The following is a 56,321-nucleotide window of genomic DNA, read 5'->3' as shown; positions in this document are numbered from 1 at the left end:
GCGCGCCGCCTCCTCGATCTGCTCCTGGGTGCGGCCCTCGGAGCCGTAGGCGATGTTCTCCGCGATGGTGCCGCCGAACAGCCAGGTGTCCTGCAGCACCATGCCGATCCCCGAGCGCAGGTCCTCGCGGGACATGGCGGCGATGTCGACCCCGTCCAGGGTGATCCGGCCCGACGTCACCTCGTAGAACCGCATCAGCAGGTTGACCAGCGTGGTCTTGCCCGCGCCGGTCGGGCCGACGATCGCGACGGTGTGGCCCGGCTCCACGGACAGCGACAGGTCCTCGATCAGCGGCTTGTCGGGCTCGTAGCGGAAGGCGACCTTCTCCAGCGCGACCCGGCCGAGCTGCTCCCGCGGCCGGACGGCGTCCACCGGGTCCGCCCCCTGCTCGGGAGCGTCGAGCAGCTCGAAGACCCGCTCGGCCGAAGCGACCCCGGACTGCACCAGGTTGGACATGCTCGCCACCTGGGTGAGCGGCTGGCTGAACTGCCGGGAGTACTGGATGAACGCCTGCACGTCGCCGATGGACAGCGCTCCGCTCGCGACCCGCAGCCCGCCGACGACCGCCACCAGCACGTAGTTGACGTTCCCGATGAACATCATCGCGGGCTGGATGATCCCGCTGATGAACTGGGCCTTGAAGCCCGTCCGGTAGAGCGCCTCGTTCTGCTCGCGGAACGCCTCGGCCGACTCGTCCTGCCGCCCGAACACCTTCACCAGCGAGTGGCCGGTGTACATCTCCTCGATGTGCGCGTTGAGTTTGCCGGTCGTCTTCCACTGCCGCACGAACTGCGGCTGGGCGCGCTTGCCGACCGCGGTCGCCACGAACACCGACACCGGCACCGTCACCAGCGCGACCAGCGCCAGCAGCGGCGAGATCCAGAACATCATCACCAGCACGCCGACGATCGTCAGCAGCGAGTTCACGATCTGGCCCATGGTCTGCTGCAGGGTCTGCGCGATGTTGTCGATGTCGTTGGTGGCCCGGCTGAGCACCTCGCCGCGCGGCTGCTGGTCGAAGTACGACAGCGGCAGCCGCGACAGCTTCGCCTCGATGTCCTCGCGCAGCCGGTAGACGGTGCGCTGGATGACGCCGGTGGCGGTGCGCATCTGCACCAGGCTGAACAGCCCGGCGGCCAGGTAGATCCCGAGGACGGTCAGCAGCACGCTGCCCACCGCCCCGAAGTCGATGGTCTGGCCGGGGGTGAAGTCCACCGCGGACACCAGGTCGGCGACCTGGCCCTCGCCGTGCTGCCGCAGGTCCTCGACCGCCTGCGCCTTGGTGGTGCCGTCCTCGAACCGCCGGCCGATCACCCCGGCGAAGATCAGGTCGGTGGCGTGGCCCAGGATCTTGGGGCCGAGCACGGAGAGCGCCACGCTCGCCGCGCCCAGCAGCAGCACCAGGGCGAGGAAGAGCCGGTCGGGGTGCATCAGGCGGAGCAGCCGCCGGAACGAGCCCTTGAAGTCCATCGACCGTTCGACCGGCCCGCCGCCCATGAAGCGCGCGGGCCCGGCCATCGGCGCGGGCCCGCGGCGGGGCGCGGATTTCGCCGGGGTGGTCATGCTGCCTCCTGCTCGGTGAGCTGGGAGAGCACGATCTCCCGGTAGGTCGGGTTCTGCGACATGAGTTCGCTGTGCGTCCCGGTGCCCACGACCTGGCCCTCGTCGAGGACGATGATGCGGTCGGCGTCCCGGATGGTGCTCACCCGCTGCGCGACGATCACGACGGTGGCCTCGGCGGTCTCCCGGCCGAGTGCCGCGCGCAGGGCGGCGTCCGTCGCGTAGTCGAGCGCGGAGAAGGAATCGTCGAAGAGGTAGATCTCGGGCCGGCGCACCAGCACCCGCGCGATGGCGAGCCGCTGCCGCTGCCCGCCGGAGACGTTGGTGCCGCCCTGCGCGATGGGCGCGTCCAGGCCGCCTTCGAGCTCCTCCACGAAGCCGCGCGCCTGCGCGACCTCCAGCGCGTGCCACAGCTCCTCGTCGGTCGCGTCGGGCTTGCCGTAGCGCAGGTTGCTCGCGACCGTCCCGGAGAACAGGTACGGCTTCTGCGGTACGAGGCCGACGGTCTCGGCGAGCAGCGCGGGCGCCAGGTCCCGCACGGACGTCCCGTCGACGAGCACGTCGCCGCCGGTCGCGTCGTAGAGCCGCGGGACGAGCCCCAGCAGGGTGCTCTTGCCGCTGCCCGTCGACCCGATCACCGCGGTCGTCTCCCCCGGTCTGGCGACCAGGTCGACCCCGCGCAGCACGGCCGCCTCGGCGCCCGGGTAGCTGAAGTCGGCGCCGCGCAGCTCCAGATGGCCGTGCCGGAGCAGCTTCGTCACGGGACTCGCCGGCGGCACGACGCTGGAGTCGGTCGCGAGGACCTCCTGGATGCGCTCGGCGCAGACCTCGGCGCGCGGCACCATCATGAACATGAAGGTGGCCATCATCACGGACATCAGGATCTGCATCAGATAGCTGAGGAACGCGGTCAGGGCGCCGATCTCCATGCCTTCGCTGTCGATGCGCTGCGCGCCGAACCACATCACCGCGACGCTGGAGACGTTCACCACCGTCATGACGACGGGGAACATCAGTGCCATCAGCCGTCCGGTCTGCAGCGACACCTCCGTCAGCTCGTCGTTCGCGCCCGCGAAGCGCCGCCGCTCGTAGTCGTCCTTCACGAACGCCCTGATCACCCGGATGCCGGTGATCTGCTCGCGCAGTACGCGGTTCACCGTGTCGACGCGCACCTGCATGGTGCGGAAGAGCGGCCGCATGCGGCGGACGATCAGGCCGATGAGGACGCCGAGCACCGGGACCACGGCCAGCAGCAGCGAGGAGAGCGGCACGTCCAGGCCGAGCGCCAGGACGATCCCGCCGACGCACATGATCGGCGCCGACACCATCAGGGTGAACGTCATCAGCACCAGCATCTGGACCTGCTGGACGTCATTGGTGGTGCGGGTGATCAGCGAGGGGGCGCCGAACTGGCCGACCTCGCGGGCGGAGAAGCTCTGCACCCGGTCGAAGATCGACGTCCGCAGGTCCCGCCCGACGGCCATGGCCGTCCTGGCGCCGTAGAACACGGCGCCGATCGCGCACACCACCTGCAGCACGGTCACCGCGATCATGACGCCGCCGAGCCGCAGGATGTATCCGGTGTCGCCCTTGACGACACCGTTGTCAATGATGTCGGCGTTCAGGGTGGGGAGGAAGAGCGTGGCGATGGTCTGCACGAGCTGGAGGAGCACGAGCAACGTGATGGGCCGCTGGTACGGGCGCAGGTGGGTGCGCAGGATTCGGATCAGCACACGGAATCTCTCAGAGTCGGCTTGATCGGCGAGCGATCCTATCTTCCGACATCCGCCGTCCGCATTCGTTTAAACCTCGGCAAAGGCCCCGGGATGGGTCTGCTCCCGAACGGTTGTGTACTGCCGGCGGATCGCCTGCCCCACCGGCAGGTCGTCGCCCGGCTCCAGCACCTGCAGCGCGCCGCCGCGCCAGGCCGGCGGCTCCTGCGCCGACCCGGAGCCGAGCACCACGCCCAGCGACCAGGCGGCCTGCCGGGCCGCGCCCACGGCCGCGTAGTCCCCCGGTTCCGGCACCACCACCTGCGCCTCGAAGAGCGCCGGGGCGATCGCCCGCACGGCGGGCAGCTCGGCGGCGGCCCCCAGCAGGAAGATCCGCCGCACGGCGACCCCGCGCCCGCGCAGCACGTCCAGCGCGTCCGCGAGCCCGCACAGCATGCCCTCGAACGCGGCCCGCGCCAGGTGCTCGGGCTTCATGCTCTCGCGCCGCAGCCCGGTCAGCGTGCCCGCGCTGTGCGGGAGGTCAGGGGTGCTCTCGCCCTCCAGGTACGGCAGCAGCACCAGGCCGTACGCGCCCGGGGAGGAGGTCAGGGCCAGCTCCGACAGGCCGGCGAGGTCCGTGCCGAGCAGCTCCGCGGTCGCGCGCAGCACGCGCACCGCGTTGCGGGTCTTCAGCAGCGGCAGGTGGTGCCCGGTGGCGTCCGCGAAGGAGGTGATCATCCCCGAGGGGTCCGTCAGCGGTTCGCCGTGCACCGCGAAGACGGTGCTGGAGGCGCCCAGCGAGACCACCGCGTCACCGGGGCCGATGCCCAGGCCCAGCGCGGCCGCCATCGTGTCGCCGGTCCCGGCCGAGATCAGCAGCCCCTCGGGGGTCTGCCCGGCCGGCTCCGCGGGACCGAGCACGTGCGGCAGCGCCACCTGGTGCCCGAGCGCCAGCTCCACCAGGTCGGGGCGGTACTCCCCCGTGGCGGCCGACCAGTAGCCCGTGCCGGACGCGTCGCCGCGGTCGGTCGTGCGCCGCTGCGGCCGGCCCAGCAGCTGCCAGACCAGCCAGTCGTGCGGCAGCAGCACCTCGGCGGTGCGCTGCGCCGCCGCCGGTTCGTGCCGGGCCAGCCAGCGCAGCTTCGCCACCGGGTACGCGGCCTGCGGCACCGCCTGCACGGCCTGCGCCCACTTCGCCGGGCCGCCGAGCTCCGCGGTCAGGTCGGCGGCCTGCGGCTGCGCCCGCTTGTCGGTGCGCAGCACCGCCGGGCGCACCAGCACCCCGCCGGCGTCGAGCGCCAGCAGGCCCTGCTGCTGCCCGGACACCCCGATCGCCTGGACGCCCTCCAGCAGGCCGTCCTTGGCCGCCTCGCCGAGCGACAGCAGCCAGGACTGGGGGTCGCTCTCCGTCGCCTTGCCCGACCGCGCGGCCTCGCCCTCGACCGGGTGCGGCGCGTACCCCTGCCGGAGCACCTCGCCGGTGTCCGTGTCGCACACGACGACGGTGGTCCCTGCGGTCGAGCTGTCGATGCCCGCGACTATCCCCATAGGGGGAGATGATGCCGCACCGGGGGGTCAGGTGTTCGACGTACCCCAGTCGTCCTCGGACTGGCCCCGCTCGCGCAGCGCCTTCACCCGCGCGGAGACCGATTCCGGCAGCTTGTCGCCGACCTTGGAGCCGACGGCGTCGGCGGCCTTGACCGCGACCCCGCGCCCGGTCTGCGCGGCGCTCTCGGCGGCGTTGCGCACCGCCGGGTTCTGCGCGATGCGCTGGGCACTCTTGCGCAACTGCTCGTACCGCTCCCGCCCGGCCCGCGCTCCCAGCACGTACCCGACGACGGCTCCGGTGATGAACGACAGCCGGTAGCGCATGGGCTCCACCCTTCCTCGTACTCGTGACGGGTCCGGCCCCGCGGGCCGTCCTGCGGACTGTGCTTCGCGCCTACCCGCTGTAGCCGGACGACAACCCCGGCGATAGGGGTTGGCGGAGCACCCCCCCACTTGCGCTAATGTATGTCTCGCAGCGAGCACGCGCCGCCCGGTTGGTCCGGACGTGGTGTTGCCCGATGCGCGCAGCACAATCCCCTGTAGCTCAATTGGCAGAGCAGCCGGCTGTTAACCGGCAGGTTACTGGTTCGAGTCCAGTCGGGGGAGCGCGGTCCCCTGTAGCTCAATTGGCAGAGCATTCGGCTGTTAACCGGAGGGTTACTGGTTCGAGTCCAGTCGGGGGAGCCAACGACAAGAGGACCCCGTTGGGGTCCTTTTTCGTTTTCCGGGAACCACCCGCCCCCTGATCGAAGTCCACTCAGTGATGCGTCTGTGACCCGCGAGGGCGACAGATCGTATGAGCGGCTATGCTGCGGCAGACGGCGCGTAAGACTGTCGTACGGGGCGGTAGCTCAGCCGGTTAGAGCAGCGGACTCATAATCCGTCGGTCGTGGGTTCGAGTCCCACCCGCCCCACATTGGCCTGCTGGCGCAGAAACGTTGCGCCCCCTGGTGTGCCCACCCCGGCTCGGAATATCCGGCCGGGGTTCCGTCCGTCCGGTGCCGTCCGCCGGTGCTCCGGCGGCGTCCGGCGGGTGCGGTTCGGTCAGCGGGTGCGGTCAGCGGGTGCGGTTGGCGACGAGGTCGCAGAGCACGGTCAGTCCCGCGACGGCCTCCCGGTCCACCGCCGCCTCGTCGATGATCCGCAGGGCGAGGTCGAGCTGGCGCTCGGCCAGGTCGGTCGTGAACGACCGGCCGCCCGCCTCGTCGATGAGGGCGGCGGCCCTGCGGAAGCCCGACTCGCTGCTGCCCGTACCCGAACGGCGCGGATCGAGCAGATCGAGCAACTCCGCGCGTACGGCGGGTCCGGCGGACAGCGCGGCGATGACGGGCAGGGTCTTCTTGCCACGGCGCAGATCGCTGAAGACCGGTTTGCCGGTGACGGCCGGGTCGCCCCAGATGCCCAGCAGGTCGTCCACGGCCTGGAAGGCCAGACCGAGGTGACGCCCCATGCGGGTCAGGGCGTTGACGACGTCGGCGGGCGCGCCGCCCAGCAGCGCGCCCAGTCCGGCGGCGCAGCCGAGCAGGGCGCCGGTCTTGCAGCCCGCCATCGCGCTGTACTCGTCGACGGTGACGGCGCCGAGGCCGCTCCACGGGCGGCGCTCGAAGGAGATGTCCTCGGCCTGGCCGTTGACGAGGTCGACGAGCGCGTGCGACAGGGCGCGCACGGCCGCCGGCCGCACCTGCGGGGCCGTCTCCGCGAGCGCGCCGACGGCCAGCGCGAACAGCGCGTCGCCGGCCAGCACCGCGGGGCCGACGCCGAAGCTCTTCCAGACGGTGTCGCGGTGCCGCCGCCGCTCGTCGCCGTCCATGATGTCGTCGTGCACCAGCGAGAAGGTGTGCACCAGTTCCACGGCGGCCGCCCCCGCGACGGCCGCCTCGGCGGGCCCGCCGACCGCCTCGGCGCACAGGACGGCGAGCGCCGGACGGACGCCCTTGGCCGCGTTGTCGTGCCGCGGGGTGCCGTCCGCGTCGCACCAGCCGAGGGTGAACTCGGCCATCCTGGCCACGTCGGGATGGAGCCGGGAGGTGGCGTCCCGCAGGGCGGGCCGCACCAGCCACTGGCCGCGTTCGAGTATCTCGGTGGCGCTCGGCGCGAAGAGCACCGGGCTGACGTGCTGGGTCATCGTTCCCCTCCATCGGATGCGTCAAGTCGGGCTGGGCGCGGTGCTATCGGCGGCACTGCGTGCGGGCACGGCGCGGCGTACGCCGGTAGCGCGGCGTACGTCATTCGGCGTCCACCAGGGCGAGCCGGCGGCCGGCCGTGGCGCGCGCCCAGGCGTACCGCGGTTCGGGCAGCATCGGCAGCGGGCCGGTGCCCAGCGACGCGCGCGGCACCGCGGTGCCGGCGCGGACGCCGGGGACCGGGCGCAGCCGCCATCCGGCGGCGATCCCGGCGAGGGTGATGGCGGTCTCGGCGGCGCCCAGGGTGTCGCCGATGCACTTGCGGCTGCCGCCGCCGAAGGGGAGGTTGGCGCCGCGCGGCAGCCCGGCGGCCCGCTCGGGGAGCCAGCGGTCGGGGTCGAAGCGCTCGGGGTCCTCGTACACCGCGGCGTTGTGGCCCAGCGCGTAGGGGCTGTAGAGGACGATGGTGCCGGGGGCGAGGCGGCGGCCGGCGAGTTCGGTCTCCCGGGTCGTCGTCCGGGTGAGCAGCCAGGCGGGCGGGTACATGCGCAGCGTCTCGGTGATGATCCGCGAGGTGTAGTCGAGCCGGTGCAGGTCCGCGAACGTGGGCGGGCGGCCGTCGAGGACGCGGTCGAGCTCCTCGTGCAGCCGCCGCTCGACCTCGGGGTGGGTGGCCAGCGTGTGGAAGGCCCACGCCATGGTGTTGCCCGTGGTCTCGGTGCCGCCGATGAGCAGCGTCATGACCTGCTCGTGGATCTCCTCCACGGACAGCCCCTCGCCGGTCTCCTCGTCACGGGTGTTGACCAGGATGGACATCAGGTCGCCGCTGTCGGCCGCGCCCGCCCCGCGGTACTCGGCGACGGTCTCGGCGATCAGCTCGCGCATCCGGACCCGCACCCGCTCGAAGTCGCGGTTGTGCGCGGTGGGCAGCTTCTCCTGGAGGCCGGTCGGCGCGACCATGCGCTTGTAGACGCCGCGCATGATGACGGGCATGCAGTACGCGACCTCGTTGATCGCCTTGGCACCGGCGGTGGTCGCGAACATCGTCCGGGCGGTGATCTTGAGGGTGAGGCCGTGCATGGCCTCGCTGACGTCGAGCGCCTCCCCCGGCCGCCAGGAGTCCAGCTCCGCGGCGATCTCCTCGCCCATCAGGTCGAGGTAGCGGGGGAACCGGCTCGCGTGGAAGGCGGGTTGCAGCAGCCGGCGCTGCCGCCGGTGCGGTTCCCACTCGGAGCTGACCAGGCCGTTGCCGACGAGCAGCCGCGCCTTCTCGAAGAGCGGGCCGCCCTTGTCGAACGTCCGGGAGTCCGTGAGGACCTGCTGCACGACGTCGGGGTGGTGGGCGAGGTACGCGCGCTTGGGGCCGAACCGGATCTCGACGAGGTCGGCGTCGGAGGGCAGCCCCGACAGGAACTCCAGCGGCCTGCGCCACAGCGGGAGCGCGTGGCCGAGCAGCGGCAGGGCGCCCTCGGCGGTCACCACCTTCCACCGCCGGCCCTGCCGCTGCCGCTCCCGGCGCGACGGGGTGGCGGGCGCAGCGGCAGGGTCCTCGATCCGCTGCCGCGGGACGGCCGCCAGCTTCGCCACCACGGCCGCGTCCACGAGCGGAGCAGGAGCCGCGTCCACGAGCGGAGCCGGGGCAGGGGCCGGAGCCGGGGCAGGGGCCGGAGCCGGGTAGGGCTCGTCGCGGAAGCGGGTGACGGCCTCGTCGAGGTCGAGCCAGCCGGAGGTGGTGCCGTCCCAGACCGAGCCGTCCCCGTAGTAGCGCGGGGTCAGGTACTCGAACTCCTGGCTGCCGCCGATCATGTGGCTGAGCGCCGTGAGGTACGTGCGCACGTCCTCCCGCTCCCCCAGTGGTCCGCCCAGCACGTCCTCGCAGGCGGCGAGGTACGCCCTCTCGTGGTGCTCCACCAGCGCGCAGAGCCGGTCCACGGCCTCCTGGAGGCCGAGCCCCTCGTTCTCGACCAGGACCCGGACGGCCGTCATCTTGTCGTCCTGGGCGTGCTCCTTGCGCCAGGAGAGCAGGTCGTTGATGACGATCATCTGGCGGCGGCAGTGCAGATGCACTGCGGCGAGCTGCGGAATGCAGTCCGTCATGTCGACGGCCACGCCGTACTCGGTCATCAGCTCGATGAAGTCGCAGCCGAAACTCTCCGAGCGGACGGCCATGCAGGTCTCGTAGTCCGGCACCTCATTGCTCAGCTTGGCCTGGATCTCGGTGGCGCAGCCCCGCAGGAACGCCTGCAGACTCGCGGCGAATCGGCTGGCCTGGGCGGAACTCAGTCCCGGGCTGATACGCCGCCACAGGTCCTGGCCCGCCTTTCCGTACGGAAAGTCCGCATGCGTGGGCACGTCACCGTGGAAATCGGAAAGGATCTGCGCGAAGACCTCACGGGCCGCGCCCGCACTGGCGCCCAGCGCGGAACGGTCGGAGACGAAGCTGTCGATGACGGTGACGTACTGGTACCAGTCGGCAATGTCCTGGGCGCGCTGTTCGTCCGCGGTCGGTACCGTCAGCGGCCCGTAGATCCCGTTCCGCTGCCGCAGGAAGAACAGCAGATCCGCCTCGGAGGCGAAGGTTCCGGCGAGAAAGCGGCGTATCCAGCCGTTCGACGCGATCTCGATCTGCGCCGCTTTCGGGTGATAGGCGAACGGAAGCAATCGCGGCAACTCGGGCAGATAGAACTCCCGTCGGGCCTCCGTACCGGCCTTCGCCGCACCAACTGCACCCATGAGAACCTCCGGTTATGGGAATCGCATATCAAGCTAGCGACGACTTTAATTCCATTCAAGATCCATAAAATGAACGCCTTTATGACAGGGGCGCCGACCTGCCGTTGCAGGGGATGGTCAGGGGGACCCATTCTTGGTGGTGCGAATTAATCTCCTCCCAGGGAGCGGATCCATCCGACCGACCGGAAGAGGCGAATCCGACCATGCCGGAAACCCAGCCGTCAGCAGCCCGATGGGCGGTGGAGGAGGTCTTCGACCCGCAGTCCCCGCAGTTCATCGCGTGCCCTTTCGCGGCCTACGACGTGAGCCGCCGCGAACTGCCCGTCGCCCACCACCCGGTGCTCGACGAATGGATCGTGACCGGCCGTGAGGAACTGCAGAGCGTCCTGCGCGACGGGGAGAACCTGACGAGCCGCCACAACCTGGACGGCCACGTGCCACTGGCCCCCGAGGCCAGGAGCGCGCTGGACGACACGCTCTTCTTCCAGCCGGCGCTCTACAACGTCTCGGGCCCGGAGCACACCCGCTTCCGCACGTTCATCAGCGAGTACTTCGCTCCGCGCCGGCTGCGCGTCCTGGAGCCGGCGATCCGCGCGACGGCCCGCCGGCTGGTGGCGGAACTCACCGAGGCCGGACCCGAAGCCGGTGCCGCATCCGGAGCGGGCGCCGATCTGCTGGCGCGGTTCGCCCAGCCCCTCCCCTACACCGTGATCTGCGACGTGATCGGCATACCCGAGCAGGACCGGGCCGCCGTCAAGGGGTGGAACGACGCCTGGCTCGCCCTGCAGGTCGTGCCGCTGCCCGCCGAGCAGCAGGTGCGGTGCGCGCGGGCGCTGCGCGCGTACGAGGACTTCCTGCGGCAGCTGCTGGCCGACCGGGCCGAGCACCCGGCCGAGGACCTGATCACCGGACTGCTGCACGCCTCCCGGGGCGACGACCCGCTCTGCACGGTCGACCAGGCCGTGGTGGCGCTGCGCTTCATGATCGCCGCAGGGCACGAGACGACGACCAACCTGATCAGCAACGCCGTCCACCAGCTCCTGACCGAGCGCGAGCGCTGGGACGCGGTCGTGGCCGACCCGGCGCTGGTGGCCGCCGCCGTCGAGGAGACGCTGCGCTTCGACTCCTCCGTGCAGGGCGCGCTGCGCGTGGCCACCGGCAAGGTGCGCATCGGCGACACGACCGTGCCGCCCGGCGCCCGGGTGCGGGTGATGTTCGCGGCGGCCGGGCGGGACCCGGAGTGGGTCGAGGACGCCGGCACGTTCCGGCTGGACCGCGAGGGACCGCCGCGCCACCTCGGCTTCGGCCTCGGCATCCACTTCTGCGTCGGCGCCCCGATCGCCCGGCTGGAGGCGCGCATCGCGCTGGAGACCCTCGCCGCCGCCCTGCCAGGGCTGCGCCTCGCGGACGGGTTCGCCCCGCAGTACCTGCCGGGCGGCTTCATCTTCCACGGACTCGCCGCGCTGCCGGTGAGCTGGGACTGACGCCAGCCCCGCCGCGGGCTGCCGCCCGCCCCATGACCGGCCACCTCTCCCGGAGTTGAGAATCCCATGACCGTCTCCTCGGCATCACCCAAGGCGCCGGCGCCGCCGGCGCGGAAACCGCGCGCCACGGCCGCCGGGACGCGGCCCGGCATCGTCCTCGCGATCATCGTGGCCTGCCAGATGATGGTGGTCGTCGACGCCACCGCGATGTCCGTGGCACTGCCCGACATCCAGGCCGGCCTGGGCTTCTCCCCCACCGGCCTGTCCTGGGTGCTGAACGCCTACATCCTGGCGTACGGCGGGCTGCTCCTGCTCGGCGGCCGCACCGGCGACGTCTTCGGCCGGCGGCGGACCTTCACCGCCGGCGTCCTGCTCTTCACCGTCTGCTCGCTGCTCGGCGGACTGGCCGCCGAGCCCTGGCAGTTGCTGGCCGCGCGGGCGCTGCAGGGGGTCGGTGCCGCGTTCGCCGCGCCCGGCGCGATGTCACTGCTGATGACGAACTTTCCCGAGGGCGCGGCCCGCCACCGCGCGCTCGCCGCCTACTCGACGCTCGCCGGGCTCGGGATGGCGATCGGGATGATCCTCAGCGGGGTCCTGACCGATGTGGCCTCCTGGCGCTGGGTGCTGCTCGTCAACGTGCCGGTGGGCATCGCCATCGTGCTGCTGACGCCGAAGTACGTCGCCGACCCCGAGCGGAACCCCGGACGGCTCGACCTGGTGGGCGCCTTCACCGCGACCGCCGGGATGATCGCGCTGGCCTGGGGCTTCATCCGGGTCGCCGGGGACGGCTGGGGCGGCGCCGTGACCCCCGCGGCGTTCGCGGCCGCGGTCGTCCTGCTCGCCGTCTTCGTCGTCCGCCAGCTGCGGACGGACCACCCGATGGTGCCGGTGCGGCTGTTCGCGGACCGCGCCAGGACCGCCGGCTACCTGGCGATGGCGCTGACCATGGCCTGCAACTTCAGCGTCTCCCTCTTCGTGCCGATGCTGCTGCAGAACGTGCTCGACCACAGCGCCCTGACCACCGGGCTGTCCTTCCTGCCGATGGCGCTGGTGATGTTCGCGATGTCGCGCGCGACCCCGAAACTGCTGCCGAGGTTCGGCGCCTTCCCGCTGATCGTGACCGGTCTCGCCCTGGTCGCCGCCGGGGTCGGCTGGCTCGGCCGGGTCGGGGCCGACGCGAGCTACGTCCCCGCGCTGCTGCTCCCGCTGATCCTGATCGGGACCGGCATCGGCACCTTCCTCATGCCGCTGACCGGCCTGATCCTCGGCGGCGTGCCGCCCCGCGACTCCGGTGCGGCCTCCGGCCTGCTGCAGACGTTCCAGCAGACCGGCGGGGCGCTCGGCATCGCGGTCCTGATCACCGTCTACGGCACGACGCTGCGCGGCGCCGCCCCGGGCACCCCGGAGCGGGTGGCGGTGACACGGGGCATCGCGCACGCGTTCACCGGTGGCGCCGCCTTCGTCGGCTGCGCCGTGCTGCTGATGACCGTGACGGCGCTGCTCGCGCGGGCGCGCGGCCGGGCGGCGGCCCGGAAGGACGGGGAGCCGGCTCAGTCCAGGTAGCCGCGGAGCTGGTCCGCGAAGGCGTGGTCGCGCAGCTTGTTGAGGGTCTTGGACTCGATCTGGCGGATGCGTTCGCGGGTGACGCCGAAGATGCGGCCGATCTCCTCCAGCGTGCGGGGGCGGCCGTCGGCGAGCCCGTAGCGGAGCTGGACGACCTTGCGCTCGCGCTCGCCGAGGGTGGAGAGCACCGCCTCCAGGTGTTCGCGCAGCAGCAGGAAGGCGGCGGACTCGACGGGGGACGTGGCGTCGCCGTCCTCGATGAGGTCGCCGAGGGCGACGTCGTCCTCCTCGCCGACGGGGGCGTGCAGCGAGACCGGTTCCTGGGCCAGCCGCAGGACCTCCGTGACGCGCTCCTCGGTCAGCTCCAGGTGGGCGGCGACCTCTTCGGTGGTCGGCTCGTAGCCGTGCTCCTGCAGCAGGCGGCGCTGGACGCGGACGACGCGGTTGATGAGTTCGACGACGTGCACGGGGACGCGGATGGTCCGGGCCTGGTCGGCGAGGGCCCGGCTCATGGCCTGGCGGATCCACCAGGTCGCGTACGTGGAGAACTTGTAGCCGCGGGCGTAGTCGAACTTCTCGACGGCGCGGATCAGGCCCAGGTTGCCCTCCTGGACGAGGTCGAGCATGGTCAGGCCGCGCCCGACGTAGCGCTTGGCGACGGAGACGACGAGCCGCAGGTTGGCCTCGATCAGCCGCCGTTTGGCCATCCGCCCGTTGACCACCAGCCGGTCCAGGTCGACGGCGAGCTGGGAGTCCAGGTCCGGGAAATTGTTCAGCTTCTCCTCGGCGAACAGGCCGGCCTCGACGCGGCGGGCGAGTTCGACCTCCTCGACGGCGGTGAGCAGCGGTATGCGGCCGATCTCGCGCAGGTACTGCCGGAAGAGGTCGGCGGACGGTCCCGCCGCCTCCTCGCGCGACCGGCGCTCCCGGTGGTCGGCCTCGTCGTCGGGGACCTTGCCGCGGGACTCCGCGGCGGGGGACGCGCGGCGCTCGCGGGGACGGGCGGCACCGGGGCCGGGATCCGCGGTGTCGGGAGGCTCGGCGAACGCCGCCGGCTCCGACAGTTCCGGTTCGGCTTCCGGCTCCGGGACGTCCTCCGCCTCCGGGTGGGTGACGGCGTGGTTCTGCTCCGGGACCCTGTCCCGTTCCCTCGGCTCGACCCTCGGTTCCGTCAGGACCACCTCGGCCACGGTCGTCAGGGTGTGGGTCTGCACGGGCGCGACCTCCATGGTGAGCACAGTCAGGGGCTCGGAGGCACGCGGCATCGGGACGGTCGCGGCCTGGCCGCTGTCCGCCCGGGAGTTCGCCGTATGCGGATCACCGGTCGCATCTCTGTTTGCAGAATCCGGTATTCCGCGCTCCGAGGACTCAGGCACCGCCCTCAGTGTGTCGCACGACACAGCCCCGCTACGAGGGGCGTGCGGTGGATTTTTCGGGCCAATGTCACGGCATGCGATCGTTCCGTCACCGGATCGCAGGCGGTTCGCGGTCACGTCGCGGGCGGGTCGCGGACGGAGCCCGGAGCAAGCGATTACAGGGCCGCGGTGCCCTGTTCCCTGAGGCGTTGGCCGTACTGCTGCAGGGCCCACAGCTCGCTCTGGACGGCGCCGAGCTCCTCGGCCGTCGCGCGCGGGCCGAGGCGGGTGAGGTTGGCGCGGACCTCGCCGATGCGCCGCTCGACGGCCTGCAGCCGGACGGCGACGAGCTGCACCCCCGCGTAGACCTCGTCGGGGGCCCGCCGGGTGTGGGCGGCCTCGACGGCCAGCTCGGTGACGAGGATCCGGACGGTGTCGTCCGGGGCCACCTCGCGGACGGCGGCGAGGTAGCCCTCGTCCGCGTTCTCGGTGCCGCCGGCCTCCGCGATGGCGCGCCGGACCGCGGCGTACGGCGGGGCGGTGAACTCGTCCTCGCCGTAGGCGTCGAAGGCCGGGGAGACCAGGTGCGGGTGCTGGAGCGCGAGCTTCAGCAGTTCGCGCTCCACCCGGTGGGCGGGGCTGCGCAGGTCCAGCCGGGGCCCGCGCGGCGCCTGCGGGCGGGCGGGCTGCTGCGCCCGCGAGGGCGCCTCGCGGCGTGCGTCCGGGCCGCGCTGGCCCCGGTCGCGGGCCCAGCGGGCGAGCTGGGAGACCCGGCGGACGACGAACTGCTCGTCCAGGATGCCGAGCTTGGAGGCGAGCGAGACCGCGTACTCGTGCTGGATCGAGCCGTCCTTGATCCCGGCGACGATCGGCGCGGCCTCCTCCAGGGCCGCGGCGCGGCCCTCGGCGGTCTCCGTGTTGTGCCGGGCGACGGCGCTGTGGATGGCGAACTCGAAGAGCGGCGAGGAGTTCTCCACGAGGTTGCGCACGGCCGCGTCACCGTCGGCGAGCCGCAGCTCGCACGGGTCCATGCCGCCGGGGCTGATCGCGATGGAGGTGCGGGCGGCGAACTTCTGGTCGTCCTCGAAGGCGCGCAGCGCGGCCCGCTGGCCGGCCGCGTCGCCGTCGAAGGTGAAGACGACGTGCGAGCCGGAGTTGTCCATCAGCAGCCGGCGGAGGATCTTGATGTGGTCCTCGGCGAAGGCGGTGCCGCAGGTGGCGATGGCGGTCGTGACGCCCGCCAGGTGGCAGGCCATGACGTCGGTGTACCCCTCGACGACGACGGCCTTGCCGGTCTTGGCGATCTCCTTCTTGGCGAGGTCGATGCCGTAGAGGACGTGGGACTTCTTGTAGAGCGGCGTCTCGGGGGTGTTCAGGTACTTGGGCCCGTTGTCGTCCTCGCGGAGCTTGCGGGCGCCGAAGCCGATCACGTCCCCGGTGATGTCGCGGATGGGCCAGATCAGCCGGCCGCGGAAGCGGTCGATCGCCCCGCGGCGGCCCTCGCTGGCCAGCCCGGACGTGAGCAGCTCCTTGTCCGTGAAGCCCTTGCCGCGCAGGAAGCGGATCAGATGGTCCCAGCCCGCGGGCGCGTAGCCGACGCCGAAGTGCTCGGCGGCGGCCTGGTCGAAGCCGCGCTCCCTCAGGAACGTGCGGCCGATCTCGGCCTCGGGGCTGCCGAGCTGCTCGACGAAGAACTGCGCGGCGACCTTGTGCGCCTCGATGAGGCGGATCTTCTCGCCCTGCTGGCGGCCGGGGTTGTACCCGCCCTCGTCGTACCGGAGCACGATGCCGGTCTTGGCGGCCAGCCGCTCGACGGCCTCGGAGAAGGAGAGGTGGTCGAGCTTCATGACGAAGTCGAGCGTGTCGCCGCCCTCTTGGCAGCCGAAGCAGTAGAAGAGCCCCTTCGAGGGACTCACCTGGAACGACGGGGACTTTTCGTCATGAAAGGGGCAGAGCCCTTTCAGGTTTCCCCCACCCGCGCTCTTGAGCTGCAGGTACTCCGAGATGACGGCGTCGATCGGGACCGCGTCCCGGACCGCCTTGACGTCCTCATCCTTGATCCTGCCTGCCACCCGTGAAGTCTAAGGCCCAGGTACGACAGACCCTTGACCTCCGCCGCGGCCACCCGTTAGCTTCCCCAATTGTAAAGAATCTTTACTAATGGAGCTCGGTACCGACGGAGAGGTGGGCGCATGCCCCACAAGCACAGTCGACGACGCGGACCCGTTCTGGCAGCGGGTGCCGCCGCGGCCACCGCGGCCGTCGTCGCCACCCTTCTCAGCGGCGGCGCGGGTACCGCGGGCGCCGCCACCACCGGGCAGGTCAGGGTCAACCAGGTGGGCTACGACGGCAGCGGCGCCAAGGAGGCGTTCCTGCTGGCGAAGGGTGCCGTCTCGGGTGCCACCTGGAAGCTGCTCGACAGCGCCGGCGCGACCGCCGCCACCGGGAAGACCGGGACCAGCGCCGGCAGCTGGAACACCGCCTACCCGGCCGTGTACCTGATCGACTTCAGCTCCGTGAAGACCGCGGGGACGTACCACCTGGAGGTCAGCGGCGCGGCCACCGGCGCCTCGCCCACTTTCACCATCGGCAGCGCGAAGGACGTCTTCGGCAAGCCCGCCGCCGACGCCACCACGTTCTTCCAGGCGCAGCGCGACGGCCGCAACGTGATCCCCGGGTCGCTGAAGCGCCAGCCGTCCCACCTCAACGACGCGCACGCGGCCGTCTACGACTGGCCGAAGTTCACCAGCAGCGACGGCGACACCATCTCCAAGGCGCCGGCCAAGCTCGGCGGCACCGTCGACGCCGAGGGCGGCTGGTTCGACGCGGGCGACTACCTGAAGTTCACCGAGACCACGTCCTACGCCGCCGCCACCCTGCAGATCGCGGCCCGCGAGACCGGCGCCTCCCCCACGACCGCGCTCGGCGCCGAGGCGCAGCACGGCCTGGACTGGCTCGACAAGATGTGGGACGGCGACACCAGGACGCTCTACATCCAGGTCGGACTCGGTTCCGGCACCGACAGCGGCAGCGTCGTCGGCGACCACGACACCTGGCGGCTGCCGCAGAAGGACGACGCGGACACCGCCAACGCGTTCCTGCGCAACCGCCCGGTCTTCCGGGCCGGTGCCCCCGGCTCCAAGCTCAGCCCCAACCAGGCCGGCCGGCTCGCCGCCGACTTCGCGCTCGGCGCGCAGCGCTACGCCGCCTCGGACCCCGCGAAGGCCAAGGGGTACCTGGAGACGGCGGCGCAGGTCTACGCCCTCGCGAACACCAGCCCCGGCAAGCTCGTCACGACCGTCCCGTACGCGTACTACCCCGAGACCAGCTGGCAGGACGACCTGGCCTTCGGCGGCGCCGAGCTGGCGCTGGCCGCGCAGAAGCTGGGCGACTCCCGCGCCGCCGGCTGGCTCCAGCAGTCGGCCACGTGGGCGAAGGCGTACGGCACCACCGGTGACACGCTGAACATGTACGACACCAGCGCGCTGGCGTACATCGACCTGGCCCGTGCCATCAAGGCCGCGGGGAACCCGTCCGGGCTGCCGGTCTCGTACGACACGCTGGTCGCCAACGTGAAGGCGCAGATCGCTTCCGGGCAGACCCGCGCCGCCAAGGACCCGTTCCACGCCGGAGCGGTCTACAACGACTTCGACGCCGACTCGCACACCCTCGGCCTCGCGGCCACCGCCCGCCTCTACAAGGGCCTGACCGGCGACGCCTCCGTCGACCGGTTCGCCGTGCAGCAGCTCGGCTGGCTGCTGGGCGCCAACGCCTGGGGCACGTCCTTCATGATCGGCTCGGGCACCACGTACCCCAAGTGCACCGGCGGGCAGCTCGGCAACCTCGCCGGGAGCCTGGACGGCACGGGGGCCGTGGACACCGGAGCGATCGTCAACGGGCCCAACGGGACCGCGCAGTTCGCCGACGGCCTCGGCGACTACCTGGACGGCATGCGCAAGTGCCCGCCCGCCGGAGCGGACCCGTTCGGGGCCTTCACCGGCCACGGAAGTCGCTATGTCGACGACGTCCGGTCCTGGCAGAGCTCCGAGCCCGCCCTCGACATGGACGCCTCCGGCCTGCTGGCCTTCTACCTGTCGAGCTGACCCGGCCGGACGGGCCACCGGTCCCGGGAGCGCCTCGCGCGCTCCCGGGATCAGCCGACCGACGTCTTGATCGCGAAGACGAAGTGCGGCCCGCTCGGCTCGACGACGAACTCCTCGCCCGTCGCGGTGAAACCGAGGTGCTCGTAGAAGCCCTGGGCGGACGTCCGGCCGTTGCACCACACCAGCTCGGCGCCGCGGACCGTGGCCTCACGGAGCCCGGCCCTCAGCACCGCCGCGCCGTACCCCTCACCGCGCACCTCGGGGGCGCTGCCCATGCCGCGGAAGCGGTAGGCGGCGACGTCCTCGCCCGGCATCGTGTCCGGGAAGAACGTGACGCACGCCCGGACGACGCCCGCGTCGTCGTAGGCAGCCACGTGGAAGGTGGACTCGCGGGAGTCCTCCGGGTAGATCGCGGTCTCGCGGGGCAGGCCGGTGCGCAGCACCGCCCAGCGCAACTCGAAGATCTCCTCGACGGGTACGACGGCCGTCCGCATGGCGTGTTCCTCCGCTGGTCTTTCCCGGTCCCTCGGTCAATCCAGGAAGGAGGTTAGCGGCACGGTGGGGTCGGAGAGCCGGTCGGGGTCCACCGTGCGGCCGGAGCGGATCAGCTGCTGGATCGGGTCGGTGACGTCCCAGACGTTGACGTTCATCCCGGCCAGCACGCGCCCCTCGCTGAGCCAGAACGCGATGAACTCCCGCTTGCCGATGTCGCCCCTGCACACCACCTGGTCGTAGCTGCCGGGAGCGGCGTGGCCGGAGAACTCCATGCCCAGGTCGTACTGGTCGGAGAAGAAGTACGGGACCCGGTCGTAGCTGACGTCCCGGCCGAGCATGGCGCGGGCGGCCGCTGGGCCGCTGTTGAGGGCGTTGGCCCAGTGCTCGACGCGCAGCCGTCCGCCCGACAGCGGGTGCTCGATGTTGGCGACGTCGCCGGCCGCGTAGATGTGCGGGTCCGAGGTGCGCAGCGACGCGTCGACGGCGATGCCGCCGCCCGCCGACCGCTCGGCCAGGGTCAGCCCGGCGGCCTCCGCGAGCGCGGTGCGCGGGGCGGCGCCGATCGCGGCCAGCACGTCGTGGGCGGGGTGCTCCTCGCCGTCGTCGGTGAGGGCGGCCAGCACCATGCCGTCGTGGCCGGAGATCTCGGCGAGCCTCGCGCCGAAGTGGAAGCGGACGCCGTGCTCGCGGTGCAGGTCGGCGAAGACCCCGCCGAGTTCGGGGCCGAGCACCGAGTACAGCGGCGTCGGCTCGGGCTCCACGATCGTGACCTCGGCGCCGTAGCCGCGCGCGGCGGCGGCGACCTCCAGGCCGATCCAGCCCGCGCCCGCGATGACGAGGTGGCCGTTCTCGCGGCCGAGCGAGGCCAGCACGTGCTTGAGGCGCTCCGCGTGCGACAGCCGCCGCAGGTGGTGCACGCCGGCCAGCTCGGTACCGGGGATGTCCAGCCGGCGCGGCTCGGCGCCGGTGGCGAGGAGCAGCTTGTCGTAGGGCAGGACGGTGCCGTCCCCGAGCCGCACGGTCCTGGCGGCGGGGTCGAGGTGCACGACGGGCTGGCCGAGGTGCAGCTCGATGTCGTGCTCGGCGTACCAGGCGGTCTGCTGGACGAAGACGGAGTCGCGCTGCGCGCTGCCGATCAGGAAGCCCTTGGACAGGGGTGGCCGTTCGTAGGGGTGCTCGCGTTCGTCGCCGATCAGGATCACCCGTCCGGTGAACCCCTCCGCCCGGAGGGTCTCCGCCGCTTTGGCGCCGGCGAGCCCCGCTCCGACGATGACGATGGTCTGGTCTGCGTCCACCACTGTGCGCCTCCCCAACAGATGCCGTACCTGCGAGCGTCCCCTACGTCACGCCTCGCGGGAAGAGCGCCGCGCCGAGTCGACAAAGCGCCCCTCGTATGCCTCGCGCGCCCGCAGTAGGTCGGACAGGTGCTCCCTGGCCCAGTCGCAGGTGGCCGCGATGGGACCGAAAAGAGTACGTCCGAGGGGGGTCAGCTCGTACTCGACGCGGGGCGGGTTCTCGTCGTACGCGGTGCGGGTCACGATGCCGTCGCGCTCCAGGGCGCGCAGCGACTCGGCGAGCACCTTGGGGGTGATGGCGTGCAGCGGGACCCGGAGTTCGGAGAAGCGGCGCGGGCCCTCCTCCAGGCACATCATGATCATCCCGGCCCACTTGTCGCCCACCCGGAAGGGCGTGGCCCGGCTGGGACACTGCGGGCCGAACATGTCGGGCCGCAGGGGCGCGAGAGGGGCGCGCGGCTCGTCCTGCGGGGACTGCGGGGACTGCGGGATCTGCGTGCGCTGCGGGGAGTCCGGGGACTGTGCGCGCTGTGGGATGCGCGCCGGTTCCGGGAGCTGTGCGGGCTGCGGGAACTGCGCGGTGTCCGGGATCTGCGCGGGCTGCGGGATCTGCACGGTCTGCGGGGTCACCCGTCCCAGCGTAGAGCCGGTTTCGTTGCGGTAACCGGCAGGTCGGCGATTACGGTCCCCGCAGTCGAACAACGGGAGGCCGTTATGAGCAGGATCGCGGTATTCGGAGCGGGCGGGCAGTTGGGGCGCCTGGTGGTGGCGCGGGCGGTCGGGCGCGGGCACCACGTGACGGCGGTGGTGCGGGATCCGGCGAAGTACGCGGACCTGGCCGGTGCCGGGGTGACGCTGCTCGCCGGGGACATCACCGACCCGGGCAGCGTGGCGGCGGTCGCGGCGGAGCACGACGTCGTCGTCGGCTCCGTCCACACGCCGCACACGCCCGCCGATCAGCTGTACCCGGCGGCGGCGCGGGCGCTCCTCGCGGGGGTGGGAGCGACGCGCCTGCTGGTGGTCGGGGTGGTCTCGACGCGCGAGGTGGAACCGGGGGTGATGGTGCTGGACACCCCCGGATTCCCCGCGGAGGGGCGGGAGTTCTCGCTCGCGCGGGTGGCGGAGCTGGAGGTGCTGCGCGGCGCGGGGCCCGACGTCGACTGGCTGCTGCTGATGCCGCCGATGGAGATCGACCGCGCACGGCTGGCCGTCGAGATCGTCGACGAGATCGAGACGCCGAAGCACCACCGCACGGCGGTGGCGGCGGGCGGCTGAGGGGTCGGCGGCAGAGGGGTCGACGGTTGAGGGGCGGGCGCGCCTCACGGCAGCCGAGCGTCAGCTCCTCACAGCAGCCGGGCGGAGCGGCCCGTCGTGAGGCGGGCGTGCAGGGCCGTGGCCGTCGCGTCCGTCAGCGACGCGATCTGGTCGACGACGGCGCGCAGCCGCGCGCTGTCGTCCGGCGCCTCGTCGAAGATGCCGCGGAACTGCGGGTCCAGGCCCTCGGGGGCGCGGGCCAGCAGCGCCTCGGCCAGCTCCGCGATGAGGATCCGCTGCTCGGCGCGGCGGCGCTCCTGCGCGGCGCGCTGCATGACGTACCGGTCGGCGACCGCCTTGAGGACGGCGCACTCCAGGCGCTGCTCGCGCGGCACGACCAGCTCGGCGCGGTACCGCGTGAGCCGCCCGGTGCCGTACGCCTCGCGGGTGGCGCGCTCGGCGGCCAGGCAGAACCTTCCGATCAGCTGCGACGTGGCGTCCTTCAACCGCGCCTGGGAGATGGCCGAGCCGTCGTAGCCGTGCGGCCACCACGGCTGCTCCAGGAGCCGGTCGAGGGCCTCGGCCAGCTCGTCCGGGCTGGAGTCGGCCGCGTACCGCTCCCCCGCGCAGTCGAAGATGTCGGCCCGCTCGGCGTCGGCGAGCAGCAGGTTCGGGTCCAGGTGGCCGGCGTGCAGGCCGTCCTCCACGTCGTGCACCGAGTAGGCGACGTCGTCGGCCCAGTCCATGACCTGGGCCTCGAAGCACTGCCGGTCCTGGGGCGCGCCCTCCCGCAGCCAGTCGAAGACCGGCAGATCGTCCTCGTACGCGCCGAACTTGGGGCTGTCGCGGTTCGTGGGGTGGCCGCCGCGCGACCACGGGTACTTCGTGGCGGCGTCCAGGGCGGCACGGGTGAGGTTGAGGCCGACGCTCACCATCGTGCCGTCCGCGTCCCGCCGGAAGCGCTTCGGCTCGATGCGGGTCAGCAGCCGCAGCGACTGCGCGTTGCCCTCGAAGCCGCCGCACGCCTCGGCGACCTGGGCCAGCACCTGCTCGCCGTTGTGCCCGAAGGGCGGGTGGCCGAGGTCGTGCGCCAGGCACGCCGTCTCGATGAGGTCCGGGTCGCTGCCGAGCGCGGCGCCCAGCTCCCGCCCCACCTGCGCGCACTCCAGCGAGTGCGTCAGGCGGGTGCGCGGGCTGGTGTTCATCAGCGCCGAGTCCGGGTCCACCACCTGCGTCTTGCCCGCCAGCCGGCGCAGCGCGGCCGAGTGCAGCACCCGCGCCCGGTCGCGCTGGAAGGCCGTGCGGCCGGGCCGCTTGTCGGGCTCGGTCACAAAGCGGTCGGTGTCGGCGTCCCCGTACGGCCCGTACCGCTCGTACGGCCCGAGGTGCGCGGCCGCCGCGTCGGTCCGGTAGTTCGCTTCCATGCCTGTGACCGTAACGCTCCGCTGTGACAGACGCGCCATCGGTCCTGCCGCGCCCTACCGCGTCACGCGCTGGCGAGGTGCAGTGGCGCGGGGCGGCCGGCGGCCGCCAGGGACTGGTCGTAGCGGTGGAGCACCAGGCGGGCCATGGCGCTGTGCGCGCCCAGCGGCGCCGCCGCGATCCAGGGCGCCCCGGCGGAGGTCTGGGTGGCGAACCGCCCGGGGGCGGTGAAGTACGAGGCGACCGCGACCCGGTGGCCGCGCGCGGTCAGCGCGGCGGTCGCCTCGGGGACGGACGGGCCCGCGCCGGACGCGTAGGCGGGCAGCACCGGGGCGCCGCCCAGCCTCTGGCTGAGGAGTTCGGCGGTGCGGGCGGTGTCGGCGGGCCACTCGGGGTCGCGGGACCCGGCGGCGGCCAGCACGACGCCCGCGCGCCGCGCGCCCTTGCGCCAGCCGGCCTCGGTGAGGCGCACGTGCAGCGTCTCGGCGAGCAGCGGGTGCGGGCCGAGCGGCGCGGCGGTCAGCCCGCGCAGGTGCGGGGCGCGGGCCAGCGCCTCGGGAATGTCCTGTTTGACGTGGTAGCCGTGGCCGAGCAGCAGCGGGACGAGCACCACGTCGCCGTGGAGCGCGGCGAGCGTGTCGTCGAGCAGCGGCTCGTTCAACTCGATGTGCCCGAGGTGGACGGGCAGGCCGGGGCGCAGCGCCCGGACCCGGTCGAGGAGCGCGCGCACGGTGCGGCGCGCCTCGGGGTCACGGCTGCCGTGCGCCACGGCGACCAGTGCGGGGCCGCGGGGCACCGCGGTGAGGGCGACGCGGGTGAGCTGGCTGCTGAGCTGCGCGGTGATCCGGTTCATGAGCTGCGCCGTACTGTCGAAGCTGGTGGACGGGGTGGATGCGGTGGATGCGGTGGACGGGGTGGGGCCGTCGTGACCGGCGGGGCCGGCGGGGCGGCCGGACTCCGGGTGCGGATGCGGGTGCGCTGTCGACGCCGTCATGGACCGAGCGTGCTGGGTGCAGGTTGCGCCCGCGTTGCACGGTGGTGACAAGTGTTTTCCTCCGCCTCACGGCCGTCAGGACCGCCTGTGAGGCGGCCGCTCCCGGGCCCAGTCGCCGCCGGGGATGACCCGCCCCGAGGCCCGCAGCGTCCGCGCCGGGCCCTCCCCCGCGAGGTAGACCCAGGCCTCGCACGGCAGATCGTCGCAGACGACGCGCAGCACCAGCCGCTCGTACAGGTTCCCGCGCGCGCCCGGTACATGCTCCTCCAGCCGGTCGAGGTCGGCGAGGACGCGCTCGTAGTGGCCGGGAAGGACGTGCAGCAGCTCGCCGTGCACGGTGTCGGCGGCGGCGTCGCCCTCGGCGGCGACCGCGTACGGGTACCCGGGCCCGTCGTACAGCAGCGCGCCCGGCAGGACGGCGGGTTTCGGGGGCGCGGTACGGCCCGCCACCAGGACGTGGTTGGCCTGGCCGGGCCGCAGCGTCCCGTAGACGAAGAACGGCAGGCGGGGCCGGGGGGACGGGATCACGGCGGCTGTCCTCTCATCGCGTCTCATCGCGTCGCTCATGGTCGGGAGCGCGGCTGCGTCCATGGTGCTGCGTCCATGGTGACCGGAACCGTACCGGGGCCGTACGCGTCGATCCGGACGACGGGATCGATCGACGGGAGGGCGCAGCATGGAGCCGGGCCGGATCAGTGCGGCGCTGCGCGGGCTGCGGCTGCGGCTGCCGCGGACCCGGCGCGGTCGGCGGCTGCTCCTGCGGGCCGCCATGGCCTGCTGCGTGCTGGCGCTGCTGCCCGCGACCTGGCTGCAGACCTCGGCGGACGGGCGGGTGCGGGCGGTCGCGGACGTACCGGCCGAGCCGGTGGCGGTGGTGTTCGGCGCGGGGCTGGCGGACGGGAAGCCGTCGCCGTACCTCGCGCACCGGCTGGACGCGGGCGCCGCGCTGTACCGGACGCACAAGGTGCGGGCGATCCTGGTGACCGGCGACAACAGCCGCACCGACTACGACGAGCCGGGCGCGATGCTGGGCTACCTGGAGAAACTGGGCGTGCCCGCGTCGAAGGTCGTGCTGGACTACGCCGGCTTCGACACCTGGGACTCCTGCAGCCGTGCCAAGCGGATCTTCGGGGTGGACCGGGCGATCCTCGTCAGCCAGGGCTTCCACATCCGGCGGGCGCTGGCGCTGTGCGACGCGGCGGGCGTCGAGGGGTACGGCGTCGGCGTGGACGAGCCGCACGACGTGACGTGGTTCTACGGCGGTGCCCGCGAGCTCGTCGCGGCGGCCAAGGCGGCGCTGGACGTGGCGGTCGAGCCGGACCCGCACTTCCTCGGGCCGAAGGAGCCGGGCGTGGCGCGGGCGCTGGCGGATACGCGCTGACGGATACGCGGTGACGCAGACGCGCTGGCCGGGGCGAACTGCGGCCGGGGGCGTTCCTCACACACAGGCCGGCACGGCGCCGACCAGCGCGGTCCCCGCAGCCCGGTGTTCCTCACACCCGGGCCGGCACCGCGCTGAGGTGCCCGTACCGGCCGCGTAACCGCGTCGCGTACGGGGGCGAAACACGTACGGCGCAGGCTGGGCGCATGAGCCCGAGCACCGTTGACACGCACTGTCCCTACTGCGCCCTCCAGTGCGGCATGGGACTGGCGCCGCTGCCCGCGGGCGGCGTCGAGGTCGTCGAACGGACCGCGTTCCCGGTGAACCGGGGCGCGCTGTGCGGCAAGGGGCGCACCGCGCCCGAGGTGCTGGCGCGCGGCGCGCGGCTGACCCGGCCGCTGGTCCGCGGCCCCGGCGGCGCGCTGGAGCCGGCCGGCTGGGACGAGGCGCTGGACAAGGTCGCCGAGGGGCTGCTGCGCACGCGGGCCGCGCACGGCCGGGACGCCGTCGGCGTCTTCGGCGGCGGCGGGCTGACGAACGAGAAGGCGTACGCGCTCGGCAAGTTCGCCCGGGTGGTGCTGCGCACCTCGCAGATCGACTACAACGGCCGCTTCTGCATGTCCTCGGCGGCCGCCGCCCACCAGCGGGCGTTCGGGCTCGACCGGGGCCTGCCCTTCCCGCTGGAGGACGTCGCCCGCACCGGCTGCGTGATCCTCGTCGGCTCCAACCTCGCCGAGACGATGCCGCCCGCGCTGCGCTACCTGACGGAGCTGCGCGAGCGCGGCGGCAAGCTGATCGTCGTCGACCCGCGCCGCACCCGTACCGCCGAGCAGGCCGACCTGCACCTGCAGCCCCGGCCCGGCACCGACCTGGCGCTCGCGCTCGGGCTGCTGCACCTCGCCCTCGCCGAGGGGCACCTGGACGAGGAGTTCATCGCGGAGCGCACCAGCGGCTGGGCGCAGGCGCGGCCGGGGGTGATGGCGCACTGGCCGGAGCTGGTGGAGCGCATCACCGGGGTGCCGGTGCCGCAGCTGAGGGAGGCGGTGCGGCTGTTCTGCGGGGCGCCGTCCGGCATGGTCCTGACCGCGCGCGGACCCGAGCAGCAGTCCAAGGGGACCGACACCGTCAGCGCCTGGATCAACCTGTGCCTCGCCACCGGCCGCGCCGGCCGGCCGCTCTCCGGCTACGGCTGCCTCACCGGGCAGGGCAACGGGCAGGGCGGGCGCGAGCACGGCCAGAAGGCCGACCAGCTCCCCGGCTACCGCAAGCTGGACGACCCGGCGGCGCGCGCCCATGTGGCGGGGGTGTGGGGCGTCGACCCGGACGACCTGCCGGCGCCCGGACGCAGCGCGTACGAGCTGCTGGACGCGCTCGGCGTGGACGTGCACGCGCTGCTGCTGATGGGTTCCAACCCGGTCGTCTCGGCGCCGCGCGCCGCGCACATCACCGAACGCATCGCCTCGCTGGACTTCCTCGCGGTCTGTGACGTCGTGCTGTCGGAGACCGCCGAGATGGCGGACGTCGTCCTGCCGGTCACCCAGTGGGCGGAGGAGACCGGCACCACGACCAACCTGGAGGGGCGGGTGATCCTCCGCCGCAAGGCGATCGACCCGCCGCCGGAGGTCCGCACGGACCTGGAGGTCCTGCACGGGCTCGCCGCCCGCCTCGGCTGGGAGAAGGGCTTCCCGACCGACGCCGAGGAGGTCTTCGACGAGCTGCGCCGCGCGTCGGCGGGCGGCCCGGCGGACTACTCGGGCATCACGTACCAGCGGATCGCGGCGGAGGACGGCGTCTTCTGGCCGTGCCCGGAGAGCGCGTCGGCGGACCCGCACCCCGGCACGCCCCGGCTCTTCCTCGACCGCTTCGCGACGCCGGACGGCCGGGCCCGCTTCGTGCCGGTCCTGCACCGGCCCTCGGCGGAGGAGCCGACGGCGGAGTACCCGCTCTACCTGACGACGGGCCGCGTCCTGGCGCAGTACCAGTCCGGCGCCCAGACCCGCCGGGTCCGCGAGCTCAACGCCGCTTCCCCCGGCCCCTACGTGCAGCTGCATCCGCAGCTCGCCGAGCGCCTCGGCGTCGCCGAGGGCGAGGCGCTCGCGGTCACCAGCCGCCGGGGCCGCGCGGTCGCCCCGGCGCTGATCAGCGCGGCCATCCGCCCCGACACCGTCTTCATGCCGTTCCACTGGCCGGGCGAGGGCCGCGCCAACACCCTGACCAACCCGGCGCTGGACCCGACGTCCCGGATGCCGGAGTTCAAGGTCTGCGCGGTGCGGGTGGAGGCGGCGGGGACCGCGGCGGGGGGCCGACCGTAGGCTGGGCGCTGTCCGGAAGGCAGACAGAAGGAGCGTCGGCGCCCATGACCCACACCTATGACACGAAGGTCACCTGGACCGGCAACCTCGGTACGGGCACCAGCACTTACCGCGCCTACGACCGCTCCCACGAGGTCTCCGCCGCCGGCCTCCCCACCATCCTGGGCAGCTCCGACCCGACCTTCCGCGGCGACGCGACCCGCTGGAACCCCGAACAACTGCTGCTGGCCGCGCTGTCGCAGTGCCACATGCTCGCCTACCTGCACGTCTGCGCCGTCGGCGGCGTCACGGTCACCGCCTACACGGACAACGCCCACGGCACGATGGAGACCACCCCGACCGGCGGCCACTTCACGGAGGCGATCCTGCGCCCCCAGGTGGAGGTCGCCTCCGAGGAAATGGCCGCCAAAGCCACGGCTCTCCACACCGAAGCCCACCGCACGTGCTTCATCGCCGCCTCGGTCAACTTCCCGGTCCGCCACGAACCGGTGGTGACGGTCCGCGCGACCGCCTGACCGGCGGGCGCCGGGGATCAAGCCGCCGAGGAACGTCCGTCGGGTGCGCGATCGTCGTGCGCGGTGAACACGAAGGCCGACGCATCGCCGTCGAGATCGATGGTCAGCGCCGCGTCCAGGGCCTTGGCCAAGCGGGTCAGCAGAGGCAGGGTCGGCACGGAGTCACCGCCCTCGATGTTGGAGATCTGCGGCTGGGTCATGTCAGCGCGCCGGGCCAGCTCGGTCTGGGACAGGCCCAGCGCGGTGCGCCGGTCGTAGACCGCCTGGCCGAGCACGAAGGCGTACCCGGCCTGGAGGTAGGCCGAGGACTCCTCGACCGTCTCCCCCAGCAGCTTCCTGGTGCGGGTCGTCTTCCACTGCGAGTGATTCACGACCTCTCCTCCTTGCTCCGGTCGTAGATGTGCTCGGCGGAGCCATGATCGGCTTCGCACACCTTCTGAGCCTGGTCAGCGCGGTCGACCTCGGCGACCTCGCGCTGCCTGGTCTTGCGGAACACCGTCAGCAGCACGATGCGCCGGTTGGGGGCGAGCCAGTACGTGACGCGTATGGCGTTACCGTCCATGGTGAAGCGCAGCTCGCGCACTTTACCGCCGAGGTGGCGGGAGTACGGCTCTCCCAGAGTGGTCGGCTGGGCCGCGAGCATGTCCGCCGCCCGCTCGGCCTTGTCGTGCTGGGCGTCCGACAACAGCTCCAGCCACTGCCTGACCTCCGGCTCGATCTCGATCTGCCAGGGTTCGCTCACGGATTGGATTATACAGAAATCGATATAGCGGAGCGCGGAACAGCGTCTTTCGCATCCGGCCGTCAGGCCCTGGCGCGCAGGCGGCGGAGCATTCTCGCGTCTTCGAAGCCCACCGTTCGGGCGGCCGATTCGATGGTGGAGCCGTGGGAGATGAGGTGTTCGGCGCGCTCCACGCGCAGGAGTTGCTGGTAGCGGAGGGGGGTGAGGCCGGTGGCCTCGCCGAAGCGGCGGGTCAGGGTGCGTTCGCTGACGCCGGAGGTGGCGGCCAGGTCGGCGAGGGCGAGGTGTTCGGAGAAGCGGGCGTCGATGAGGTCCTGGACGCGGTGGACCGCGTCGCTGAGGTGCGCGCGGTGCCGGAGCATCGCGCTGGTCTGCTGGTCGTCCCCGTTGCGGCGGGCGTAGACGACCATGTTGCGGGCGACGCGCGCGGCCGCGCCCGGCCCGTGCCGGCCCGCGACGAGGTGCAGCGCCAGGTCGATGCCGCTGGCGATGCCGGCGGAGGTGACGACGCGGTCGTCGACCACGTAGAGCACGTCCCGCACGACGGTGGCCCGCGGGTAGCGGCGGGCGAGTTCGTCCTGCACGTCGTGGTGGGTGGTGCAGCGGCGGCCGTCGAGGAGGCCGGCCCGGCCGAGGGCGTCGGCGCCCGCGCAGACGCTGGCGACGACGCCGCCCGCGGCGTGGTGGTCGCGCAGCCGCTGGAGCGTGGCGTCGCGCAGCAGCCCGTTCCGCGTCAGGGTGCGGGAGCGCCAGCCGGGGACGATCACCAGGTCGTCCGGGGTGAGGTCGGGCCAGCCGGTCGCCGCCCGGAGCGGGACGCCCTGGGCGGTCGGGATGTCCTCCTGCTCGGCGACGTAACGGGTCTCGTAGGCGTGGCCGAAGTCGGCCGCGGTCGAGAACACCTGCGCCGGGCCCGCGAGATCCAGCAGATGCAGGTGCGGGACGAGCAGGAAGACGACCCGGGTCACGATCCGGTCAGCTCCTTGACGGTGGTCACGCGCGCGAAGCGGCCCGCGAGCGCGTATTCGGTGCGGGCGAGGATGTCGTCCGTCTGCAGGGTGCGGGGGTCGGCGAGGATCTCCTCGACCGAGCGGCCGGCCGGTGCGTCCCAGTGCTCGCGGGGGGTGGTGGCGGTCGCGTCGGTGACGAAGGTGGTCCCGTAGCCGAGGTCGGAGGCGAGCCGGGTCGTCGTCTCGACGCACTGCTCGGTGCGGATACCGCCGATGACGACCTCGGTGACACCGCGCGAGGTGAGCAGCTGCTGCAGGTTGGTGGTGGTGAAGGCGTTGTGCGCGGTCTTGGTGAGCACCGGCTCGCCGTCGAGCGGCTCCAGGCCCTCCATCAGCCGGACGAAGCCGCTCGCCGGGTCGAAGGCGCCCCCGGTGCCGGGCTCGCTGTGCAGCACCCACACGACGAGGTCGCCCTCCTGGCGGGCGTGCGCCACGAGGCGGTTCACCTGGCCGACGATGCCGGGGTTGGACGTGGCCGCCCACAGCGGGTTCTGGAGGAAGGACTGCTGGACGTCGATGACGATCAGTGCTCGGTTCATGCCTCGATCCTCGCCCTCGGCACGGTCCGCGGGACAGACACCATCATGCCTCGAAGCGGAACGATCCGGTCACGCGCGCATCAGGCGTCGGCCGGCGGTACCGCCAGCGTGCGCAGCGCGACGAGCAGCGCCTGCGGGTCGGGCACCGCGCCGAAGAACGCCGCGTCGGTCGACTCGACCGCGGCGACCGCCTTCGCGGCGAGCCGGGCGCCGGCGGGCGTGATGCCGAGCCGCTTGGCCCGGGTGTCGCTGGGGTCGGTGACCCGGGTGAGCAGGCCCTTGTCCTCCAGCCGGCGCAGCACCTGCGACGTCATCTTCACGTCCGTGCCGCTGTGCCGGGCCAGCCGCAGCTGGTTGGGCTGCTCGCCCTGGCTGTCGAGCCACCACAGTCCGGCCAGCAGCACGAACTGCGCGTGGGTCAGGTCGAGGGGGGCCAGCGCCGCCGCGATCGCCCGCTGCCAGTGCAGGGACGTGCGCCAGAAAAGGAAACCGGGGCTGTCGTCGGGTTCTTCCATCGTCCGACCGTACCCGTCCGCGACCGCTCAGGACGGCCCTCCGGGCACTCAATCTTCGCGGCGATCATCTTCGCGCAGATCGCAGCGGCCCCCCGCATCCGCCTCACACCCGCCGCCGGCCGCCGCTGAGGGCACCGTTCCCTCGGGGTAACGGACGCGATGCGGACGGGAAACAGCCGCGCCGCAGGCTGACGGGCATGGACATCGAGGCGGGCAGCGAGATCGTGGTGGTGGGCGGCGGGATGGCCGGCGCGCGCCTGGCGCAGCAGCTCGCGCCCGCCGCCCCGGACGTCCGGGTGACGCTGTTCGGCGAGGAGCGGCACGCCCCGTACAACCGGGTGCTGCTCGCGGAGGTCCTCGCCGGGCGGTACGAGCCGGACGTCATCACGCTGCCGGACGCCGCCTGCACCACCCGCCGCGTGGTGCGGGTGGACCGCGCCGAGCAGCTCGTGATCTGCGACGACGGCTCCGCCACCCGCTACGACCGGCTGGTGCTCGCCACCGGCTCCAACCCGGTGCTGCCGCCGCTGCGCGGCCTGTTCGAGGCCGGGCGCGGCGAACTGCCGGTGGGGGTGCACGCCTTCCGCACCATGGACGACTGCCTGGCGCTGTCCGCCGCGGTGCGCCCCGACGTGCGCGCCGTGGTCGTCGGGGGCGGGCTGCTCGGCGTCTCCGCGGCGCGGGCGCTCGCCGCCCGCGGCGCCCATGTGGTGCTGCTCCAGCAGGGCGAGTACCTGATGGAGCGGCAGCTGGACGAGCACTCCGGGAAGCTGCTGCGCTCGCACCTGGAGTCGATGGGGGTCGAGGTCCACACCGAGTGCCGGGTGCGCGGGCTGCTGACCCGGCCGGAGGGCGCCGCGCGCGCCGTCCGGTCCGTCGAACTCGCCGACGGCTACTGCCTCGGCACCGACCTGGTCGTCCTCGCCTGCGGCGTGCGGCCCCGCACCGGGCTGGCGCAGGCGGCGGGGCTCGACGTCGCCAAGGGCATCGTCGTGGACGACGAGCTGCGGACGTCCGACCCGCTCATCCACGCGATCGGCGACTGCTCGCAGCACGCCGGTGTCGTGTACGGCCTGGCGGGCGCGGCCCGCGAGCAGGCGGACGCGCTGGCGTCGCTGCTGCTCACCGGGGCGGCGCGGGCCGCGCACCCCGCGGCCGCGCCGCGCTACACCGGGACCCGCGCGCTGACCCGGCTGACCCTCGGCGGATCGCGTACCGGCGAGACCGGCATCGCCCCCTTCGACCTCGCCGCGTTCGGCGACCCGTCGCCGGTCCCCGGCGACGACGTACTGCGCCTCACGGACGCGACCCGCGGCGCCTACCGCAAGGTCGTCATCCGCGACGACCGGCTGGTCGGCGGAATCCTGCTCGGCGACCTCGCCGCGGTCGGCACGCTCGCCCGCACCTGGGAGGCCGACGAGGCGCTCCCGGCCACCACCGCTCCGCTGCTCCACCTGCTCACCAACGACGGAGGTTCCTGACCATGGCTGTTGACACGACGGACGTTCCCGCGATCGCGATGCCCACGATCGTGCTGGTCGGCCACGGCATGGTCGGGCAGCGGTTCCTGGAGGCGCTGGCCGACCGGGGCGTCACCGAGCGGTCGCGGGTGGTCGTGCTGTGCGAGGAGCCCCGCGCCGCGTACGACCGGGTCCACCTGACCTCGTACTTCTCCGGGACGACGCCGGACGAGCTCGCCCTCGCCGAGGACGGCTTCCTGGAGAAGCACAACATCGAGCTGCGGCTGGGGGACCCGGCGCTCAGCGTCGACCGCGCCGCCCGCACCGTGACCGCCCGCTCCGGGCTGGTCGTCTCCTACGACACGCTGGTGCTGGCCACCGGCTCCTTCCCGTTCGTGCCGCCGGTCCCGGGCAAGGACAGCGTGGGCTGCTTCGTCTACCGCACCATCGAGGACCTGCTGGCGATCGAGGAGTACGCCGGGTCCGGTGGCACGGGCACGGTCGTCGGCGGCGGGCTGCTCGGCCTGGAGGCGGCGGGCGCGCTCAAGGGGCTGGGGCTGGACACGCACGTCGTGGAGTTCGCCCCGCGCCTGATGCCGGTGCAGGTCGACGAGGGCGGCGGCGAGGCGCTGCGGCGCACCATCGAGGAGATGGGCGTCACCGTCCACACCGGCGTCGGCACGCAGGCGATCGTCGCGGGCGAGGACGGCAGGGTCGCCTCGATGTCGCTGTCGGACGGCTCGACCCTCGCCACCGGCCTGGTGGTCTTCTCGGCCGGCGTCCGCCCCCGCGACCAGCTCGCCCGCGAGTGCGGCCTGCCGGTCGGCGAGCGCGGCGGGATCGTCGTGGACGAGCAGTGCCGCACCGAGGACGCGGACGTGTACGCGATCGGCGAGTGCGCGCTGGCCTCCGACGGCCGGGTGTACGGGCTGGTCGCGCCCGGCTACGAGATGGCGGAGACCGCGGCCAAGGCGATCGCGGGCGACGCGGGCTCCTTCAAGGGCGCGGACCTGTCGACGAAGCTCAAGCTGCTCGGCGTGGACGTGGCGAGCTTCGGCGACGCGCACGGCGCCACCCCCGGCTGCCTGGACGTGCTGTACTCCGACTCGCGCTCCGGTGTGTACAAGAAGCTGGTGGTCTCGCGCGAGGGCGTGCTGCTGGGCGGCATCCTGGTCGGCGACGCCGACTCGTACGGCATGCTGCGCCCGATGACCGGCTCGGTGCCGCCGGTGCCGCCCGAGAGCCTGGTGCTGCCGGCGGGCGCGGGCGGCCCGGTCGAGCTCGGCCCGTCGTCGCTGCCCGACACGGCGGTGATCTGCAGCTGCCACAACGTCACCAAGGGCGCGATCCTCGACGCCGTCACCGAGCACTCCTGCACCACCGTGCCGGAGCTCAAGAAGTGCACCAAGGCCGGGACGGGCTGCGGCAGTTGCGTGAAGGTGCTGGGACAGCTGCTGCCCCCCGCCGAGGACCAGGGCCTGTGCGCCGACTTCGCGCACACCCGCCAGGAGCTGTACGAGATCGTGCGCGCGCTGCGGATCACCTCGTTCGGCGCGCTGCTCGACAGCCACGGGCGCGAGGCGGCCAGGGGCGGCGAGGGCTGCGAGATCTGCAAGCCCGCGGTGGCCTCGGTGATCGCCTCGCTGGCGCCGTCGATCGGCGCCCCGGTGCACGTGCTGGACGGCGGGCAGGCCGCGCTCCAGGACACCAACGACCACTTCCTCGCCAACCTGCAGCGCAACGGCTCGTACTCGATCGTGCCGCGCATCCCCGGCGGCGAGATCACCCCGGAGAAGCTGATCGTGATCGGCGAAGTGGCCCGGGACTTCGGCCTCTACACGAAGATCACCGGCGGCCAGCGGATCGACCTGTTCGGCGCCCGCGTCGACCAGCTGCCGCTGATCTGGACGCGGCTGGTGGACGCCGGGTTCGAGTCCGGGCACGCGTACGGCAAGTCGCTGCGCACGGTGAAGTCGTGCGTGGGCAGCACCTGGTGCCGCTACGGCGTCCAGGACAGCGTGAGGATGGCCATCGACCTGGAGCTGCGCTACCGCGGGCTGCGCTCGCCGCACAAGCTGAAGTCCGCCGTGTCGGGGTGCGCGCGCGAGTGCGCGGAGGCCCGCGGCAAGGACTTCGGGATCATCGCCACCGCGTCGGGCTGGAACCTGTACGTCGGCGGCAACGGCGGCGCCGACCCGCGCCACGCGGACCTGCTGGCGCAGGACCTCAGCGACGCGGAACTGGTCCGGCTCATCGACCGCTTCCTGATGTTCTACATCCGCACCGCGGACCGCCTGGAGCGCACCTCGGCCTGGCTGGAGCGGATCGACGGCGGCCTGGAGCACGTCAGGGACGTCGTCGTGCACGACTCGCTGGGGATCTGCGACGAGCTGGAGTCGCTGATGTCCGCGCACGTGGCGGGGTACCGGGACGAGTGGGCGGACACCATCAACGACCCCGAGCGGCTGAGCCGCTTCGTCTCCTTCGTCAACGCGCCGGACGTACCCGACCCCAGCGTCCGGTTCGTCGAGGAGCGCGACCAGGTCAAGCCCGACCTGGACCTCCTGGCCGGGCCGGTGCTGCTCGCCGGACCCACCCTCGCCATCCGCACCCTCGAAGGGACGGTCACCGTATGACCATCGAACTCCTCCTCGACGACACCTGGTTCGCGGTCTGCGACGACACGCGGCTGACCCCGGGCCGGGGCGTCGCCGCCCTGCTGCCCGACGGCTCGCAGGCCGCCCTCTTCCAGGACCGGCACGGCGCCCTGTACGCGATCGGCAACCGGGACCCGTTCACCGGCGCCTACGTCCTGTCCCGCGGCCTGATCGGCTCGGCCGCGGGGCGGGCGTACGTCGCCTCCCCGCTGCTCAAGCAGCGCTTCGACCTGGCGACCGGAGCGTGCCTGGACGACGAAACGGTCAGTACCCCCGCGTATGCCGTCAGATCGCTGTAATCCCCTCCGGCGCCGGGTCCACGTCCCGTAACATGCCGCATACACAGCGGGTTGACAAGGTTAGGTTTACCTAACCTAAGATCCAGGGGTGCTCAACACCCAGCGGACGGCCGTGGCCGGTCGACTCCCCTCCCCGGCCCGGCAGATACCGCTGTTCGTGCTCGGCGCGCTCGCCCTGGCGCTGTGCGGAGCCGCGAGCCTCGCGCTCGGCTCGCGGCCGGTGCCCCTCGGCACCGTCTTCGACGCGCTGTTCCATGGCGCGCACAGCCGTGACGCCGTGGTCGTCACCGGGCTCCGCGTACCGCGCACCCTCATCGGGCTCGCGGTCGGCGCGGCGCTCGGGGTCGCGGGAGCGGTCGCCCAGGGCGTCACGCGCAACGCGCTGGCCTCGCCGACGACGCTGGGGATCAACGCGGGCGCGGGCTTCGCCGTCGTCACCGCGATCTACGCCCTGCATCTGACGCACCCCGCCCAGTACCTGTGGTTCGCCTTCGCCGGGGCGGCGGCCGCCGCGCTCTTCGCCCAGACGCTGGCCCGCCGGGCGGGCGACCTGGACCCGGTGCGCCTCGCGCTCGGCGGCACGGTGCTGACCGCCGTCCTGGTCTCCTGGACCTCCGCCGTGATGCTGGCGAGCAACCGCACCCTGGACGAGGCCCGGTTCTGGCTCGCGGGCTCGCTGTCCGGCCGCACGCTCGACGTCCTGTACCCCGTACTCCCGCTGATCGCCGTCGGGTTGGTCGTCGCGCTGGCCATCACCCCGGCCCTCAACGCGCTGGCCCTCGGCGACGAGACCGCGCAGGCGCTGGGCGTGCCGGTGGCGCGGATCCGGGTCGCGGGCGGGCTGTCCGTCGTGCTGCTGGCCGGCTCCGCCGTCGCGGTGGCCGGACCGGTCGCGTTCGTCGGGCTGGCCGCCCCGCACCTGGTGCGGCTGGTGTTCGGCAACGACCACCGGCTGCTGGTCCCCGGCTGCCTGATCGCCGGCCCCCTGCTGCTGCTCGGCGCCGACGTCCTGGGCCGCGTCGTGATCGCGCCCTCCGAACTGGAGGTCGGCATCGTCACCGCCTTCCTCGGCGCGCCGCTGCTCGCGGTGCTGGCCCGGAAGGTGGCCCGATGACCCCGCCCGCCCCCCTGACGAAGCTGCCCGCGCCCCGCCCCGCCGCCCCGGTGCGGCGCCCCTCCCGCAGCCGCCGCACCGCCTGGCTCGCCGCCGGTGCCGTGGCCGCGATCCTCGTCCTCGGCACCACCGCGCTCACCACCGGGCAGATCCCGATGCCGCCGCTCACCGCGCTGCGCGCCCTGATCGGCCTCGGGGACTCCGGCGACGTGCTGGTGGTCCAGGAGTTCCGGGCGCCCAGGATGGCGGCGGCCCTCGTCGCCGGAGCGGGCCTGGCCGTCGCCGGGGCGCTGCTGCAGCGGCTGTTCCGCAATCCGCTCGCCTCCCCCGACGTCATGGGCGTGACCGGCGGCGCCTCCCTCGGCGCCGTCTCGCTGCTCGCCACCGGCGCCTCGCAGACCCTCATCCCGCTGGCCGCCCTCGGCGGCGGGCTGCTCGCCGCCGTCCTGCTCGGCGCGTTCGCCTGGCGCTCGGGGCTCGGCGTCACCCGCCTCGTCCTGGTGGGGCTGGCCGTGCAGGCGGGGCTGGCCGCCGCCGTCAACCTGATGGTGGTGCGCTTCCCCGCCGAACTCGCCAACTCCGCGCTGCAGTGGACGACGGGGTCGCTCTACGGGCGGACCTGGGCCGAGGTGTCCGCCGCGGGCGGCGCCGTGGCCGCCGGGACGGCCGCCGCCTTCGTCCTGCACCGGCGGCTCGCCGTCCTGGACCTGGGCGACGACTCGGCGGGCGGCCTCGGCGTGGCACCGTCCGCGGCACGTCTGCACCTGCTGCTCACCGCCATCGTGCTGGCGTCGCTGGCCGCCGCGCTCACCGGCCCGGTGGCGTTCGTCGCGCTCGCCGTACCGCACGTGGTGCGCTTCCTCGCCGGGCCGCCGACCGCGGGAACGCTCGCGCTGTCGGCGCTGACCGGCGCCGTCCTGCTGCTCGGCTCCGACCTGGTCGTCCAGCACCTGCTGCCGGTGCACGGCCTGCCCGTCGGGGTGGTCACCGCGACCCTCGGCGCCCCCTGGCTCCTCGCCTTGATGATCCGTCAGAGCAGGCCCATGCACAGGAGTTTCGGATGACCGCCCGCACCGACCGGCCACCGCACGACGAGCCGCGCACCGAGCCGCGGCCCGCGCCGAACACCAACGAGCTCAGCACCCACGGCCTGGACCTGCGCTACGGCGACCGCACGGTGATCGGCGGCCTGGACCTCGTCCTGCCCGGCGGCGCCGTCACCGCCATCGTCGGCCCCAACGCCTGCGGCAAGTCGACCCTGCTGCGCGGGCTGACCCGGCTGCTGCCCCCCGCCGCCGGCAGCGTGGCCCTCGACGGCGCGGACATCCACCGGATGCCCGCCCGCGCGCTGGCCCGCCGGATGGGGCTGCTGCCGCAGCAGCCGGTCACCCCCGACGCGATCACCGTCGAGGCGCTGGTCCGGCTCGGCCGCTACCCGCACCAGCGGCTGCTGAGCCCCTGGTCGGCCACCGACCAGGCCGCCGTCGAGCGGGCACTGGCCCGCACCGGCACCACGGAACTGCGCGACCAGCACGTGGACCAGCTCTCCGGCGGCCAGCGGCAGCGCGCCTGGATCGCGCTGGCCCTCGCCCAGGACACCGAGCTGCTGCTGCTCGACGAGCCCACCACCTTCCTCGACCTGCGCCACCAGCTCGACGTGCTCGACCTGGTCTCGGACCTGCACGCCGAGTCCGGGCGCACCGTCGTCATGGTGCTGCACGACCTGGGCCAGGCCGCCCGGTACGCCGACCACCTCGTCGTCCTCCAGGACGGCCGGTTGGCCGCGGCCGGGCCGCCGTCCGAGGTGCTCGACGCGGCGCTGGTGAAGTCCGTGTTCGACGTCGACTGCCAGGTCATCCCCGACCCGGAGACCGGCACCCCGCTCGTCGTCCCGCGCGGTCGCGCCAGACGGCACACCGCCGCCGTCTCCGGCTGACCCCCGGCCCCTCCACCGATGCCCCCGTCCCCCGTTGCCCCCGTTGCCCCCGTCGCAAGGAACCCCACCCTCATGAAGACCAGATCCCCGCTCCGCCGCCGCCTCGTCCGGCTCGTCGCCGCGCCCGTCGCCCTCGTCATCGGCGTGGGCGCGCTCGCCGCCTGCGGCAGCGAGTCCGGGGCGAAGGACGACAAGGCGAACGCCGCCGCCACCGCCGACGGCTTCCCGCGCACCCTCACCCACGCCATGGGCAGCACCACCATCCCCGCCAAGCCGAAGCGCGTGGTCGTGCTCGACACCGGTGAGCTGGACGACGTGACGATGCTCGGCATCACCCCGGTCGGCGCGGTCGCCCCGCACCTGAAGTCCGAGGGCGGCTTCCCCGCGTACCTGAAGGGGAAGACGGACGGCACCAAGGACGTCGGCCCGTCCGCCGAGCCCAACCTGGAGCTGATCGCGTCCCTCAAGCCGGACCTGATCCTGTCCAGCAAGGTCCGCCACGAGAAGGTCTACGACAAGCTCAAGGCCATCGCCCCGACCGTCTTCACCGCGACCACCGGCTTCCCCTGGAAGGCGAACCTGGCGGTCCACGCCAAGGCCCTCGGCCTGGAGAAGGAGGCCGCGGCGGCGCTGACGTCGTACGAGGCCCGCGCGAAGCGGCTCGGCGAGGCCATCAAGGCCAAGAACGGCGGCAAGGAGCCGACCGCCTCGGTCGTCCGCTTCGTCGCCGGCCCGACCCGGCTCTACCAGCTGGACTCCTTCAGCGGCGTCGTGCTGACCGACATCGGCCTGAACCGCCCCGCCTCGCAGAACGTCCACAGCGCGATGCTGGAGGTCGGCCCCGAGCAGATCGACAAGGCCGACGCGGACCTGGTCTTCGTCACCGTCTCCGACGACCCGGCCAAGACGCAGCAGAGCGTCGTCGAGTCCAACCCGGTCTGGAAGGACCTGGGCGCGGTCAGGAACCACAAGGTCGTCAACGTGACGGACGAGACGTGGATGTCCGGCATCGGCGTGCAGGCCGCGACCAGCATGCTCGGCGACGTGGCCAAGGCCGCGGGTGTCGACCTGCCGAAGTGACGCTCGCCGTGTGAAGGGGCGGGCCCACTTTGCCGGCCCGCCCCCTCCCCTCCACACGTTCCCAGAACAGGACTCCCGGCCATGCGGCTGTATCTCCTCGCGCTCAACCCCACGGACTCCGTCACCGAGGGCTTCCTGCCGGCCGCCTCCCGGCTCGGCCTGGACGTCACCGTGCTCACCGACGCCCCCACCGCCCACCAGGAGCTGGTCCGCCAGGAGCGGTACGGCGACCGGGTGGAGGTGGTGGAGTGCGACGTACGCGACTTCCGTGCCGTCATCACCCGGATCGCCACCGGCCACGCCCCCCACGCGGTCTTCACCAACAGCGACCATCTGCAGACCCAGGCGGCGCTGGCCGCCGGGTACTTCGGCCTGCCTGCCAAGCCCTGGCAGGCGGCCCTGCGCACCAAGGACAAGGCGCAGATGCGCCGCCACCTGGCCGCCGCCGGCGCCGACACCGTGTGGTCCGCCGAACTCGGCGCGGCCGAGGACCCGGTGGCGCTGCTCGGACCGGCGGTCCCCTACCCGTGCGTGGTCAAACCGCGCGAGGGCGTGGCCAGCGAGGACGTGGTCCTCGTCGACGGCCCCGAGGAGCTGGTGCTGCGCTGCAAGGAGATCCAGCAGCGCCGGCCGGGGGCGGCGCTCGTGGTGGAGGAGTACCTGCCCGGCGAGCTGTACACGCTGGAGACGCTCGGCGACGGCCGCGTCCGGCACGTCCTGGGCGGGTTCCACACCGAGCTCTCGCCGCTGCCCTGGTTCATCGAGGAGCGCATGGCCTTCGTCCCCGCGCACCCGGAGCCGGTCGTCGCGCAGGTGCTCGCGCAACTGGACGCCCTCGGCGTCGGGTTCGGCGCCTGCCACACCGAGTTCGTGGTGCAGGACGGCAGGGCGCGCGTCATCGAGGTCAACTACCGGGCCATCGGCGACCAGTGCGACCTGCTGCTCGCCGGGCTGCTCGGCATCCCGCTCTTCGAGCTGATCCTCCGCGTCCACCTCGGCGAGCCGCTCCCCGCCGACCTCGGCGCCCGCTCCGACGGACGCGCCCGGCTGGAGTACCCGTGCGCGCGGCGCGCGGGCACCCTGACCGCCGCGCCCGCCGCCTGCGAGCGCACGGTGGACGGCGTCGAGCTGGTCTACCGCCCGCTGCGCGCGACCGGCGAGTGGCACGCGCTGCACCACACCAACCGCGACTACCTCGGTGTGCTGCGCGCCACCGGCACCGACCAGGCGGCGGTGGACCGCGCCGTGGCGGAGTTCCTGGCGGCGCAGCGCTGGGAGATCACCCCGTGACGGCCACCGAGGTCGGCACCGGGTCCGACACCGCCACCGTCCACGACACCGTCACCGACACCGACACCGACACCGACACGACGCTGATGCTGCGCGTGCTCAGCGCGCTGCTGCGCGAGGACGTCGTCGGCCTGCGCACCCGCTCCACCCTGGTCGAGGAGGCCGACGGACTCTGGCTGCGGCTGCCCTACACGTACGGCGCCGGAGGGGACGGAGCCGGCGGCTTCGAGGACGCGCTGCTGCTCCCGGTGGCCGAGGACGGCTTCCAGTGCGAGTACGCGGCCCGGCTGCCGCTGCTGCGGCGCGCGTCCGACGGCCGCGAACTGACCGGCACCGACGCCGTGCTGCGGGCGCTGCGCGCCCTGGCCGACCCCGTCGACCGGCCCGGCTTCGACGCGTTCGCCGAGGAGTGCCGGCAGACCGCCGCGACCCTGCGGCTGCAGGAGCGGGAGCGCGACGGGGTGATCGCCCGGCTCACCGAGCGGTACGGCTCCGACACCGCCTACTGGACCTACGCCCGCACCCTGGGCTTCGACGCGCTGGCCGCCTTCCACGACCACCCGGTGTACCCGACCTCCCGTGGCCGCAGCGGGCTCGGCGAGGCGGAACTGCTCGCCTACGCGCCCGAGTTCCACCAGGACGTCGCGCCCCGGTGGCTCGTCCTGCCGCGCGCGGCCGTGACGGAGTCCGGCGGCGGCCCGGCCGAGGCGTACGCGTTCCTGTGGCCGACGCCCGCCACCCTCGGCCGGCCGGAGCTGAGTGACAGCCACACCGTGCTGCCGGTGCACCCGCTGACCGTCGGGGAGCCGCTGGACGCCGCGCTGCGCGCCGCTGGCCTCGAAGGGCGCGCGTTCCTCGCCGAGGGGCAGCCCCTCGCGCTCCTGCCGACCCTGTCCATGCGCACCCTCGCGGACCGCACGTACCCGCTGCTGCACCTGAAGCTGCCGCTGGCCACCGCGACGCTGGGCCTGCGCAACCGGCGGACCATCAAGCCCGGCACCCTCGCCGACGGCGCCGCCTGCCAGCTCCTGCTGAGCCAGGTGATCGCCCGCGAACCCCGCTTCCGCGACACCGTGCTGCTCGCCGACGAGCGCCGCTCCGCGCACGCCGGGCACGAACTCCTGGCCGTCCTGCTGCGCCGCTACCCCGAGCACCTGCAGAACTCCGTCCTGGTCCCGATGGCCGCGCTGCTCGCCGGTGCCCCGGACGGCCGGCTGGTGATCGACCAGCTCGCGGAGCGCTTCTACGACGGCGACCCCGTCGCCCTCCTGGACGCCTGCCTGACGCTGCTGTTCGACTGGCAGACCACGCTCTTCGGCTACGGGATCGCCCTGGAGTCGCACCAGCAGAACGTCTCCCTCGCCCTGGACCGCGACCGCGCGACGGGCGCCACCCGGCTGCGGCTGGTGCTGAAGGACAACGACGGACCGCGCATCAACACCGCGCGGCTGAGCCGGGCGCTGGGCGAGGTCCCGGCCCGCATCGAGGGATTCGACGACGAGCGGATCTTCTGCGTCTCCGACGACCCGCTGGTGGACCTGTTCACCACCATCACCGTCCACCTGTGCGCGGGCTCGTACGCGTTCGGGCTCGCAGAGCACGGCCGGGCGCCACTGGACGAGCTGCTGCGGCTGGTCCGCGACCGGCTCTCCGAGGCGGTCGACAAGCTGGGCGGCGCGCCCGCCGCGCTGCTGCGCGAGCGGGTGCTCGACGCCGCGCGGCTCCCGGTCAAGGCGATGGTCAGCGCCGGGACGCTGCTCAGCAAGGAGCGCTCCGGCGCGGCCGACATCAACAAGCACTACACGACCGGCCCCAACTACCTGCTGCTGGGGACTGGTTCGAGGTGAGCGCGGAAGCGGCGACGCTGGCCACCGCTCCTGCTCCCACCCTGGGGCGCCGCCAGGTGCACGCGGTCGCGGCCTGCTACTTCGTCGCCTCGTTCGCCGCGCTCGGGCTGCCCCCGTACCTGACGTCGATCCTGCCGGAGCTGGGCGACCCGACCGCGCACTGGGCCGGGCTGCTCTACATCGTCCCGACGGTCTTCGGCGGCCTCGCCGCCCCGCTGTGGGGGCGGCTGGCCGACCGCTACGGCCGCAAGCGGCTGCTGCTGCGCGCCCAGCTCGGGCTGGCGCTGTCGTTCCTGCTGGCCGGGGCCGCCGACTCGCTGCCCACGTTCACCGCCGCCCTCGTGCTGCAGGGCATCCTCGGCGGCACCTTCGCCGCCACCAACGGCTACCTCGCGGCGGGGCTGGACGGCACCCGGCTCTCCTGGGCCCTGACCCTGATGCAGGGCAGCGCCCGCGCCGCCCTCGTCGCCGCGCCCATCGTCGTCGGCTCCCTGTCCCCGTGGCTCTCGCCGCACCGCCAGTACGCGCTGCTCGCCCTCCTCCCGCTGGGCGCGGCCGCGATGCTGCTGGCGCTGCCGGAACCGCGGGAGGCGGCGGAGCCGCGCGGCGGCGTGCGGACGGTTCCGGTGGCGGGGCCGGCGGCGGAGGGGGCGGAGACGGCGGAGGTGCACGCGGGGACCAGGCGGCGCCGGCTCCTGCGGGAGCTGTACGTCTTCGAGTTCGCGTTCGTCTTCTCGACGGTCATCTCCTTCCCCTACCTCATCGCCCTGCTCGGGGACCGAATATCGGGGATCTCCCCGGTCGTCTCCGGGGCGCTCTTCGCCCTGCCGCACCTGTGCTACCTGCTCTTCGCGGCGCCCGTGCACTCCGCCTTCCGCGACCGTCCCCGGCTCGGCATAGCCCTCGGATTCGCGCTGGTGGCCGCGGGCCTCGCCGGGCACGCGGCGGCCGGTTCGCTGCTCGCGTTCACGGCCGTCCGGCTGCTGCTCGGCGCCGGGCTCACCCTCGGCCTGGTCTGCCTGTCGCTGCTCGCCGCCACCGCGGTCCAAGGCCGCGCGCCAGGACGGATGTTCGGCTCCCTGGAGTTCGTCTCCAAGGGCGGAGCCGTCGCCGCCGGAGTGGTCGCCGCACTCGGCAACAGCGCCTTCGGGCCGACCGCACCGGTGATCGCGGGCACCGCCGTCGCCCTGGCCACCGTCGCCGCCGCCGTACACGCTCTCTTCTCGCACCCTTGATGGAGCCGTTGATGACGCTTCCCCTGCGCCTCGCGCAGCCCTCCGCCCGTACCGGGACGGCCGCCACCGGCCTTCCCGCCGCCGACGACGCCGTGGCCCACACCCTGCTCAACTGCCTGCTCCGCGAAGTCTCCGGGCCCGAGCACCAGACGGCCGTGGCGGACGGCCACCTCCTGCTGCGGCTGCCGCGCGCGGGCGCGCTGCTGCGCGTCGCGCTGCGCCGCACCTCGCTGATCGGCGCGCACCGGTTCACCGGCCCGGTCGCGGAGCGGCACGCCGACACGTGGAAGGAGCTGGAGTGGTACCGGCTCGCCGAGTACGTGCAGGACGAGCTGTCGCTGCGGACCGGGGTGCGCAACGAGGAGTTCCTCGACCAGGTCGTCTCCAGCCACCAAGGCGTCGCCGCCGCCCTGTCGCTCCCCCGCGACCTGCCCGGCGACGACGCTCGTGACCTGGACTACCTGGCGTCCGAGCAGTCCCTGCTCTTCGGCCACCGCTTCCACCCCACCCCCAAGGCGCGCACCGGCGACCCCGCGTCGTGGGCCGCGTACGCCCCCGAGGCGGGCGCGACGTTCCCGCTGCGGCACTTCGCCGTCCGCGAGCACCTGGTCGCGGAGGAGGTGAGCGCCCCCGGCGCCGCCGCCCCGCTGGACCGGCTGCGGCCGGTGCCCGCCGGCTACCGGCTGCTGCCCGCCCACCCGTGGCAGTACGGGCTGCTGCACGACCACCCGGCGCTGCGCGCGGCCCTGGCCCGCGGCGACATCCTCGACCTCGGCACCGGCGACGCTCCCGCGGTGCCGACCGCCTCGGTCCGCACCGTGTACGACGGCGACACGTTCCTGAAGTTCAGCCTCAACATCAGGATCACCAACTGCCTGCGGAAGAACGCCACCTACGAGCTGTCCGGCGCGGTCGCCCTCACGCGCCTGCTCGCCCCGGTCCTCGCCGACCTGGCGGAGCGCTTCCCGGCCGTCGCGATGCTGCGGGAGCCCGCGTACCGCAGCCTCGCCCTGCCCGGCCCCGACGGGCGCCCGGACGTCAGCCTGCTGGAGGGCTTCGGCGTCATCGTCCGCGACGGCCTGGACGCGCACCTGCGCCCCGGCGTCACCCCGCTGCTGGCCGCCGCCGTCGCCGACGAGTACCCGACCGGGTCCGCGCACATCTCGCGGCTGCTCGCCGGGGCGGGCCCGCAGGAGGCCCTCGACTGGTGGACGGCGTACCTGCGGCTACTCCTCCCGCCGGTGCTCGCCGCCTACTTCGACCACGGCGTCGTGCTGGAGCCCCACCTGCAGAACGTGCTGATCGGGGTGGACGGCGACGGCTTCCCCGTCCAGGTCCTGCTGCGCGACCTGGAGGGCACCAAGCTCGTCCCCGAGCACCACACCGCCGCCCTCGCCACCCTGCCGGCCGAGGTCGCGGCCCCGATGACGTACGACGCGGAGCGCGGCTGGGACCGCGTCATGTACTGCCTGCTCGTCAACCACGTCGCCGAACTGCTCGCCGCCCTCGCCGACCTGCATCCGCAGACGGAGACGGCCCTGTGGGCGCGGGTCCGCACCGTGCTGCGCGCGTACGCGGACGGCCACGGCTGCCCGCCCCGCCTCAGCGCGCTGCTCGCCGGGGTCCCGCTGCCCGCCAAGGCCAACCTCCTCACCCGCTGGGAGCGCAAGGCCGACCGCGAGGCCGGCTACGTACGGCTGCCCTCGCCGCTGGCGGAGGACGTCCTGGCCGGCGACGTGCCGGACGGCGGCGACCGCACCGAACCCTGGAGCGCCCGATGACCACGGCACCCACCGCCGCCCCGCTCTCCGGGGCGGTCCGCGAACGCGCCGCCTACCTCGCCTCCGGCGACCTGCCCGCGTACCTCTACGACCTGGCGGAGCTGCGCGCGCACGCCGCCGCCGTACGGGCCGCGCTGCCCGCGCGCGTCGAGCTGTACTACGCCGCGAAGGCCAACCCCGAGCCGGAGATCCTGACCGCGCTCGCCCCGTACGTCGACGGGTTCGAGGTCTCCTCCGGCGGCGAGCTGGCCCATGTGCGCAAGGCCGTGCCGAACCGGCCGCTGGCGTTCGGCGGACCCGGCAAGACCCCGGACGAGATCGCGCTCGCGCTGGAACTGCGGGTGGGACGCTTCCACGTGGAGAGCGAGTACGAGCTGAGCGTGCTCGGGCACCTCGCCGAACGGCTCGCCCCCGGCCGGACCGTTCCGGTCCTGCTGCGCTTCAACCTGCCGGTGCCGGGCGCGGCCCTGGAGGGCAGCGCGCTGGCGATGGGCGGCCGGCCGACGCCGTTCGGCCTCGACCCGGCGCGGGCCGACAGCGCGGTACGGCTGGTCGCCGACCACCCGCGCCTGGAGCTGCGCGGCATCCACGCCCACCTCGCGAGCGGCCTCGACGCGGCGGCGCAGCTCGCCGTGGCCGCCGAGGTGGTCGCCTTCGCGACGGGCCTGGCCGCCCGGCACGGCGTCGCGCTGCCGGAGGTGAACGTCGGCGGCGGCATGACCGTCGACTACGCCGATCCCGGCGCCCGCTTCGACTGGACCGCGTACGGCGAGGGCCTCGCGCGCCTCACCGCCGCCCACCCCGACCTGCTGCTGCGCATCGAGCCGGGCCGCGCCCTGACCGCGTACTGCGGCTGGTACGCGACCGAGGTGCTGGACGTGAAGCCGAGCCACGGCGAGGAGTTCGCCGTGGTGCGCGGCGGCACGCACCATCTGCGCACCCCGGCGACCAAGGGCCACGACCAGCCCTGCGCGGTCCTGCCCGTCGACCACTGGCCGCACCCCTGGCCGCGCCCCGCCGCCACCCAGGACCGCGTCACCCTCGCCGGCCAGCTCTGCACCCCGAAGGACCTCCTCGCCCGCCACGTCCCGGCGCCGGGCCTGCGCGCCGGCGACCGGGTGGTGTTCGCCCTGGCGGGGGCGTACGCCTGGAACATCTCGCACCACGACTTCCTGATGCACCCCCGGCCCGGCTTCCACTTCCTGGACGGTGTTTGAATCGCATCCATGATCGATCACGAAGTGCTGCGGGTCTTCGTCGGGCCCGACGGCCTGGGCGGCAACCCCCTGGGCGTGGTGACCGCCGACTCCTCCGACGCGGCGGGCCGTCAGGCCGTGGCCGCCGAACTCGGTTACAGCGAGACGGTCTTCATCGACGACGCGGAACGCGGCGAGGTGCGGATCTTCACACCCAGCCTGGAGCTCCCCGTCGCCGGCCACCCCCTGGTCGGCACCGCCTGGCTCCTGCGTTCGTCCCTGCTGCGCCCCCCGGCCGGTGATGTCCCCGCCTGGACGGAGGGCGACATCACCTGGATCCGAGGCCGCGCCGCGTGGGCCCCGGGCCGTCGCACGGAGCAGTACGCGACGGTCGCCGAGGTCGACGCCCTGCCCGCGCCGCCGCCCGGCGAGGGCTGGCTCTACGCCTGGGCCTGGGCGGACGAGGCCGCAGGCCGCGTCCGCGCCCGCGGCTTCCCCCGCCGCGGCGACGCCATCACCGAGGACGAGGCGACCGGCGCCTCCGCGATGGTCCTGGCCGCCCAGCTCGCCCGCCCTCTGGACATCCGCCAAGGCACCGGCTCCCAAATCCTGACCCGTCCGGGCCCGAACGGCACGATCGACGTGGGCGGCCGGGTGGAACGCGTCCGCTGAGGTGTTCGCCGCGCGGTTGTCAGGCGGCCTTGACCGGAGTGTCCAGCTCGAACCACACCCCCCACCGATCCGCCGCCCCACACCGGTCGGCCAGCGCCGAGACCAGCAACAACCCGCGCCCGCTCACCGCGTCGTCCGCCGCCCGCCCCTCCCCGAACCGAACCGCGCTCCCGTCGATGACGGTCACCCGCACCCGCCGGGGCGCCACCCGGACCCGCAGCAGTAGATGGGCCCCACCTGCGTGCAGATAGGTGTTCGTCACCAGCTCCGACGTACACACCGCCGCCGAGTCGGCGAGATCCCCCCACCCGATCGCGCGCACCACCCCCACCACGAAGTCCCGGCAGATCTTCGGGGCGGTGACGACTCGGGCGCTGCGGAGGGTGAACAAGTGGGGGGCGTGGGCCGCCGGGGCCGCCGGGGGCGGCTGGGCCGGGGTACGGGTTTCGGGGTCCATGGACCAACTCCTCTTCCGAGTACACAAAGTAGTGGGCGGAACACAAAACGTAGCGGACTTCGTATAACATTCGCTACCGAACAGCATTACTTCTCTTACGGGTGGCTTTGGCGGCAGATAGCGCGACAGACTGTGACGGAGGATCTACAGGAAGGCAGCCATGCCGCCGAGAAGCACCCCGACAGCCCGACAAGCCCGGTTGGGCACGGAGTTGCGGAGGATGCGCGAGCACGCCGGCCTCGGCATGCAGGAGGCTGCCGAACTCCTCGGCGTGGGCCGTTCGCTCATCACCAATATGGAGTTGGCGAAGTTCGGAGTCAGCGAGGAGCGCGTTCGGACGCTCGCCGCCACTTACAACTGCCCCGACGACGCCTACGTGGACGCGCTGGCCGCCATGACGGGCGAGCGCAAGAAGGGCTGGTGGGAGGAGTACCGAGGCACGCTGGCCGTCGGCGGCCTGGACCTCGCGGAGCTCGAACACCACGCCAGGAGCCTGGAGGTCGTGCAAATCATGCACATTCCCGGCCTGCTGCAGACCGAGGACTACGCGCGGGCAGTCCTCGGCGAGGCGGTCCCCGGCTGGTCCCCCGCCGAGCTGCGGCGCAGGCTGTCCCATCGGCTGCGCCGTCGCGACGTACTCGATCGGGACGACCCACCGGCTTGCACGTTCATCATCCACGAGGCTGCACTCCACACTCGCTTCGGTGACCGTGAGGTGTTGATCGCTCAGCTCAACCACCTTCTGGACGCGTCCGAACGCGCGAACGTCACCATCCGCGCCATCCCACTGCGCAGCGAGGGTTTCCCTGTCGCCGGGGTCTCGCTCACCTACGCCACGGGTCCCGTGCCGCAGTTGGACACCGTGCAGCTCGACACCGCGTACGGATCCGCCTTCCTGGACGCGGAGTCCCAACTGACGAACCACCGTGGCATCCTGAAGCGAACGGCCAAGGTCGCGCTCTCCGCTGTGGAGTCACGCGATTTCATCCGCAGCATCGCTCAACGGATCTGAAGGCAAGGGAATGTCCGAGATCAGCTGGCAGAAGTCCACCTACTCCGGCCAAGGCGACGGCGCATCATGCGTCGAAGTGGCCGTGGTCGCCGGAACGATCCGCCTGCGCGAGAGCGACGACCCGGGCGTCGTCCTCACCACCACCCCCGCGCGACTCGCGGAGTTCCTCGACAGCGTACGAACCGGCCGGTTCGACCACCTCGGCTAGGTCCGGCTGATGGGGATCGAGTTGGAGCTGCACTCGGAGCGGCCCGGCGCGCGCAAGCGCGCGCCCGGTGCCACCCTGCTGCGCGAATCGCACCAGCACGGCGAAGCCCTGGCGCGGGCGCTGGGCACGCTGGAGCTGGACCCTTCGGGGAAGCTCAGCTGGATCGATCCGTACGGCGACACCCTGTTCAACGAACAGGAGGCGCAGGTGGTCTGCGCGGAAGCCGCCGCACTCGCCGAGCGCTGTACCGACGAGCAGCGGAAAGCCGCCCTGCTCGACCTCGCCGCGCTGCTCGATGAGTGCGCGGCGACGCCGGGGAGCTACGTGCGGTGCGTGGGCGACTGAGGTCGGAGCGGTGCGCAGTGGTGCGTCTGCGGCGCTGCGCGCCGGCGGGAAACAGCGGGGTGCGCGCACACGCCTCGTGCATCCGCCGCCCGCTCTCTAAGCTGACCGCCGGGGGGATCCGGATTTCGGCCAGCGACACGAGGAGAGCCGGTCACATGGGCTGGACTGCGAACGACATCCCCGACCAGACCGGACGCACCGCCGTGGTGACGGGCGCCAACAGCGGCATCGGGTACTGCGCCGCGAAGGAGCTGGCGCGGCACGGCGCGCTGGTGGTCATGGCCTGCCGCAGCGCGGAGCGCGGGCAGGCCGCGGCGGACCGGCTGGTGGCGGAGGTGCCCAAGGCGCGGGCGGTGTTCCAGCGGCTGGACCTGGGGGATCTGGGCTCGGTGCGGGCCTTCGCGGAGGAGTTCGACGGCGACCGGCTGGACCTGCTGGTGAACAACGCGGGCGTGATGGCGCTGCCGTACGCGCGGACCGCCGACGGGTTCGAGACGCAGTTCGGCGTCAACCACCTGGGGCACTTCGCCCTGACGGGGCTGCTGATGCCGCGGCTGCTGGCGACGCCCGGGGCCCGGGTCGTCAGCGTCTCCAGCGGGATGCACGCGCTCGCCAACGTCGACCTCGGGGACCTGAACAGCGAGCGCCGCTACCGGCGCTGGATCGCGTACGGCCGCTCCAAGAGCGCCAACCTGCTCTTCGTGCACGAGCTGGCGCGGCAGGTGGAGGCGACGGGCGCGGACCTCGTGGCCGCCGCCGCGCACCCCGGCTACGCGGAGACGAACCTGCAGACGGCGGGCGTGCGGATGGAGGGCCGCAAGCACGTCGAGCGCGTCATCCACCTCGGCAACCGGGTCGTCGGGCAGTCGCCGGAGGCGGGCGCGCTGCCCACGCTCTACGCGGCCACCGCACCGGACGTGGCCCCCGACTCGTTCACCGGCCCGCAGTTCCTGGGCTGGCGCGGCGCGCCCGCCCGCTCCTGGCGGGCGTCCTGGACGAAGGACGACCGGGCGGGCGAACTGCTGTGGTCGGCCTCCGAGCAGCTGACGGGCGTCAGCTACAAGTTCTGACCCGTCGCGACCCCGACCGGACGGCGCTACGCGCCGTACAGCTCCTCCAGCACCCGCGCCACCCCGTCGTCGTCGTTCGCACCCGCCCGCAGCGCCGTCGCGGCCAGGACGTCGGGGTGCCCGCCGGTCATCGCGTAGCCGGCTCCGGCCCAGGTCAGGGTGGACAGGTCGTTGGGCATGTCGCCGAAGGCGACCACCTCGGACGCGGCGATCCCGCGGGCCGCGCACCACAGGGCGAGCGTGCCCGCCTTCGTCACGCCGGGTGAGCTGACCTCCAGCATGCCGGAGCCGCCGGAGTGCGTGACCTCGACGTCGCTGAGCGCGGCGTCGTGTGCCGCGGTCATCATCAGGTCCGCGTGGTGCCGGTCGGAGTGCACGAGGAGCTTGACGATGTCCTCGTCCGACTCCCACAACTCGGCGGCGCTCTCCACGATCACTTCCTGGAAGTCCTTCTTCCCGAAGTCCCGTTCGCTGATCAGCCGGTACCCGGTCTCCAGCGCGAGCGTCGAGCCGGGCAGCGCCGTGACCAGCGCCTCCGCGGCCTTGCGTGCGACGGCAGTCGGCATCAGCCGGGCGTCGAGGAACTGCCGGCCGGGGACGTCGTAGACGATCGCGCCGTTGCAGCAGATCGCGGTCCCCTCGTGCCCCGCGCCCGCGGCGATGGCGTCCACGTAGCGCGGCGGCCTCGCCGTCACGAAGACGACCTCGGCGCCCGCCGCCGCCACCGTCCGCAGCGCCCGCCGGGTCCGCTCCGAGACCGTTCCGTCGCTGCGCAGCAGCGTGCCGTCGAGGTCGGTGGCCACCAGTCGGGGAGGGGTCGGGAAGGGAGAAGCAGTCATGTCCGGATCATGGCAGATCCCCCGGTGGCGCACGGGGACGGAAGGTGGAGCCGAGGTGGCCTGCGGTGAAACGGCCCTGGGGAGGAAGGAAAAAGGGGGCGGCGTCTCCGCACGAGACGCCGCCCCCCGGTGAGGGTGGAGATGGTTCTACGGGGTCACCGGCTGTCGTTGCCGGACGGGGCCGCCGCCGCGCGGCCCGCTTCGAGGCGGGCGACCGGGATGCGGAACGGGGAGCAGGAGACGTAGTCGAGTCCGACCTCGTGGAAGAAGTGGACCGACTCGGGGTCGCCGCCGTGCTCGCCGCAGACACCGAGCTTGAGGTCGGGGCGGGCCGCGCGCCCGGCCTCGCAGGCGGAGCGGATGAGCGCGCCGACGCCGTCCCGGTCGATGGTCTCGAACGGGGAGACGCCGAAGATGCCCTTCTCCAGGTACGCGGTGAAGAACGAGGCCTCCACGTCGTCGCGGGAGAAGCCCCACACCGTCTGGGTCAGGTCGTTGGTGCCGAAGGAAAAGAACTCCGCGGCCTCCGCGATCTGGCCGGCGGTCAGCGCGGCACGCGGCAGTTCGATCATCGTGCCGAGCGTCAGCTTGAGGTTTATGCCGGTGGCGGCCTCGACCTCGGCGATGACCTTCTCGGCCTCCTCGCGGACGATCTCCAGCTCCTGCACGGTGCCCACGAGCGGGATCATGATCTCCGGGCGCGGGTCGCCCTTCATGTCCTTGCGGTGGGCGGCGGCCTCCGCGATCGCCCGTACCTGCATGGAGAACAGGCCGGGGATGACGAGGCCGAGCCGCACGCCGCGCAGGCCCAGCATCGGGTTCTGCTCGTGCAGCTTGTGGACGGCCTGCAGCAGGCGCAGGTCGTTCTCGTTGGCGTCCTTGCGGGACTCCGCGAGCGCGACACGCACCGACAGCTCGGTGATGTCCGGCAGGAACTCGTGCAGCGGCGGGTCGAGGAGCCGCACCGTCACCGGCAGGCCGTCCATCGACTCGAAGAGCTCGATGAAGTCGGCCTTCTGCAGCGGCAGCAGGGCGCCCAGTGCCTCGTCGCGCTCGCTGTCGGTGTCGGCGAGGATCAGCCGCTCGACCAGCTCGCGCCGCTCGCCGAGGAACATGTGCTCGGTGCGGCAAAGGCCGATGCCCTGGGCGCCGAAGCGCCGCGCGCGGTTGGCGTCCTCGGCGTTGTCGGCGTTGGCCCGTACCCGCAGCCGGCGGACCCGGTCGGCGTACGCCATGATCCGGTGGACGGCCTGGACCAGCTCGTCGGCGTCGTCGGCGCCCGCGTGCATCCGGCCCTCGAAGTACTCGACGACCGGGGACGGTACGACCGGTACCTCACCGAGGTAGACCTTGCCGGAGGAGCCGTCGATGGAGACGACGTCGCCCTCCTCGACCACGATCCCGCCCGGGGCGGTCATCCGGCGCCGCTTGGTGTCGACCTCCAGCTCCTCGGCACCGCAGACACAGGTCTTGCCCATGCCGCGGGCGACGACGGCGGCGTGCGAGGTCTTGCCGCCGCGCGAGGTCAGGATGCCCTCGGCGGCGATCATGCCGTTGAGGTCGTCGGGGTTGGTCTCGCGGCGGATCAGGATGACCTTCTCGCCGGAGCGCGACCACTTGACGGCGGTGTAGGAGTCGAAGACGGCCTTGCCGACGGCCGCGCCCGGGGAGGCGGCGATGCCCCAGCCGAGCCGCTTGCTCGACGCGGCCTCCTCGAAGCGCGGGAACATCAGCTGCGCGAGCTGGGCCCCGTTGACCCGCTGCAGCGCCTCGGCCTCGTCGATCAGGCCCTGGTCGACGAGCTGGGTGGCGATCCGGAACGCGGCCGCCGCCGTGCGCTTGCCGACGCGGGTCTGCAGCATCCACAGGTGGCCGCGCTCGATGGTGAACTCGATGTCGCACAGGTCCTTGTAGTGCGTCTCGAGGGTTTCCATGATGTGCATCAGCTGGTCGTACGAGGCCTTGTCGAGGCCTTCCAGATCGGCCAGCGGCACGGTGTTGCGGATGCCCGCCACGACGTCCTCGCCCTGCGCGTTCTGCAGGTAGTCGCCGTAGACGCCCTGGTGGCCGGTGGCCGGGTCGCGGGTGAACGCGACGCCGGTGCCCGAGTCGGGGCCGAGGTTGCCGAAGACCATGGAACAGATGTTGACGGCCGTGCCGAGGTCGCCCGGGATGCGCTCCTGGCGGCGGTAGAGCTTGGCGCGGTCGGTGTTCCACGACTCGAAGACCGCGCGCACGGCGAGGTCCATCTGCTCGCGCGGCTCCTGCGGGAACTCGCGGCCCGCCTCCTTGAGCACGATGCCCTTGAAGGACTCCACGAGCTGCTGGAGGTCGGCCGCGTCCAGGCCGAGGTCGCTGTCGGCGCCCTTGACGCGCTTGACCTCCTCAAGGGCTTCCTCGAAGAGGTCGCCGTCGACGCCCATGACCGTCTTGCCGAACATCTGCAGCAGCCGGCGGTAGGAGTCCCACGCGAAGCGCTCGTCCCCGGCCTGGGCGGCGAGCCCGGCCACGGAGGCGTCGGACAGGCCGATGTTCAGGACCGTGTCCATCATGCCGGGCATGGAGAACTTGGCCCCGGACCGCACGGAGACCAGCAGCGGGTCGTCCGCCTGGCCGAGCTTCTTGCCCATCTTCTGTTCGAGGGCGTCGAGGTGTGCACTCACCTCGTCGCGGAGCTCCGCCGGTTCGTCGCCGGAGTCCAGGTAGACCTTGCACGCCTCGGTCGTGATGGTGAAGCCCGGAGGGACGGGCAGACCGAGGTTGGTCATCTCGGCGAGGTTCGCACCTTTCCCGCCGAGCAGGTCTTTGAGTTCCTTGTTGCCCTCAGTGAAGTCGTAGACGAACTTCTGCGATACCTGTTCCGACACGGGACTCGACTCCTCGTGAGGTCCCCCCGGACAGGGTCTGGGGGAGGGATGCCCTGACGGGCCGGAGCGTACCCATTCCCAAGGCTTTGCAGTACGTCCATCACCACATCAGACGGCCGTAACCACCCGTCTGCCACTAGATCGAAAGTAGCGCGCTGCGGCGCACCACCGCCGGTTCCGTTCACTTGTCGAACCGACGACCGCACTGCGTGCCGCGCGTCCCGCCCGGCGTTCACGCTGCGTGAGGAATTCGTTGATCAAGTGGAGGATCCGGCGTGGCACTGAGTGCCATCCTTTGGAGAGATGCAGGCACGCCGTGACGCTCATTTGAGCGGTAGTACCATCAAACGTGGCGTGAATCACGCGCCCGGAGGAGCCCTTCCGGACGCGCGATCTCATCCTTCGGACGCTGCGGAGGTCAGCCGCCCGACGTGTCCAGCTCGGCGTCCGGGCTGATGGCGGAGCAGTCGTACGGGTCCTTCAGCCAGCCGTCCGGGAGGACGACGCGGTTGTTGCCCGCGGTGCGGCCGCGCGGGCCCTCGGCGCTCTCGGGCCAGGGCTGGTCGAGGTCGACCGCGGCCAGGTGCTCGTCCAGCTCGGCGAGCGAGGAGGAGACGGCGAGGCTGCGGCGCAGCTGCGAGCCGACCGAGAAGCCCTTGGTGTACCAGGCGACGTGCTTGCGGAAGTCGACCACGCCGCGCTCCTCGTCGCCGATCCACTCGCCGAGCAGCTCCGCGTGGCGCCGCATGACGACCGCGACCTCCTTGAACGTCGGCCGGGCCTGGGCGTCGCCGCCCTCCATGGCGCTGACCAGGTCGCCGAAGATCCACGGGCGGCCGAGGCAGCCGCGGCCGACCACGACGCCGTCGGCGCCGGTCTCGCGCATCATGCGCAGCGCGTCGTCGGCGCGCCAGATGTCGCCGTTGCCGAGCACGGGGATCTCGGGGACGTGCTCCTTGAGGCGGGCGATGGCGTCCCAGTCGGCGGTGCCGCCGTAGTGCTGGGCGGCGGTGCGGCCGTGCAGGGCGACCGCGGTGACGCCCTCCTCGACGGCGATCCGGCCCGCGTCGAGGTACGTCAGGTGGTCGTCGTCGATGCCCTTGCGCATCTTGATGGTGACCGGCAGGTCGCCCGCGTTGCCGACCGCCGCGCGCAGGATCGAGCGCAGCAGGTTCCGCTTGTACGGCAGGGCCGAGCCGCCGCCCTTGCGGGTCACCTTGGGGACCGGGCAGCCGAAGTTGAGGTCGATGTGGTCGGCCAGGCCCTCGTCCGCGATCATGCGGACGGCCTTGCCGACGGTCTCCGGGTCGACCCCGTAGAGCTGGATGGAGCGCGGCTTCTCGGTGGCGTCGAAGCGGATCAGCCGCAGCGTCTTGGAGTCCCGCTCCACGAGCGCCCGCGTGGTGATCATCTCGCTGACGAACAGCCCCTTGCCGCCGGAGAACTCACGGCACAGCGTGCGGAAGGGCGCGTTGGTGATGCCGGCCATGGGGGCGAGCACCACGGGCGGCCACACCGTGTGCGGGCCGATCTGGAGTGGCATGGTGGCGTCAGCGGTCATGGCCCCATTGTCGCGTACGCCGGACGGGGATTTCCATGTACCGTTCACGTATCTGTGTGCCTTCGGCCACGTGGGCCGGCGGACAGCGATTCCTGGAGGCCCGACGTGCCGGAACTGAGCCCCCGGCGCCGCATGCTCGTGCTGGCGATCTGCTGCATGAGCCTGCTCATGGTCAGCCTCGACAACACCATCCTCAACGTGGCGCTGCCCTCCCTGCAGAAGGAACTCCACGCCTCGGTCTCCGGCCTGCAGTGGACGATCGACGCGTACACGCTGGTGCTGGCCTCGCTGCTGATGCTCGCCGGGTCGACGGCCGACCGGATCGGCCGCCGCCGGGTCTTCCAGACCGGCCTGGTGCTGTTCACCGCGGGCTCGGTGCTCTGCAGCCTCGCGCCCAGCCTCAGCTGGCTGGTCGTCTTCCGGATGGTGCAGGCCGTCGGCGGCTCGATGCTCAACCCCGTCGCGATGTCGATCATCACCAACACCTTCACGGAGCCGCGCGAGCGCGCCCGCGCGATCGGGGTGTGGGGCGGCGTCGTCGGCGTCAGCATGGCGGCGGGCCCGGTGCTCGGCGGGCTGCTCGTGCAGACCGTCGGCTGGCGCTCCATCTTCTGGATCAACCTCCCGGTCGGGCTGCTCGCTCTCGTCCTGACCGCCCGCTTCGTGCCCGAGTCGCGCGCCCCGAAGGCGCGCCGGGTGGACCCGGTCGGCCAGCTGCTCGTCATCGCGCTGCTCGGCTC

General features: G+C 73.0%; 48 protein-coding genes and 3 tRNA genes (2 of these 51 running past the window's edge). 28 read left to right on the top strand and 23 right to left on the bottom strand.

Annotation, left to right across the window (positions count from 1 at the left end; translation table 11 throughout):
- The 4 genes from ABZ721_RS10185 to ABZ721_RS10170 form a co-directional block, all read right to left on the bottom strand.
- Window positions 1–1,518, bottom strand: the 5' portion of a protein-coding gene (locus ABZ721_RS10185; protein WP_358788188.1) for an ABC transporter ATP-binding protein. Its footprint begins 402 nt before the window's first position; only the first 1,518 of its 1,920 coding nucleotides appear in the window; the start codon lies at window positions 1,516–1,518; the stop codon falls past the left edge of the window.
- Window positions 1,519–1,559: 41 nt separating this feature from the next.
- Window positions 1,560–3,293 carry an ABC transporter ATP-binding protein gene (locus ABZ721_RS10180; protein WP_358788152.1) on the bottom strand — a complete coding sequence of 578 codons (1,734 nt, stop codon included), beginning with the start codon at window positions 3,291–3,293 and terminating at the stop codon, window positions 1,560–1,562.
- A 69-nt stretch (window positions 3,294–3,362) separates the two neighbouring features.
- Entirely contained in the window at window positions 3,363–4,820 is a 1,458-nt protein-coding gene (locus ABZ721_RS10175; protein WP_358788151.1) for an FGGY family carbohydrate kinase, read from the bottom strand.
- Window positions 4,821–4,847: 27 nt separating this feature from the next.
- The gene (locus ABZ721_RS10170; RefSeq protein WP_358788150.1) at window positions 4,848–5,144 is read right to left on the bottom strand and encodes a YtxH domain-containing protein; all 297 of its coding nucleotides are present in this window, start codon (window positions 5,142–5,144) and stop codon (window positions 4,848–4,850) included.
- Between the two features lie 209 nt (window positions 5,145–5,353).
- Between ABZ721_RS10170 and ABZ721_RS10165 the strand changes: the two genes are divergently transcribed.
- The 3 genes from ABZ721_RS10165 (at window position 5,354) to ABZ721_RS10155 (ending at window position 5,734) form a co-directional block, all read left to right on the top strand.
- Window positions 5,354–5,426: transfer RNA gene (locus ABZ721_RS10165), tRNA-Asn, on the top strand.
- Between the two features lie 5 nt (window positions 5,427–5,431).
- A tRNA-Asn gene (locus ABZ721_RS10160) sits at window positions 5,432–5,507 on the top strand.
- 153 nt (window positions 5,508–5,660) lie between these two features.
- Window positions 5,661–5,734, top strand: a tRNA-Ile gene (locus ABZ721_RS10155).
- A gap of 143 nt (window positions 5,735–5,877) precedes the next feature.
- Here the strand turns inward: ABZ721_RS10155 and ABZ721_RS10150 are convergent.
- Window positions 5,878–6,945, bottom strand: a complete 1,068-nt coding sequence (locus ABZ721_RS10150; protein ID WP_358788149.1) for a polyprenyl synthetase family protein — start codon at window positions 6,943–6,945, stop codon at window positions 5,878–5,880.
- 100 nt (window positions 6,946–7,045) lie between these two features.
- Window positions 7,046–9,676: a cytochrome P450 gene (locus ABZ721_RS10145; RefSeq protein WP_358788148.1), complete on the bottom strand. Its 2,631-nt coding sequence runs from the start codon at window positions 9,674–9,676 to the stop codon at window positions 7,046–7,048.
- Between the two features lie 203 nt (window positions 9,677–9,879).
- Between ABZ721_RS10145 and ABZ721_RS10140 the strand changes: the two genes are divergently transcribed.
- Window positions 9,880–11,160, top strand: coding sequence for a cytochrome P450 (locus tag ABZ721_RS10140; RefSeq protein WP_358788147.1), 1,281 nt, complete (start codon window positions 9,880–9,882; stop codon window positions 11,158–11,160).
- Between the two features lie 66 nt (window positions 11,161–11,226).
- Window positions 11,227–12,723 carry an MFS transporter gene (locus ABZ721_RS10135; protein WP_358788146.1) on the top strand — a complete coding sequence of 499 codons (1,497 nt, stop codon included), beginning with the start codon at window positions 11,227–11,229 and terminating at the stop codon, window positions 12,721–12,723.
- On the opposite strand, the gene ABZ721_RS10130 is transcribed toward ABZ721_RS10135, so the two are convergent.
- Both ABZ721_RS10130 and dnaG read right to left on the bottom strand, forming a co-directional pair.
- Window positions 12,711–14,123, bottom strand: a complete 1,413-nt coding sequence (locus ABZ721_RS10130) for a sigma-70 family RNA polymerase sigma factor (protein ID WP_358788145.1) — start codon at window positions 14,121–14,123, stop codon at window positions 12,711–12,713. The genes ABZ721_RS10135 and ABZ721_RS10130 overlap by 13 nt on opposite strands.
- 131 nt (window positions 14,124–14,254) lie before the next feature.
- The gene (gene dnaG / locus ABZ721_RS10125; RefSeq protein WP_358788144.1) at window positions 14,255–16,150 is read right to left on the bottom strand and encodes a DNA primase; all 1,896 of its coding nucleotides are present in this window, start codon (window positions 16,148–16,150) and stop codon (window positions 14,255–14,257) included.
- Window positions 16,151–16,270: 120 nt separating this feature from the next.
- Between dnaG and ABZ721_RS10120 the strand changes: the two genes are divergently transcribed.
- Window positions 16,271–18,181 carry a glycoside hydrolase family 9 protein gene (locus tag ABZ721_RS10120; protein WP_358788143.1) on the top strand — a complete coding sequence of 637 codons (1,911 nt, stop codon included), beginning with the start codon at window positions 16,271–16,273 and terminating at the stop codon, window positions 18,179–18,181.
- 50 nt (window positions 18,182–18,231) lie between these two features.
- Here the strand turns inward: ABZ721_RS10120 and ABZ721_RS10115 are convergent, their stop codons facing one another.
- From ABZ721_RS10115 to ABZ721_RS10105, 3 genes are read right to left on the bottom strand one after another with little or no spacing between them, the layout of a single operon-like run.
- A complete protein-coding gene (locus tag ABZ721_RS10115) occupies window positions 18,232–18,675 on the bottom strand; it encodes a GNAT family N-acetyltransferase (protein ID WP_358788142.1) in 444 nt (147 codons plus the stop codon).
- Window positions 18,676–18,711: 36 nt separating this feature from the next.
- The gene (locus ABZ721_RS10110; protein WP_358788141.1) at window positions 18,712–19,974 is read right to left on the bottom strand and encodes an FAD-dependent oxidoreductase; all 1,263 of its coding nucleotides are present in this window, start codon (window positions 19,972–19,974) and stop codon (window positions 18,712–18,714) included.
- 45 nt (window positions 19,975–20,019) lie between these two features.
- A complete protein-coding gene (locus ABZ721_RS10105; RefSeq protein ID WP_358788187.1) occupies window positions 20,020–20,397 on the bottom strand; it encodes a helix-turn-helix domain-containing protein in 378 nt (125 codons plus the stop codon).
- Window positions 20,398–20,685: 288 nt separating this feature from the next.
- Here ABZ721_RS10105 and ABZ721_RS10100 point away from each other — a divergent pair, with 288 nt between their 5' ends.
- Window positions 20,686–21,246, top strand: coding sequence for an NAD(P)H-binding protein (locus tag ABZ721_RS10100; RefSeq protein WP_358788140.1), 561 nt, complete (start codon window positions 20,686–20,688; stop codon window positions 21,244–21,246).
- A gap of 68 nt (window positions 21,247–21,314) precedes the next feature.
- Here the strand turns inward: ABZ721_RS10100 and ABZ721_RS10095 are convergent, their stop codons facing one another.
- From ABZ721_RS10095 to ABZ721_RS10085, 3 genes are all read right to left on the bottom strand, one after another.
- Window positions 21,315–22,649: a deoxyguanosinetriphosphate triphosphohydrolase gene (locus tag ABZ721_RS10095; protein ID WP_358788139.1), complete on the bottom strand. Its 1,335-nt coding sequence runs from the start codon at window positions 22,647–22,649 to the stop codon at window positions 21,315–21,317.
- 62 nt (window positions 22,650–22,711) lie between these two features.
- Entirely contained in the window at window positions 22,712–23,500 is a 789-nt protein-coding gene (locus ABZ721_RS10090) for a sirohydrochlorin chelatase (protein ID WP_358788186.1), read from the bottom strand.
- A 216-nt stretch (window positions 23,501–23,716) separates the two neighbouring features.
- Window positions 23,717–24,196, bottom strand: coding sequence for a gamma-glutamylcyclotransferase family protein (locus ABZ721_RS10085; RefSeq protein ID WP_358788138.1), 480 nt, complete (start codon window positions 24,194–24,196; stop codon window positions 23,717–23,719).
- Window positions 24,197–24,317: 121 nt separating this feature from the next.
- Here ABZ721_RS10085 and ABZ721_RS10080 point away from each other — a divergent pair, with 121 nt between their 5' ends.
- The 3 genes from ABZ721_RS10080 (at window position 24,318) to ABZ721_RS10070 (ending at window position 27,849) form a co-directional block, all read left to right on the top strand.
- Entirely contained in the window at window positions 24,318–25,022 is a 705-nt protein-coding gene (locus ABZ721_RS10080; RefSeq protein WP_358788137.1) for an ElyC/SanA/YdcF family protein, read from the top strand.
- 206 nt (window positions 25,023–25,228) lie between these two features.
- Window positions 25,229–27,334 carry a molybdopterin oxidoreductase family protein gene (locus tag ABZ721_RS10075; RefSeq protein WP_358788136.1) on the top strand — a complete coding sequence of 702 codons (2,106 nt, stop codon included), beginning with the start codon at window positions 25,229–25,231 and terminating at the stop codon, window positions 27,332–27,334.
- 44 nt (window positions 27,335–27,378) lie between these two features.
- On the top strand, window positions 27,379–27,849 hold the full coding sequence (locus ABZ721_RS10070; protein ID WP_358788135.1) for an OsmC family protein: 471 nt from the start codon (window positions 27,379–27,381) through the stop codon (window positions 27,847–27,849).
- Window positions 27,850–27,866: 17 nt separating this feature from the next.
- On the opposite strand, the gene ABZ721_RS10065 is transcribed toward ABZ721_RS10070, so the two are convergent.
- From ABZ721_RS10065 to ABZ721_RS10045, 5 genes are all read right to left on the bottom strand, one after another.
- A complete protein-coding gene (locus tag ABZ721_RS10065) occupies window positions 27,867–28,220 on the bottom strand; it encodes a helix-turn-helix transcriptional regulator (RefSeq protein ID WP_358788134.1) in 354 nt (117 codons plus the stop codon).
- Entirely contained in the window at window positions 28,217–28,591 is a 375-nt protein-coding gene (locus ABZ721_RS10060; RefSeq protein WP_358788133.1) for a type II toxin-antitoxin system RelE/ParE family toxin, read from the bottom strand. Before ABZ721_RS10060 ends, ABZ721_RS10065 begins: the two co-directional genes overlap by 4 nt.
- A 62-nt stretch (window positions 28,592–28,653) precedes the next feature.
- Entirely contained in the window at window positions 28,654–29,559 is a 906-nt protein-coding gene (locus ABZ721_RS10055; RefSeq protein WP_358788132.1) for a DJ-1/PfpI family protein, read from the bottom strand.
- The gene (locus ABZ721_RS10050; RefSeq protein ID WP_358788131.1) at window positions 29,556–30,140 is read right to left on the bottom strand and encodes a cysteine hydrolase family protein; all 585 of its coding nucleotides are present in this window, start codon (window positions 30,138–30,140) and stop codon (window positions 29,556–29,558) included. Before ABZ721_RS10050 ends, ABZ721_RS10055 begins: the two co-directional genes overlap by 4 nt.
- Before the next feature lie 80 nt (window positions 30,141–30,220).
- A complete protein-coding gene (locus ABZ721_RS10045; protein ID WP_358788130.1) occupies window positions 30,221–30,655 on the bottom strand; it encodes a MarR family transcriptional regulator in 435 nt (144 codons plus the stop codon).
- 197 nt (window positions 30,656–30,852) lie between these two features.
- Between ABZ721_RS10045 and ABZ721_RS10040 the strand changes: the two genes are divergently transcribed.
- From ABZ721_RS10040 to ABZ721_RS09980, 13 genes are all read left to right on the top strand, one after another.
- Window positions 30,853–32,136, top strand: coding sequence for an FAD-dependent oxidoreductase (locus ABZ721_RS10040; protein ID WP_358788129.1), 1,284 nt, complete (start codon window positions 30,853–30,855; stop codon window positions 32,134–32,136).
- A gap of 2 nt (window positions 32,137–32,138) precedes the next feature.
- Complete coding sequence (gene nirB / locus ABZ721_RS10035) at window positions 32,139–34,751, top strand: nitrite reductase large subunit NirB (protein WP_358788128.1); 2,613 nt, start codon at window positions 32,139–32,141, stop codon at window positions 34,749–34,751.
- Window positions 34,748–35,071, top strand: coding sequence for a nitrite reductase small subunit NirD (gene nirD / locus ABZ721_RS10030; RefSeq protein WP_358788127.1), 324 nt, complete (start codon window positions 34,748–34,750; stop codon window positions 35,069–35,071). Before nirB ends, nirD begins: the two co-directional genes overlap by 4 nt.
- A gap of 145 nt (window positions 35,072–35,216) precedes the next feature.
- The gene (locus tag ABZ721_RS10025; protein ID WP_358788185.1) at window positions 35,217–36,185 is read left to right on the top strand and encodes an iron ABC transporter permease; all 969 of its coding nucleotides are present in this window, start codon (window positions 35,217–35,219) and stop codon (window positions 36,183–36,185) included.
- The gene (locus ABZ721_RS10020; RefSeq protein ID WP_358788126.1) at window positions 36,182–37,249 is read left to right on the top strand and encodes an iron ABC transporter permease; all 1,068 of its coding nucleotides are present in this window, start codon (window positions 36,182–36,184) and stop codon (window positions 37,247–37,249) included. Before ABZ721_RS10025 ends, ABZ721_RS10020 begins: the two co-directional genes overlap by 4 nt.
- Window positions 37,246–38,121 carry an ABC transporter ATP-binding protein gene (locus ABZ721_RS10015; protein WP_358788125.1) on the top strand — a complete coding sequence of 292 codons (876 nt, stop codon included), beginning with the start codon at window positions 37,246–37,248 and terminating at the stop codon, window positions 38,119–38,121. Before ABZ721_RS10020 ends, ABZ721_RS10015 begins: the two co-directional genes overlap by 4 nt.
- Before the next feature lie 72 nt (window positions 38,122–38,193).
- Window positions 38,194–39,201 (top strand): iron-siderophore ABC transporter substrate-binding protein, encoded by a 1,008-nt coding sequence (locus tag ABZ721_RS10010; protein ID WP_358788124.1) that lies wholly within the window; start codon window positions 38,194–38,196, stop codon window positions 39,199–39,201.
- A gap of 81 nt (window positions 39,202–39,282) precedes the next feature.
- Window positions 39,283–40,491, top strand: coding sequence for an ATP-grasp domain-containing protein (locus ABZ721_RS10005; protein ID WP_358788123.1), 1,209 nt, complete (start codon window positions 39,283–39,285; stop codon window positions 40,489–40,491).
- An 86-nt stretch (window positions 40,492–40,577) separates the two neighbouring features.
- Window positions 40,578–42,338, top strand: coding sequence for an IucA/IucC family protein (locus ABZ721_RS10000; protein WP_358788184.1), 1,761 nt, complete (start codon window positions 40,578–40,580; stop codon window positions 42,336–42,338).
- The gene (locus tag ABZ721_RS09995) at window positions 42,335–43,573 is read left to right on the top strand and encodes an MFS transporter (RefSeq protein ID WP_358788122.1); all 1,239 of its coding nucleotides are present in this window, start codon (window positions 42,335–42,337) and stop codon (window positions 43,571–43,573) included. The genes ABZ721_RS10000 and ABZ721_RS09995 overlap by 4 nt, the downstream gene beginning before the upstream one ends.
- Before the next feature lie 11 nt (window positions 43,574–43,584).
- Window positions 43,585–45,354 (top strand): IucA/IucC family protein, encoded by a 1,770-nt coding sequence (locus ABZ721_RS09990; RefSeq protein ID WP_358788121.1) that lies wholly within the window; start codon window positions 43,585–43,587, stop codon window positions 45,352–45,354.
- On the top strand, window positions 45,351–46,571 hold the full coding sequence (locus ABZ721_RS09985; protein ID WP_358788120.1) for a type III PLP-dependent enzyme: 1,221 nt from the start codon (window positions 45,351–45,353) through the stop codon (window positions 46,569–46,571). Before ABZ721_RS09990 ends, ABZ721_RS09985 begins: the two co-directional genes overlap by 4 nt.
- 9 nt (window positions 46,572–46,580) lie before the next feature.
- A complete protein-coding gene (locus ABZ721_RS09980) occupies window positions 46,581–47,222 on the top strand; it encodes a PhzF family phenazine biosynthesis protein (RefSeq protein WP_358788119.1) in 642 nt (213 codons plus the stop codon).
- A 19-nt stretch (window positions 47,223–47,241) separates the two neighbouring features.
- Here ABZ721_RS09980 and ABZ721_RS09975 read toward each other — a convergent pair whose 3' ends face one another.
- The gene (locus tag ABZ721_RS09975; RefSeq protein ID WP_358788118.1) at window positions 47,242–47,679 is read right to left on the bottom strand and encodes an ATP-binding protein; all 438 of its coding nucleotides are present in this window, start codon (window positions 47,677–47,679) and stop codon (window positions 47,242–47,244) included.
- Between the two features lie 160 nt (window positions 47,680–47,839).
- On the opposite strand from ABZ721_RS09975, the gene ABZ721_RS09970 reads away from it, so the two are divergent.
- The 4 genes from ABZ721_RS09970 (at window position 47,840) to ABZ721_RS09955 (ending at window position 50,314) form a co-directional block, all read left to right on the top strand.
- Window positions 47,840–48,691, top strand: coding sequence for a helix-turn-helix transcriptional regulator (locus ABZ721_RS09970; RefSeq protein ID WP_358788117.1), 852 nt, complete (start codon window positions 47,840–47,842; stop codon window positions 48,689–48,691).
- Between the two features lie 10 nt (window positions 48,692–48,701).
- Entirely contained in the window at window positions 48,702–48,899 is a 198-nt protein-coding gene (locus ABZ721_RS09965) for a DUF397 domain-containing protein (protein WP_358788116.1), read from the top strand.
- 9 nt (window positions 48,900–48,908) lie between these two features.
- The gene (locus tag ABZ721_RS09960; protein WP_358788115.1) at window positions 48,909–49,244 is read left to right on the top strand and encodes a hypothetical protein; all 336 of its coding nucleotides are present in this window, start codon (window positions 48,909–48,911) and stop codon (window positions 49,242–49,244) included.
- 155 nt (window positions 49,245–49,399) lie between these two features.
- Entirely contained in the window at window positions 49,400–50,314 is a 915-nt protein-coding gene (locus tag ABZ721_RS09955) for an oxidoreductase (RefSeq protein ID WP_358788114.1), read from the top strand.
- A gap of 26 nt (window positions 50,315–50,340) precedes the next feature.
- On the opposite strand, the gene ABZ721_RS09950 is transcribed toward ABZ721_RS09955, so the two are convergent.
- The 3 genes from ABZ721_RS09950 to dusB all read right to left on the bottom strand — a co-directional run bounded on the left by ABZ721_RS09950 (window position 50,341) and on the right by dusB (window position 55,581).
- Window positions 50,341–51,153: an HAD family hydrolase gene (locus ABZ721_RS09950; RefSeq protein WP_358788113.1), complete on the bottom strand. Its 813-nt coding sequence runs from the start codon at window positions 51,151–51,153 to the stop codon at window positions 50,341–50,343.
- Window positions 51,154–51,308: 155 nt separating this feature from the next.
- Window positions 51,309–54,020, bottom strand: coding sequence for a pyruvate, phosphate dikinase (gene ppdK / locus ABZ721_RS09945; RefSeq protein ID WP_358788112.1), 2,712 nt, complete (start codon window positions 54,018–54,020; stop codon window positions 51,309–51,311).
- Window positions 54,021–54,438: 418 nt separating this feature from the next.
- Entirely contained in the window at window positions 54,439–55,581 is a 1,143-nt protein-coding gene (gene dusB, locus ABZ721_RS09940; protein ID WP_358788111.1) for a tRNA dihydrouridine synthase DusB, read from the bottom strand.
- 105 nt (window positions 55,582–55,686) lie between these two features.
- Here dusB and ABZ721_RS09935 point away from each other — a divergent pair, with 105 nt between their 5' ends.
- A protein-coding gene (locus tag ABZ721_RS09935; protein WP_358788110.1) for an MFS transporter crosses the window boundary here: on the top strand, window positions 55,687–56,321 show its 5' portion. 784 nt of this gene lie beyond the right edge of the window; the window shows 635 of its 1,419 coding nt (coding positions 1–635); the start codon lies at window positions 55,687–55,689; its stop codon lies beyond the right edge, outside the window.

Source organism: Streptomyces sp. NPDC006733 (assembly GCF_040636125.1).
Lineage (GTDB): Bacteria > Actinomycetota > Actinomycetes > Streptomycetales > Streptomycetaceae > Actinacidiphila.
The sequence above is the reverse complement of the archived record's forward strand: the minus strand, read 5'-3'. Positions and strand labels throughout refer to the sequence as shown.

Bases quoted from the DNA above. Each gene is read 5' to 3' on its own strand.
- ABZ721_RS10115 (WP_358788142.1), bottom strand. From the start codon at position 18,675: ATGCGGACGGCCGTCGTACCCGTCGAGGAGATCTTCGAGTTGCGCTGG.
- ABZ721_RS10015 (WP_358788125.1), top strand. From the start codon at position 37,246: ATGACCGCCCGCACCGACCGGCCACCGCACGACGAGCCGCGCACCGAG.
- ABZ721_RS10010 (WP_358788124.1), top strand. From the start codon at position 38,194: ATGAAGACCAGATCCCCGCTCCGCCGCCGCCTCGTCCGGCTCGTCGCC.
- ABZ721_RS10100 (WP_358788140.1), top strand. From the start codon at position 20,686: ATGAGCAGGATCGCGGTATTCGGAGCGGGCGGGCAGTTGGGGCGCCTG.
- nirB (WP_358788128.1), top strand. From the start codon at position 32,139: ATGGCTGTTGACACGACGGACGTTCCCGCGATCGCGATGCCCACGATC.
- ABZ721_RS09955 (WP_358788114.1), top strand. From the start codon at position 49,400: ATGGGCTGGACTGCGAACGACATCCCCGACCAGACCGGACGCACCGCC.
- nirD (WP_358788127.1), top strand. From the start codon at position 34,748: ATGACCATCGAACTCCTCCTCGACGACACCTGGTTCGCGGTCTGCGAC.
- ABZ721_RS10070 (WP_358788135.1), top strand. From the start codon at position 27,379: ATGACCCACACCTATGACACGAAGGTCACCTGGACCGGCAACCTCGGT.
- ABZ721_RS10075 (WP_358788136.1), top strand. From the start codon at position 25,229: ATGAGCCCGAGCACCGTTGACACGCACTGTCCCTACTGCGCCCTCCAG.
- ABZ721_RS10170 (WP_358788150.1), bottom strand. From the start codon at position 5,144: ATGCGCTACCGGCTGTCGTTCATCACCGGAGCCGTCGTCGGGTACGTG.
- dusB (WP_358788111.1), bottom strand. From the start codon at position 55,581: ATGACCGCTGACGCCACCATGCCACTCCAGATCGGCCCGCACACGGTG.
- ABZ721_RS10095 (WP_358788139.1), bottom strand. From the start codon at position 22,649: ATGGAAGCGAACTACCGGACCGACGCGGCGGCCGCGCACCTCGGGCCG.
- ABZ721_RS10135 (WP_358788146.1), top strand. From the start codon at position 11,227: ATGACCGTCTCCTCGGCATCACCCAAGGCGCCGGCGCCGCCGGCGCGG.
- ABZ721_RS09950 (WP_358788113.1), bottom strand. From the start codon at position 51,153: ATGACTGCTTCTCCCTTCCCGACCCCTCCCCGACTGGTGGCCACCGAC.
- ABZ721_RS09965 (WP_358788116.1), top strand. From the start codon at position 48,702: ATGTCCGAGATCAGCTGGCAGAAGTCCACCTACTCCGGCCAAGGCGAC.
- ABZ721_RS10090 (WP_358788186.1), bottom strand. From the start codon at position 23,500: ATGAACCGGATCACCGCGCAGCTCAGCAGCCAGCTCACCCGCGTCGCC.
- ABZ721_RS09970 (WP_358788117.1), top strand. From the start codon at position 47,840: ATGCCGCCGAGAAGCACCCCGACAGCCCGACAAGCCCGGTTGGGCACG.
- ABZ721_RS10020 (WP_358788126.1), top strand. From the start codon at position 36,182: ATGACCCCGCCCGCCCCCCTGACGAAGCTGCCCGCGCCCCGCCCCGCC.
- ABZ721_RS10005 (WP_358788123.1), top strand. From the start codon at position 39,283: ATGCGGCTGTATCTCCTCGCGCTCAACCCCACGGACTCCGTCACCGAG.
- ABZ721_RS10000 (WP_358788184.1), top strand. From the start codon at position 40,578: ATGCTGCGCGTGCTCAGCGCGCTGCTGCGCGAGGACGTCGTCGGCCTG.
- ABZ721_RS09975 (WP_358788118.1), bottom strand. From the start codon at position 47,679: ATGGACCCCGAAACCCGTACCCCGGCCCAGCCGCCCCCGGCGGCCCCG.
- ABZ721_RS09990 (WP_358788121.1), top strand. From the start codon at position 43,585: ATGACGCTTCCCCTGCGCCTCGCGCAGCCCTCCGCCCGTACCGGGACG.
- ABZ721_RS09980 (WP_358788119.1), top strand. From the start codon at position 46,581: ATGATCGATCACGAAGTGCTGCGGGTCTTCGTCGGGCCCGACGGCCTG.
- ABZ721_RS10050 (WP_358788131.1), bottom strand. From the start codon at position 30,140: ATGAACCGAGCACTGATCGTCATCGACGTCCAGCAGTCCTTCCTCCAG.
- ABZ721_RS09985 (WP_358788120.1), top strand. From the start codon at position 45,351: ATGACCACGGCACCCACCGCCGCCCCGCTCTCCGGGGCGGTCCGCGAA.
- ABZ721_RS10140 (WP_358788147.1), top strand. From the start codon at position 9,880: ATGCCGGAAACCCAGCCGTCAGCAGCCCGATGGGCGGTGGAGGAGGTC.
- ABZ721_RS10150 (WP_358788149.1), bottom strand. From the start codon at position 6,945: ATGACCCAGCACGTCAGCCCGGTGCTCTTCGCGCCGAGCGCCACCGAG.
- ABZ721_RS10045 (WP_358788130.1), bottom strand. From the start codon at position 30,655: ATGGAAGAACCCGACGACAGCCCCGGTTTCCTTTTCTGGCGCACGTCC.
- ABZ721_RS10085 (WP_358788138.1), bottom strand. From the start codon at position 24,196: ATGAGACGCGATGAGAGGACAGCCGCCGTGATCCCGTCCCCCCGGCCC.
- ABZ721_RS10080 (WP_358788137.1), top strand. From the start codon at position 24,318: ATGGAGCCGGGCCGGATCAGTGCGGCGCTGCGCGGGCTGCGGCTGCGG.
- ABZ721_RS10120 (WP_358788143.1), top strand. From the start codon at position 16,271: ATGCCCCACAAGCACAGTCGACGACGCGGACCCGTTCTGGCAGCGGGT.
- ABZ721_RS10105 (WP_358788187.1), bottom strand. From the start codon at position 20,397: ATGTTCGGCCCGCAGTGTCCCAGCCGGGCCACGCCCTTCCGGGTGGGC.
- ABZ721_RS09960 (WP_358788115.1), top strand. From the start codon at position 48,909: ATGGGGATCGAGTTGGAGCTGCACTCGGAGCGGCCCGGCGCGCGCAAG.
- ABZ721_RS10145 (WP_358788148.1), bottom strand. From the start codon at position 9,676: ATGGGTGCAGTTGGTGCGGCGAAGGCCGGTACGGAGGCCCGACGGGAG.
- ABZ721_RS10175 (WP_358788151.1), bottom strand. From the start codon at position 4,820: ATGGGGATAGTCGCGGGCATCGACAGCTCGACCGCAGGGACCACCGTC.
- ABZ721_RS10040 (WP_358788129.1), top strand. From the start codon at position 30,853: ATGGACATCGAGGCGGGCAGCGAGATCGTGGTGGTGGGCGGCGGGATG.